Below are 57,671 nucleotides of genomic sequence, written 5' to 3'. Positions count from 1 at the left end.
CCCGATGCAACAATCCGGCGATCCACTGGGCATAATCCCAGTAATGCGGATCATCGCCATGCTGAAACTGGTTTTCCATCCAGGCGTCGCGGCGTTCTTCGGCGGTCATCAGGTTGTCCATCTTTCGTTCCTCTTCGTTCAGCGGTGCAGGCGCCGGATCGCGCTGCGCAGGTTCTTCAGGTTGCGCCGGTCCGATGGCGACGCCGCGGCAGTCACGAACCCGGCCTCGAAACACAGGCGGCAGTGTTTGCGGTGCGTCTCAATTCGCAGCAGCGTCACGCCCTCGGCCGCGCACAGCGCGATGTATTCCCGGTGAGTCTTGGTCATGGCAAATTCGTGTAAGTGGTGATCTCGAGGTCACACTACAGGCGATTCGTCGAAGTGTCAAATATCTTTAAACGTGATTTGCCTAATCACGCGTTTCCCATTTTCGCCAGCAACCCAATCTGCACCTTGCTCCGGGGCGGAAGGGCCTGTTGCGCAGATCACAGATCGTTCGGGGGCAAGGATGGGGCTGGCCTATGCGTTTTGATTGCCCCAGCCAGCGCCCACCGAGCTGCCGATCCTTTCGATCAGAAAATCCATGAACACGCGCGTTTTCGGCGTCAGCACGTTCGAGCGCGGATAGATCAGCCACAACACCGATCCGTCGTTCAGCCGCCAGTCGGGCAGCACCCGCACCAGCCGGCCCGCGCGCAGCTCATGCGCCACGCTCCACAGCGAATTGATCGACAGCCCCGCCCCGGCCAGCGTCGCCGCGCGCTGTGCGGTGCCGTCATCGACGATGGTCCGGCAGGTCATCCACGCCGGGTCCAGCACGGCCGTGTCTCCGTCGGGGCCGATCAGCGCGCGCGGCTCCAGGTTTGCCCAGGAAATGAACCTGTGGCCCGGCAGGTCCTCCGGCGTCGCGGGGGTTCCGTGCCGATGCAGATAGTCCGGCGCGGCGCAGAGCACGCGGATATCATCGGCCAGCTTGCGCCCCTTCAGGCTGCTGTCGGTCAGCGGCGCGCTGCGCAGGGCCAGATCGAAACTGCCCTCGATGGCGTCGAACGGCTTGTCCGACAGGCGCAGATCCAGCGTCAGGTCGGGGTAGCGGTCGTGGAATTCCGGAAGGATCGGCATGATGTGCAACTGCGCGAAACTGCTGGGCGCGGCAAAGCGCAAGGTGCCGGTGGGGCCGGTCTCCGTGCCGCCGAGCGCGGCGCGCGCCGCATCGGCCTGGGCGAGGATCTCGCGCGCATAGGGCAGGAACTCGGCGCCTTCCAGCGACAGCGAGACCTTGCGGGTGGTGCGGTGCAGCAGTTCCACCCCCAGTTCGGTTTCCAGCTTGGCCAGCCGGGCGCTGGACACCGCCGGGGCCAGGCCCAGCTCGCGCCCCGCCGCGCTGATGTTGAGCCGTTCGGCCGCCATGACGAACAGGCGCAGGCTGTCTGTATCCATGGGCGATTATATCCAAATTGAGAAAACTGTACTCGGATCTGCCTCGGTTTATTCCGCATTGGCAAGTGATATTTGCCCTTTCAACGCAAAACCATCACCCACGGAGCACTTCCATGAACGCGATCACCCAGATCAATCCCGGCATCCGCCAGCAGATCCTCGACGCCTTCAACTTCCGCCACGCGACCAAGATCTTCGACCCCGACCGCAAGATCAGCGACGAAGATTTCAACGTGATCCTCGAGGCCGCGCGGCTCTCGCCCACCTCCTTCGGGCACGAGCCCTTTCGCATCCTGATGATCCAGTCGCCCGAGAAGCGCGAGCTGTTCCGCGAATTTTCCTGGGGCGCGAACGGGATGATGAACGGGTCGTCCGGCCAGTTGGGCACCGCCAGCCATTTCGGCATCATCCTGGCGGCGACGGATGAGTTGATGCGCGCCGGTTCGGACTATCTGCAAGACCACTACGCCCGGGTGAAGCAGCTGCCCGACGAGGTGATCGAGATCTTCAACGGCGCCTACGGCAAGTTCCAGGCCGAGGATCACAAGATCACCTCGGGCCGCGAGATCACCGACTGGTCGGGCAAGCAGGCCTATATCGTGCTGGCCAACATGATGACCGCCGGTGCCTTGATGGGTATCGACAGCTGCCCGATCGAGGGCTTCGACATGGCGCGGACGACGCAGGTTCTGGCCGAGGATTTCGGCATCGATACCGCGAAATGGAAACCGGCGGTGATGTTCGCCTTTGGTCATCGCGCGAAGGATCCCGAGTTCCTCAAGACCCGCCGCACGATGCAAGACACCGTCTCTTGGTTCTGACCCCGAAGGAGATACATGATGGCCTGGTATTCCGTTCTGGACGTCACCCCCACCGCCGAGGGCTGGATCCCCGGCTATCTGCCCACCGCCAACGAACGCGTGGCGGCCCATGGCGGCAGGTATCTGGCCCGCACCGCGACCCACGCGCAGCTGGAGGGCGAAGATCAGCCCGACCGGCTGCGGATCATCATCGAGTGGCCCTCGGAGGACGCGGCCCGCGCCTTCATGGCGGACCCGGCCTATGCACCGCACCTGGCCGCCCGCACCAAGGGGTCGGTCAGCCATCACTATCTGATCGCGGGGCAGGACGACCTCGCCTGAACGCCGCGCCGGATCTGGCCGCGTTCCACGCCTGGTCACACCCCCACGGAGATCCCCATGCCCAAGACCATCCTCATCACCGGCGCCACCGACGGCATCGGCCTGCTGACCGCGAAGACCCTGGCCGCCGAGGGCCACCGCGTGCTGCTGCACGGACGCAGCGCCGACAAGCTCGCCGCCGCCGCGCAGATGGTGGGCGGCGCGCCGGAGACCTTCCGCGCCGATCTGTCCCGCCTCGACGAGGCCGCCGCGCTGGCCGAGGCCGTCCGCGCCCGGCACGACCGGCTGGACGTGCTGATCAACCCGGTGGACGTGGAAGCGATGCGCGGCAACGGGCGGCTTTCGGACATGGCGGCCTATGCCCAAAGCAAGCTGGCCCTCACCATCTGGTCGCAGCAGATGGCGCGGGCGCATTCGCAAGGTCCGATCTTCGTCGCGGTCAATCCCGGCTCTCTGCTGGCGTCAAAAATGGTGCGCGAGGGCTTTGGCGTGGCCGGCAACGACCTGACCATCGGCGCCGACATCCTGCGCCGCGCGGCGCTGTCGGAGGACTTCGCCGAGGCCTCGGGGCGCTATTTCGACAATGACGCCGGGCGTTTCGCCCCGCCGCACCCTGCGGCGGCCGACCCCGAGCACGCGGCACAGGTCATGGACGCCATCGCGGCGTTGACGGGCGACGGGGCATAGAACGGCAATCCAACCCGCTGCCCCGACGGCATCGGGCGGCTGGGGTCACTGACACAGAAAAAAGTGAGGTTTCAAACCGGGCATTCACGGTGTATTTGTGCCGGCACTGGGGAAAACAACCCAGATTTCCAGAGCAGAGGCATTCCAAAAATTGGACTCAGTCGTCAAGAATTTCCCGCCGATTCAAGTGGGTGAGCAAATAATTGAGTTTCCGCACCTGGTGCCGCATGTCGTGGACCTACCGAACCATGGGCCGGACGGCCGGACATTGCGCGTCCGCATCTCGTATCAAAGCCATGTTTTCTCGCAATCCTGTGAACATGATGCCGAGGATTTCGATTTCTTGGATGAAGGCAAGAACAAGAGAACCTTCTGCATCGACAGGTTCAATCTGTCGCAAGGCTTGCCTGCAATCTGTACAAACCTACTCGAATCCAACGCATATACATGGGAATCAAAGGATAAAAACCGCGTCAGCAATCTAGCCGTGATCGATGGGGCCTTGGTCAGCGGCAGGCATCACGTGGTAGTTTATTATTTGTTTCCCAGCAAAGTAGACGGCCTGGACGTCGAAATGGTGGTCAAGAGCGCCTATGAAAAAGACATCAATTTTGATCACATCAAACGGCGGTTCAGAATGATCCAGAAGGTAAAGACCTGTTTCTACACCAAAAAGCGAATACCCTGAAAACATGAGAGGCCCCCGAAGGAGCCTCATGTAGTCATGCGAGTGTGCCTTACCGTGGTGTTCCGGCCCCCTGAGAGGCGCACATGCAACAGCGACCTTTCGGAAGCCTCGCTGTCTGTTGCTGAGATGAACATAGCTATTCAGGATCCGAGTCGCAAGTGATTTCGTGCAATCAAGCAACGCCCCAAACTAGAAGGTTTTGTTAAAGAAAACAGCCAATAGGGTGCGAAGAACCGTCAGAAAACGGTTCAATCTGGCCCCCTTGTGTTGTGACTGGCCGGTGAATGCGGTTTCTTCAAAATACCCCAGAGCAAACTCGAACGGCTGGCTCGGATCCACGAAGATGCCGCTCTGTATAAGGCTGGAAAGCCCCTTGGCCTTCGAACGAAGGGCCGCTTAACTGAGCACCGGGGCCGAAAGAAATCCGGCACAGGTCCAGCCCATCCCCGCGGGTGCGGGGAACACGAGCACCCAAGCCATACGGACAGGCATATCAGCGGGTCATCCCCGCGGGTGCGGGGAACACATTGCGATAGACACCCGAGCCGCGCTCATCTCCGGGTCATCCCCGCGGGTGCGGGGAACACGTGCTGGCAGGTCATCATCAGCAGATCACCGGCGGGTCATCCCCGCGGGTGCGGGGAACACGATGACCCTTGCGACGACTGGTCAACCCGAGACGGGTCATCCCCGCGGGTGCGGGGAACACGCGCGTGGCGAGTGGCCCGCTACATTCGCAGGCGGGTCATCCCCGCGGGTGCGGGGAACACGCGGTTGCAAGGCACACCCCCCCGCGCCAGTTCGGGTCATCCCCGCGGGTGCGGGGAACACCATGACTTCCAGAACCTCGGACCGTTTGACCACGGGTCATCCCCGCGGGTGCGGGGAACACTCCGCCGCCGCCGCGTCAATGTCGCGCGGCCCCGGGTCATCCCCGCGGGTGCGGGGAACACTGCAACGGTCCCTTGTCGCCTCATGGTCCCGTCGGGTCATCCCCGCGGGTGCGGGGAACACTCTGCAGATGTGCGCCAGTGATCCCGGTTCAGCGGGTCATCCCCGCGGGTGCGGGGAACACAAAGAAAATCACCGCCAAGCGTGGACAAGATGCGGGTCATCCCCGCGGGTGCGGGGAACACGATACCACCGCACCGTTCGCGGATGCGTGGGGCGGTTCATCCCCGCGGGTGCGGGGAACACACCGGTGTTGAACAGACGCCCGCCAAACACCGCGGTTCATCCCCGCGGGTGCGGGGAACACGCAGCAGTAGGGGGCGCGAAAAAAAGCTACCACGGTTCATCCCCGCGGGTGCGGGGAACACGCCTTACTCAGCCGCTTTTTGTTCGGTTTCGTCGGTTCATCCCCGCGGGTGCGGGGAACACACGTTGTTGCCATTCCCAGAGGTCGAATTCGTCGGTTCATCCCCGCGGGTGCGGGGAACACAGCCTTTCCAGGCTGCGGCCATTGAGCGGGCGCGGTTCATCCCCGCGGGTGCGGGGAACACAAGCCCCCGGCTCCAGAGAAGCCCCCGGCCTGCGGTTCATCCCCGCGGGTGCGGGGAACACGAGCGCGCGACCGATGGCAAGCGTTAAAACACCGGTTCATCCCCGCGGGTGCGGGGAACACCCGATATTCACGCAATGGCGGCTGCAAAATGACGGTTCATCCCCGCGGGTGCGGGGAACACCTGAAGGCGGTTTGACGCCGTGGATCTTGCATCGGTTCATCCCCGCGGGTGCGGGGAACACACCGGTGTTGAACAGACGCCCGCCAAACACCGCGGTTCATCCCCGCGGGTGCGGGGAACACCGGCCAATGCTCTACGCGCCCCATTTGATCGGCGGTTCATCCCCGCGGGTGCGGGGAACACGGTGGGAATCTTTTATACTGTCTTAACAGGTGCGGTTCATCCCCGCGGGTGCGGGGAACACTGCGTCGTCCTGAAAGACGGACGGGAAGAAAACGGTTCATCCCCGCGGGTGCGGGGAACACCACCTGCGCCGCGCTCGTGCCTGCGTCGATTGCGGTTCATCCCCGCGGGTGCGGGGAACACCCGGGCCGCAAGGGAAGCTGGATCACGACGCGCGGTTCATCCCCGCGGGTGCGGGGAACACCCCGCATCGGCCACCAGCAACAATTCCCTGCGCGGTTCATCCCCGCGGGTGCGGGGAACACTTCAAACTCGTATTCTTCATCAGTTGATTTCGCGGTTCATCCCCGCGGGTGCGGGGAACACATGTGCGCGGGGTTGCTGCCCGCCCGAGCGATCGGTTCATCCCCGCGGGTGCGGGGAACACCGCCTTCGGCTCGAATTTCGGCGCTTGTGTCGCGGTTCATCCCCGCGGGTGCGGGGAACACGGTGATATTCGCCATGCCATAACCGGGGCGCACGGTTCATCCCCGCGGGTGCGGGGAACACGCCGGAGTCCTGTCTCAAGGATCGGCACGGGCCGGTTCATCCCCGCGGGTGCGGGGAACACTCCGCCGCCGCCGCGTCAATGTCGCGCGGTCCCGGTTCATCCCCGCGGGTGCGGGGAACACGTCCGAACCGCTGGCGAATATCGCCGAGCAGTAGGTTCATCCCCGCGGGTGCGGGGAACACATAGATCGCGTCCGACGCATCGCGGGCAATTTCGGTTCATCCCCGCGGGTGCGGGGAACACGTCCATTTCCGGCTCCGGGTCAGGCGCGACGGCGGTTCATCCCCGCGGGTGCGGGGAACACTCCAACAATGCCTGACCGATAAGGGCATTGACCGGTTCATCCCCGCGGGTGCGGGGAACACTCGTAACTGGCGGGGTGGTCACTAGCACCGGGCGGTTCATCCCCGCGGGTGCGGGGAACACACTGGATAGGGCCACGGAGGCTGGCCTTCTCCTGGTTCATCCCCGCGGGTGCGGGGAACACCCAGATGGCACCCTGCCCGAACGGGCCAAAGCCGGTTCATCCCCGCGGGTGCGGGGAACACTCTGACTGGACCATACTGAAAAACAACGGTTTTGCCACCCGTCAAATCTCCACCGAAGATTTTCGCTGTTTTTTGCCCTCGAAAGAACCTCAGCCGGCGCCGTCGCGCGGGGCGAATTGCACCAGGGTCAGGCCGTCGAAATCCACCGGCATCCGGCGGTTGCGGCCCACCGTGCGGAAGGCAAAGCCCTGATCCGTCGGCGCCGCCCAGCACATCACCGCGTCGCCCTCGGCGATACCCGCCTCGACCTGCGCCCAGATGCGTTCGCGCACCCGGGCCGAGTAGCGGCCCACATAGACCCCGGCGCGGATTTCCAGCAGCCACACCGCCAGCCGCCCCCGCAGGCGCGGCGGGGCGTTCTCAACCGCGATGACCATCATCGCCGCCTCCCTCGCCGTCGCTGAAGGCCGGGCCGACGCCCTCGGGCGCGGGCGCGGGTTTGGGCAGGTCGCCCGCCGACAGGACCTCTTCGATGCCGGGAATGATTTTGCTCAACAGACCACTCTTGCGGAAGGCGTCGCGGCAGGCCAGACGCACCGCGCGTTCGGGCGGCATGTCCAGCTTGCCCTTCTGCGCCTGGGCGGCGATGCGAAACGCCTCGGGCACCACGGTGTCCAGCTTCCACAGATCGGCGATGTCATAGACGAAACTGCGCGGCTTGCCCCTGTGCAGAAATCCGATCGCGGGCGCGTATCCGGCGGCCAGCACCGCCGCCTCGGACAAGCCGTGCAAGCAGGCGGTGGCCGCCGACAGGCAGCGGTTGGGGATGTCGGCACTATCCCATTGACCAGGGTCATAACGGCGGCTTTTCCACTTGACCCCGAATTTGCGCGCCAACAGTTCATAGCCATGGCGCACCCGTTGCCCCTCGATCCCGCGCAGTTGGTCGACCGAGCGGCGGGCCGGAGGCTCTTCGCCGAAGCGGCGGGCGAACATGGCCCGCACCACCCGCAGGCGGGCGCCCTCGTCCAGCGCCAGCGCCGCCTGCCACAGCAGCTTGTCGGCGCGCGCCCCGCCCGGTTGCCCGGCGGAATAGAGCCGCACGCCGCCCTCGCCCACCCAAGTCACCAGCGTGCCCGCCTGTGCGGCCAGCGACACCGCCGCGTGGCTGATCCGCGCGCCGGGTTCCAGCATCAGGCAGGCGATGCCGCCCACGGGGATATGGGTGCGCATGCCCTCGGCGTCGATGGCGACAAAGGCGCCGTCCTTCACGTCGATCTGGGCGCGTTCGACGAATACCATCGCCGCCCGTTCCCTCAGCGGGATGGGTTTGGGCGGCGGCAGGCCCGGCAGGCTCATCGCGCCCGGCGGATCAGCATCAGCCCGCAGCCCCACGCCTTGGCCCGGCCAAAGCCGCTGGCCAGCGCGGGCAGAAAGGCGGCGGGGTCGGTGACTTCGATCTCGCCGGTCAGGTCCAGAACGCCGTGGGACAGCCCGCGGCGCGCGCCGCGGCCCAGGTTCAGCACGCGGTAATCCTGCACCGCGACGCTGTGCGGAGTGAACCCCTTGGCCGCGCCCTGCCGCGCCATCCAGCCCTCGGCCGCCTGTTGCGCCAGCCGCATCCGCTCGGCCGCGCGGTCGGGGCCGGGCACGTCGCGCAGCAGGTCCATCACCACGTCGACGCGGCGGCTCTGGCCCCGGCGGGCGGATTTCTCCATCCGGCTGACCGCCGCCCGGTCGCGGGTGGCGTTGGCGCGCAGGGAAAACAACAACCGGTCGCCGGGGGCGAGCTGCGGTGCGAATTCCTTGGTTTCCGGCGGGCAGAACAGATCATTGGCCAGCGGCGGACGGGCCGAGAGGGTAAAGAACCGCCCCCGCCCATCCGCCCGCCACAGGAAATCGCGGGGCCGGTCGCGCGCGTCGCCAAACAGGGTCCAGATCAGGCGGTGATGGGCGTCGGCGCGGGCGTTGTCATCCGCCGGGTCCAGCAGGCCCGACAGGGCGCGGGTGGGCGCATAGCGGTTCAGAGTCAGGCGCGAGAAATACAGGCTCATGCCTTGGCCTCCGGTCGGTGGACATGCACGGTGCGCGGCCCGAAATGCCAGCCCGCGCGATCCAGCGGTTCATCCCAAACGGTTTCCTGCATCGCGCCCTCGATGGCCGTGTCCGAGGCGATGGCCAGCGGGCGCCGTCCCGCCAGCCAGGGCGGCAGCACGACCTGATCCAGCGCCGCCACCACATCCGCCGCCCGCACGATACGCGGGGCCATGGGCGCGGCCAGCGGGCAGGATTTGCGGCCCAGATAGGGGGTGAACACGGGCCGTTCCAGCGCGGCGCGGGCGGCGTCAAGATCCGCCCCGCCCCACAGGGCCACGCCAAAGGCGCAGTCACAGCGGTAGTCGCGCCTTGTGATCACGGGATTGTCCTTTGGTTTCAGCGCTTTCAGGGCCTGCCGGCGGGTGTCGGGGCGCTTGATGTTGGCGCTGGGAACGGTCTGCACGGTGTGGAAATCCTGCACCGGCACGCCCTCGGACAGCACCGAGACCGCCACCTGCCACCGCCGCAAGGCCCCCTGCCCCGCCGCATCGTCGCGCCGCACGCCCTGCGCCGCGCCCAGCAGGCCCAGGATCGCCGACCGCCCCGGCCAGCCGCCCGACCCGCGCCGTTCATGCCCGGCCAGCCCGCCGAAACTGCCCATGGGCGCGGTCAGCGCAAAGACCAGATATTCAGTCATCCAGCACCGCACCCCGCACGAAAGCCTTGATCTCGGCCAGGCTGCCGATGCCCTGTTCCACATCCATCAGCGCGTTGGCCTCGGCACAGGGGCCATAGGCCTGATCCATCCGCTCGGCCATCTGTTGCAGCGCCGCGACCGATCCGGCCATCAGCGCGCCCTCGACCGGCTGAAAGAACGCCCCGGCCAGGCTGCGCGGCTGCTGCGCCCCGCGTTCGGCGCGGATGAACCCGGCGCGAGTCTGATGGGCGAAACTGTTGCGCTTGCCCGAGGGCGTGGACACCGCCAGCGCCTCGGCCAGCGCCTCGGCGGCGCGGGCGGCCAGATCGCGGTCGCCTTCAAGGTTCTCGAGCAGCAGATCGCGGTCGATGCAGGCATAGAGGTAATAGACCCCCGATCCGAACCCCGCATCGCCCACGAACCCCGCCCCGGCATCCTCGGCCGCGGTCTTGAGGTCATCGACGGCGGTATAGAAATCATCCTCGACCAGCGCGCGGTGGGTGGTGATGGCGTGGCTGACCTGCACGGCGGCCTCGCGGTTGAAATCCGGGTCATCGGCCAGCATCCGCCCGAACATGGCGATGTCGGCGGCGCCGTCGGCGGTGCGCAGAACCATCTTCTTCAGCTCGGCATTGGCGGGCAGAGGCTCGCCGGCGATGGCCTTCTGCGCCAGTTCGGTGGCCAGCGCCTGTTCCTGCGGCGACACGAAGGCCAGCTGGCGGGTGCGCACATGGCCCTTCTTTTCGGCCTCGGCATCCAGCTTGCCGAACACGTCGGCGATCTGCTTGGCGGCATCGCGGGCGGCGTCGCCCTCGGCCCCGGCCTCCTTCAGCGCCTGTTCGATCACCTCGCCGATGCGCTGGGTGCGCGCGCCCATGTGGCCCTGCAGCGCCTGCTGCATCACGTCCGAGATCCGCGCCGCGCGCTTGATCGACTGGCTCGAGATCCGCAGCCGCGGCTGGCCCCCGAACACGGCCGATTTCGGGCGGCCCTGATCGTCGCGGTTGGGGTTCGACGGCGGATAGACGGTCAGGTAATGCAATTGGACGAAACGGCTCATGCCTCACTCTCCTCGGACATCTGTTCTGTTTCGGGCGCCGCCTGCGACGCCCCGTAATAGTCGAAACACCAGCTGGCGCGGGTGGCGTCGGTCCACCAGCGCAGATCCTGCGCCAGACGGGCCACGTTGGCCCCCTGCCCCACCACCGCCAGCGCCCGGCGCAGCTGGGTGGCCAGTTCGGCCGGGTCGCGGGTGCGGATCAGCCGGTCGAACCGGATCTCGCTGAAGGGTTTCGGATCGCCCTGCCCCATCCGCTGCGCCAGCCGCGGCCCCGTGTGTTCCTTGACCTGCGCCAGTACCATCGCGATCAGCGCCAGCCGGTCGGGCGCGGACCGCATGTCATGGCCCGCCGCGGCCAGTTTCCGGTTCAGGTCATGCACCGCCCGGATGGCCAGCGCGTCCACCGCGCCCCCCGCCCGTTTCAGCCGCGCCAGATCGGCCCGCGACCGGCCGATCGACGGGTCGGTCAGCCCGCGCCACCAGCCCAGGCAGATGGTGCCGAAATCGCCGCTTTTGTCCGTGCTCATGTGCGTGCCTCCGCTTTGGCCTTGCCTTTGGTTTTGGGCAGGGGAAGCTCCAGCGCGGTAAAGACCTTCTTGCCCACGCCCCCGTAGCCACCGAAAGTTGACAGCAGGCTCTTGCGCGCCGCCACCGCTGCCTGCCGCCGGGTTTCGGACAGATCGGCCAGCCCGGGCATCACCTCGGCGTCGAAGATCCGCAACGCCGCGCTGCGCAGATCCTTCAGCCAGTCGCTCGGCACCCGGTCGCTCTGCCCGTTCACCACGTCGCGCAGCCGCGCCTCGAACGAGGCTTGGGTGGCGGCAAAGAACATCTCGCGCGACCGCGCCCCGGCGCCGGTGGTCAGGTCGTCCTCGCCCCTGCCCTGCCGCACCGCGCTGGCCAGCGCATAGCCCGCCTGCTCGGCCGCCTCGACCAGCCGCCCGGCCAGATCCTCGCCCTGCGGGTCCAGCGGAAAGACCGGCGCTTCGGACCAGATGAAATCCAGCGGGCTCATGTTCGACATGGCCCAGCCGCCCACCAGCAGCCGGCAGGGCGCGCTGTCGGTGCGCTTCAGAAAAGTCTCGAGGCATTGCGCCCGATCCGCCCCGTCATTCAGCAGCACGATGCCGCGCCAATTGCGATAGCCGAACGCGCCGGGCTTGGGGTGTTTGGGCAGCACCTCGTTCTTGACGTGGTAGTAGGGGCTGAGCGGATGCACCCAGCCTTCGTAATTGGTGCCCCAGGGCGTCTGGACCACGCCGGTGATCTGCCCGCCCTCGGCCACCAGCCGCAGGCGGCGCGGCTGGCCAAAGAACATTTCGGGCGGCAACAGGTCGCCGTCGGGCGGAACCGTCACCTGCCCCTTCTTTTCAGACGTCTCGGTGGGCCGCATCCAGGGCAGTTCGTCCAGTTCATCCGCGCCCAGGGCGACCCCATCGGGCACATTGGCCCAGACCAGGGGCCACAGCCTCGGCGCCTCGGGACGGACCAGCGTCACCATCGGCCCGCCGCCCCGCATGGAGGTCCGGTTGCCTGCCCCGCCCGAGGGCGCGAAGGCCTGCAACGTATACAGCGCCATCGCCGCCAGCGCCGGGTCCAGCCGGGGATAGCGGGCGCGTTTGACCATCAGGTCGGCGTTCTTTTTCGCGGTGCTTTCGCCCGCGCTGTCGATGAACAGCATGTCGGGCGGGTTCAGGCTGCCGTCGATCGGGTCGAAATCCTGCAGGAAACGCGGGCCTTCGCCCAGCAGGTTGAAGGCCGGGGCCAGCGGCGCCAGCGCCTCGCGCAAGGCCTGGCTGTCGGGCTGACGGGCGGCCCAGTCATCGGCGTCCTGCGGCGGACAGGCCAGATAGACCAGCCCGATCAGCAGCTCGAGACAGGCCAGATTCAAATCAGCGCGCGGCCAGTCGGGGAACAAAACATCCGGCTGGGCGATCTGGTCGGGACGGATCACGTCAGGGCCGCCGGTCCGGCGCACCGGGATCCAAGCATCGGTAATAAGATTCAACAATTACAAACCTTTAAATGAACACTCCTCTTCAATCAACCTGAGGATGCGCTATCATTATGGTATTTTCAATCCCAAATCGCGCCTAATTCGGGATCATAGCGCAACCCCTCACAAATCCGCCCCTCCGGGCCCAAAGGCGCAATGATCGTACAGGCCGCGCGGGCCTCGGACCAGCCCTGCTTGATGCGCGTGATGGCCGGGTCGGTCTGGTCGGGTGGGGTCAGCTTGTCGAACCGCGGTTTCGAGACCTGCAGTTCCGACATGGCCCAGCCGTCCGGCCCGTCACCGGCATAGGGCACTACCCCCCCTGCCCCACACCGCGCCAGCGCCAGCGTCACCTGCGGCACGCCCAGCCGGGTCGGGAACTGTTCGTCGTCCCAGATCTTGCGCATGGCGTCTTGGGCAAAATCCTCGGCAGCCGAGATCAGGCAGTTCTCGGCCAATTGCCGCTCGACCATCTGCTGCCCGATATGTTGAAAGTTCTCGCCCTCCAGCGCCTCGGGCAGCGGCAGCGGGTCGGCGCCCTCGACCGCCTCGATCAGGGCGCGCAGCCCGTCGGGGGCGCGCAGTTCGCCGGCGTCGAACAGGGCCCGCGCGCTGCGCCACGTCACCGTGGGCGGATAGACATAGGCCCCCGCCCCCAGCACCTGATGCAGCCAGCGGTCGTTTTCCACTCGGTCGGGATCGGGCGACAGCACATGCAAGACCGGTTCGGGCACCGGTCGGGTCGGGGCGGGCCGCGCATCCATGTGCCGCCACAGCCGCCCTGCCCTCTGGATCAGCGCGCCGATCGGCGCCAGGTCGCTGACCATCACGTCGAAGTCCAGATCGAGGCTCTGTTCCGCCACCTGTGTCGCCACCAGAACCCGCCCTACCCGGCCCTGGCCCGATTTGCCGAACACCGCCTGCAAGGCGCGTTCTTTTTCCAGCCGGTCGCAGATGGCAAAACGGGCGTGCAGCAGGTCGGCCTCGACCCCTGCGGCGCGCAGGGCCTCGACCGCCTCGATCGCGTCATCCACCGCATTGCGGACCCAGATGCAGGCGGCCCCCTGCGCGCTGGTTTCGGCGATCAACTGCACCGCCTGCGCGTGATCCGGCAGGCGGTTCACACCAACCCGGCGCACGGTGGGTTCGGCCGGGTTGACAGCTGTCAACTCGGCGGTGGTGGTGGCGATGGTCAGGGCCGGATAGGGCGCGGTGGGCGGGTCGGCTGCCGGAACGGCCGGACGGCGGCGGCCCCGGCTGGGGCGCGGCGGGGTCAGACCGGCCTGGAATGCGGTGACGAAACCCTGTTTCATCCGTCCCGGCAGGGTGGCCGTCATCACCACCGCAGATCCGCCCAAGCGGGCCTGAAAGGTCAGCAGGCGCTTCAACTGGGCCTCCATATAGGGGTCATAGCTGTGCGCTTCGTCCACGATCAGCACCTTGCGCGCCAGGGCCCGCAGCCGCAGCGCGTTGAACCGCGTGGGCAGCACGGCAAACAGCGCCTGGTCGATGGTGCCGATGCCGATATCACTCAGCAGGATGCGGCGGCGGTCATCGGCCAGCCAGCGGGTGCAATGCGGGCCGGTTTCCGGGTTGGCGCCTTCGCCGCCGATCAGACTTCGGAACCCTTCGGACAGCGCGGCGCGGCCATGGGCCAGACCCAGCGTCGGCGCGCCGTCGAACAGGGCGGGCGCGGCGGCCTGAACCCGCGACAGCATCGCGTTGGCGGTGGCCATGGTGGGCAGGGCAAAAAACAGGCCATCCGCCTTGCCGGCCTGCATCATCCGCGCGGCCAGGATCAGCGCGGCCTCGGTCTTGCCGGCGCCGGTGGCATCCTCGATCACCGCCAGAACCGGGCCGTCAGGCAGGGCGCAGTCGCGGGCGGCCTGCTGCATCGGGCGCGGGGCAACGTCGGGCGGTAGGATGCGTTCGTCTCCCACATCGGTCACCGAGGCCGCGTATAACCCGGTTGCCGCCACTGCATGCTCGGCCTGCGCGCAGGCCCGCGCCCAATATGCGGGCAAGGGCATGTCGGGCGCGGCGGGCGGGAACCAATCGGGGTTCGAGCCGATCCAGTCGCTTTGCACCACCAGCCCATTCAGCAGCCAGGACAGGGGTTTGGCGCCGGTCGCGTCGATGCCATCCAGCGACGCGCCGGGAAACAGCGCGGCAACGGCCCGGATCGCCTGTTCGGCATCCGCTAGGGCCTCGGGGCCGATCTGGTCCAGTTGCTGCTGACGTTCGCTGGCCGTGGGTGTCTGGCGCGGGCCGCCGTGATGGCCTGCGATCGCCTCATAGAGGATCCGGCGCACGCTGTCCGAACCGCCGAACAGATCCGCCAGCACCGCATCGTGGTGCCGCAGCAGCAGGGCGCTGTGTTCCCAATGGCGCCAGATCTGGCCACGGCCCTCGCGCAGCATCGCCCGGAAGGAATTGCTGATCTTGCCCAGATCATGCAGCGCCACCAGCAGCGCCAGCGCGGCATCGGTGGCGCCGCCGCGGATCGGGCGGGCGGTCAGCAGGTGCTGCGCCACAGCGCCGACATCCAGCATGTGCCACAGGGCAGGGTGCTCGGACGGGTGCGATTTTCCGGGCCAGTCACGGGCCAGGCGGGAAAGGGTCAGGTCAGTCAATGCGGGCCTCGAAAATTCTGCGCCCAGATTGGCCAATTCCCGCGCCGCGGGCAACCCGGTTGACAGCTGTCAACTCAGGCCGCCGCGCGGGTCGTGCCGTTCAGCAAGGCCATCACCATCGGGCCGGGCGAAAACGCCCCAACCGCCGATTTCGCCGCCAGCGCCCGCAGATATCCGCCGGGGCTGTTGATCTCGGTGAAGCGTTGCAGGATGCAAACCACGGTGACCGCCGCCGTTTCGGGGCCCATCAACTCCTTGGCCTCTTCCCAAGCCGAGGGGCTGATCCCCATCATGCCGCGCACGAAGGCGGCGGCCGTGATCAGATCCCGCCAGTCCCGCAGTTCGCCCTCGCAATAGGGCAGGATGTCGGGGCAGGCTTTGACCACCAGCGCCAGAGGAATACGGGGCAACTCGCGATCCTGTTCAGGGGGGGCGCTGACCCCGCCGCCCTCGCCATTTTCATGGCAGAGTTCAGATTCAAGGTTATCTGGATTTGAATTCTGATACTGCCGCCCGGAATCGGCGTCAGTGCCGCTCATTTCTTCTGACTCAAACGCCAATGCACGGTTAATCTCCCGCAGGATATCCTCAAGCTGCGGCTCCAGCGCCTCGACCTCGTCCAGGCTAAGCTTGCGGCGCATTTGCTTGTGAACCGCCATCAGATCGGCCAGCAGCGCCTCCCAGTCGCCGGGCAGGGCGTTTTCCTGCCCGTACAGAGCCAGTTTCAGCGCGTCGCGCTTCATCAGCGAGATCTTCTCGCGCGCCATGGCCAGACGGGCCTGGTCGGCGCGGGCCTGCTGCGCGGCCTGCCGGATGTCGGCCGCCCGCAGCAGCAGCGGGCGCAGGTCAAAGCCGAAGGCGCGGGCGATCTCGCCATCCACGCCCCGGCGCGCATAGCGTTTGCCGTTGGGGCTGTCGTGGCGCAGGATCAGCCCGGCCCGTACCAGCACGGCCAGATGCCGGCGCAGGGTGCTTTCGGCCATGCCATGCGCCCGTTCAGAAAGCGCCGCGTTCGACGGAAAGACGATCAGATTGTCATTGTCCGACAGCGCCGCGTTCGGGTGGAACGAGACCAGCGCGTTCAGCACCGCCAGATCCCGGTCCGTCACCCCAAAGGCCTGCCGCGCCGTGCACAAATCACGCAGCAGCTCCCACTTGTCGATATGTGCGATTTCGGGGGCCGCGTTCATGGCCGTCACCTGTTCGATCAGGCCAGCCGTTACCGGCCGCTGCCCGAAGGGCGTCGTTGCAATGTGTTCCATATCCTGTCACGAGACAAAACTTTTTACCCCGCCGCACGCGACGCCGGTTGACAGCCGTCAACCCCGGACCTTAGATTGGAGGTGCTAAATCACCAATTGAGGCCTCTCGGAACTTCGGTTTTGGGGGGTCTTTTTCTTCCGTCCTGTCTGTTCGTGCCTCCTTGTTGCTGCTCCACGATTTTTCCGCCGGGGCGGATCACTCATCCCGTTCGTTCGTCCAACGGTGATGAAGCTCTGAAATATTCTCGATCAGCCACTGGTCGAAGCCTTGGGCCTTTTTGGCATCGAGCGTCAGCACCGCCTTGCTGCCGCTGCGCCGGACCTGCCCCAGCGCCCTGCCGTCGGACCCCAGCAGCGGCTGGTCCTGACGCGGGGCAGGGGGCTTGCGCGGGGTCAGCGCCACCAGAACCGCTTCGAACCGGTCATCCGAGGTGTCACCCTGCGCGGCGGCGATGGCGGCCTGCTCCTGCCCGGAAGTCAACAGATCGGCCAGCTTCAGCCACCGGTCCCGCCCCACCGAGGGCGCGGCCCCGATCGCCTGGATCAGCGCGGCCGGAATTCGGTCGGCCACCGAAAGCATGCGTGAAATCAATGTCTTGTCCACATGCAGCGCGTCGCAGATCACCTTGCGGTCATAGCCCATCTCCTGCATCTGGCGGGCGAAATTGACCTTTTCGATAAAGCTCAGATCGCGGCGGGCGGTGTTTTCCTGCCCCTGCGCCAGAACCACCGCGCGGTCGTCCAGCACCCGGATCAACGCCTTGACCGGCTGGCCCAGCTGGCGCAGCGCGGCCACCCGGCGGCGGCCATAGACCACCTGATAGCGTTCCGCGTCATTTGGGTTGGGCCGCAGCAGCACCGGCACCTGCTGGCCGTATTCGCGAATCGACTCGATCAGCTCGTCCAGCCCGGCGTTTTCTTCCAGCCGGTCGCGCAGCCCGCCGGCGTCGATCATGCGCGGATCGATTTCCTGCACCGCGCGCGATTTCAGATCGGAAATCGACTGGCTGACCGCCCCGATCGCGCCCGAGCCATAGCGCGGCTTGGCCACGTCGACACGCGCCGGATCGGATTGCGGGGCAGGGGGGCTGTCCATCAGCCCCTGCAACAGGTTCTTACGTGCCATGGCTTCGTCCCCATGCGGCCTGGACCAGCGCCTCGATTTCGCCGTTCACGGCGTTCAGGCTTTCGATCGCGCGCTCATAGGTGGCGCGGGTGAACTGGCCCTTTTCCACTTCGTAGAGTGTCTGCTTGGTGATCCCGGCATCGGAAATCGCGGTGGATTTCAGCACCGGGTGGTTCAGCACATGCTCGCCGAACATCGAGCGCATGAAGCTGACCATCTGGTTCTGCGGCCCGTCACCGGGTTCATAGCGGGTGACCAGATAGCGCATCCAGTCGTAGGACATGTTGCCGCCCGCCTCGCCGACCACGCCCAGCAGGTTCGAGGTCATCAGCAGGAACTGGCACATGGACATCACGTCCAGCATCTGCGGATGCACGGTGACCAGCACCGCGGTGGCCGCCGACAGGGCGGACATGGTCAGAAATCCCAGCTGCGGCGGGCAATCGACGACAACCACGTCATACTCCTGTTCGACCGAGGACAGCGCATCGCCGATCCTTGTGAAAAACAGGTTGCCATCCCGTTGCGCCAGCGCGCGGGGCGTTTCATGTTCGAACTCCATCAGGTCGAGGTTGCCCGGGATGATGTCGAGATTGGTGAAATAGGTCTGCTGGATCACCTCGCGCAGCGGCACCGGATCGTCATAGCGGATCGCGTCATAGAGCGTACCGCCATCCAGCAGGTCGAACTCGGGTTGGAACCCGTGCAGGGCCGACAGGCTGGCCTGCGGGTCCAGGTCGATGGCCAGCACCTTGTAGCCGTCCAGCGCCATCTTCTGCGCCAGATGCGCGGCGGTGGTGGTCTTGCCCGAGCCGCCCTTGAAATTGATCACCGTGATCACCTGCAGATGGTCGCCGTCGCGGCGGCCGGGCAGATAGGTGCCGGGGGTTTTCGCCCCGGCCTCAAGCAGTTCGCGCAGGGCCTGGATATCCTCGGGCGAGTAGTAGCGGCGCCCGCCGGCGCGGATCTCGGGCGAGGGGCCGCGGCCATCCAGATGCAGCTTGCGCAGATAGGCGTCCTTGACGCCCAGCAGATCGGCGGCCTCGCCGGAGGTGAACTTGCGCAGCGACCGCTTGGCGTCAGGCGGAAACAGCTGCGCGCGATGCGCCTGCAACCGTTCCGACAGCCGCCGGGCATGGTCGCCCACCAGCAGGTCGATCCGTTCCTGGGTGTGGCCAGTCTGCGGCGCATCCGTTACGGTTGCGTCTGTGGTCGCTTGCTCCATTCTGCCCTCATCCGGCGCCGTTGTTACGGTTGGCGCCGTTTTATTCACTTGTTTCCGTAAGTAATGGGGCACAAGCGCCGATTCTTGCAAGTGTTTTCTTCAACATCCTGTGGGGCAGGGGGGCGGGGCACAAGGCGGCGGGCCCAGCGGGCTTGACTCGGGGGTGCGGTATGACCAAGTATTCCCTGCAAGGAGACACCTCATGACCGTCAAAACCACGCTCAGTTTCACCGACCGCCACCACGAATTTCTGAAATCGAAAGTGGGCGAGGGGGTCTATGCCTCGACCTCGGCCGCGGTGGCCGCCGCGATCGAGCGGATGATCGAGGATGAGCAGGCCCGCGAAACCGCGCTGAACGCCATGGCCGAGGAAATCCGACGCCGCGCCGCCACGCCGCGCGACTCCTTCGTCGATCACGACACCACCTTCGGCGCGGCCCTGCAGGCGCTGGAGCGCCCCGAGTGAGCTATCGCCTGCGGTACCACCCCGCCGTGGCCCAGGATCTGATCACCATCGCCGAGCTGATCGCCGACTATGCCGGGCCCAGCGTGGCGCGCGACAAGCTGGCCCGGATCGCCGATGCCGCCCAAAGCCTGACCGAGCAGCCGCATCGCGGATCGCTGCGCGACCACATCCTGCCGGGCCTGCGCGCCATCCCGGCCGCGCGTCGGGCGGTGATCGCCTTCACCATCGACGAGGACCGGCGCGAGGTGCTTGTGCTGTCGATCACCTATGGCGGCGCCGACTGGATGGGGCGCATCGGCCGACGCGGGTGAGCGGGGCAGGGGGACCTTGTATCAAAGTCGACGCGTGGAGTGTTCCAAGAGGCTGGCTGGCAAAGGCGTGCCGAGCGTTACAGATAGTATATTGTTTTTACTTGATATTTTAAGAAACCGCTTAAGCCGATTTTTCGCCGTTACAAAATTATTGTTTGTTTTCAAAGGTGTTACAGATGTAACGCGTAACGCAAAAATGTATGTCTTCATGGGTGCGCGTGCGTGCGCGCGCGTAGGCGCGTGTGCGTTTATATATTCTATTCTATTTCTTGTTACGTGTTACATATATACTTAAGTCATTGAAACTATTTTATTATTCGTGTAACGGAATATGTAAGGGGCTGTTACAAAACGGACAATCCGTTACAAAATCCTGAGAACTCCATCGAAAAGGCGCCCGAATCTCAAATGTCTTGATGTCCGCGGCGCCTTCGGCTTCGACCGTTGGACTTTCTGGGGAAATCCGAACTTGCCCAAGCACATCGGGACCGAAGTCTGTTTTTGCAGATCCCGTCGAAATGCAGCCGTCACTCCTGCACCACCGGATAGAAGGGCGCGCCCCAGTCCTGGTCGGGGGCGTCCATCATCAGGTCGATGAACACCGGCACCAGGAACGCCAGGATGGCGGTGCCGTCGCGCATCTGGTCGCGGTTCACGCCGCTGTTCCAGGTGGCACCTCCGTGGATCAGCTGGTTGCGCAGCACATACAGCCGGTCGAACAGCATCGACAGGATGGTCAGCGTGTCCCTGGCCTTGAGCGCCTCGGCAAAGCGGCGTTTCGAGGTGGCGAAACGGTCCTGCCAGTCGTCAAAGCCCTCGACCCCGTTGAAATGGTGCCAGAAGGGGCCAAAGACGAACCGGTTTTGCAGGAACATGCGGATCGGACCGGGAAAGCCGGTCCAGACGGCATCATAGATGCGGTGGCTGTGGTCCAGCGCCACGACCTTCTGCAGGTAGCTGCGGAAAAGATCCTTTTCGCCTGCCAGATCCTGTTCGGCCGCATAGGCGGCGTTGAAGGAAATCCAGTAGAACAGGAAGGCCGCATCCTTGTCCTCGGTTTCACGCTCGGCCCGGCCAAGCCAGCTGATGGCGCGGTGAATGCGCAGGCCGAAGTCAGACGGGAAGCCGTCGCGGATCGCGCGTTGACGGGTTTTCAATCGGTCGAAATCAGACATGCGGGAATATCCTCGATGCGTTTCAACTCAGACTGGCAATTCCCGAGGCCGGGTGCAATATTCGCCATACACCGGACAGGCAGAAACCGGGGCGGGGCATGTCGTTCGAAAAGGCAAAGGATCTGTTGCGGTTGGCGGACATGGCCGCCGCACGTCATCGCGGGGTCAGCCTGCGCGAGATCGAAGAGGCGTTCGGCGTCACCCGGCGCACCGCGCAGCGCATGACCCAGGCCCTGCACGAGGCGTTTCCCCATTCGGTCCGCGTGATCGAAGACCCCGACCGCACCCGCCGCTGGGCGCTCAAGCCCAACCGCCTGTCGGCGCTGGCGCTGAACGGCGCGGATGAGCTCGAGGCGCTGGAGGTGGCGCTGGCGCGGCTGGATGATCCGGCAGACCTGCGGCAGCGGCAGGCGCTGGCCGGGCTGCGCGAACGGCTGCTGGCGGCGATCCCTTCGGCCAGCGCGCGCCGCGCCGAAGCCGATGCCGAGGCGCTGCTGGAAGCCTATGGCATGGCGGCCCGCCCCGGCCCCGTGGCCCGGATCGAAGCCGGGATCGTGGATGCGATTTCAAAAGCGCTGCGAGGGCCGTACCGCCTGCGGGTCCGATACACCGGCACGCAGCGCCTGCTGGAACCCTATGGCATCCTGCTGGGCGCGCGGCGGTACCTGGTGGCACGCCAGCCCGACAAGGACGACCGGCTGCGGCATTTCCGGCTGGACCGGATCGAGGAGGCCACCGCGACGGATAACTGGTTCGCCCGCGACGAAGGGTTCAGCCTGGCCGATCACGCCGCCCGCGCCTTCGGCTCGTACCATGACGACAGCCAGTATGGCGAGGTGATCTGGCGCTTTGCCCCCGACGCGGCCGAGCGTGCGTCCTCGTGGCAGTTCCACCCCGGCCAGACCACGCGGATGCTTGAGGACGGGCGGCTCGAGGTGCGCTTTCACGCGGGCGGCTGGCTCGAGATGGCCTGGCACCTGTATCAATGGGGCGATTCGGTCGAGGTGGTGGCCCCCGAGACGCTGGCACGGCTGGTCCACCCGGCCCGGCGCGGCGATTTCGACGCACTTCCCTGATTATGTTTCATCTTTGTTCCGGATTTCCAGCATTTTTTCGGGGCAGGGGCCGCCCCCTGCGACAGGTTTTGACACCCCCGGATGTCACATCGGTATGCGGCGGCGATGCATTTTGTCGCTGCGACGTGTTTTGACGAGGAAGACTTGATGGCCGATTTTCGTTTCATCCACAGCTCGGACCTGCATCTTGGCAAAGGGTTCGGCTCCATGCCCGAGGATTTGCGCGGCCGCCTGATCGAGGCGCGGTTCGAGGTGATCGGCCGCTTGGCCCAAGCTGCGCGGGATCACGGCGCCAACCATGTGCTGATCGCCGGCGACCTGTTCGACACCACCGGCCCGTCGGCGCAGGTCCGCCGCCAGGCCGCCACCGCGATGAGCGCCGCCGAGGACATCATCTGGTGGATCATCCCGGGCAACCATGACTCGTTGCAGGGCGAGGAACTGTGGACCGCCTTCGAGGAGGAATGCGGCCCCAACGTGCGCCTGCTGCGCCATCACGAGCCCGTCGAGATGTCCCAAGGCGTGGTCCTGCTGCCCGCGCCGCTGCCGCGTCAATTTCCGGGCACGGACCTGACCGCGTGGATGGCCGGGGCCGAAACGCCCGAGGGGGCGCTGCGGATCGGGCTGGCGCATGGCGGCGTGGTGTCCTTCGGCGAGGATTTCGATGGCTCGGCCCTGATCCCGCCGGACCGCGCCCGCACCGCGCGGCTGGACTATCTGGCCTTGGGCGACTGGCACGGACAACTGACCATCGGTGAACGCACCTGCTACAGCGGCACGCCTGAACGGGACCGGTTCAAACATGGCGGACGAGGACTGTGCTTGGCGGTGACAATCGAAGGTCCGGGCGCGATGCCCGAGATCACGCCGGTCGAGATCGGCCGCTTTGACTGGCGCGCACCCGAGCTGATGCTGAGCCCGGGCATGGATCTGGGCGCCGAGCTGGATCGGCTGTTGCCGACAGACCGGGCGGCGCGGCGCGACGTGCTGGTGCAGCTGCGCGCCGAAGGTTACCTGCGCATGACCGAACGCGCCGCGCTCCAGGACGCCGTGCGCCGCGCCGCGCCGGATTTCGCCCTGTTCGACCTGCGCGATGACGAACTGGCCACCGAATACGAGGCCGACGATCTGGACCTGATCGCCGCGGGCGGCGCCTTGCGGACGGCCGCCGAGGAGTTGCGGGCCGAGGCGCAAGGGTCCGAGGTTTCGGCCGAAGACCGGCGCGTGGCGCAGGCGGCGCTGAACCGCCTGTGGTCGCTGGTGCGGGAGGGCTGAGCGATGCAGATCGCCTCGGTCACTCTGAAAAACGTGCGCCGTTTCGTGGACCCGGTCCGCATCGACGGGTTCGGCCCCGGCCTGAACGTGCTGGTGGCGCCGAACGAACATGGCAAATCCACCTTCTTCGAGGCGCTGCACGCGGCGTTTTTCGTCGGCCACAGGTCGTTCGACAAGACGGTCAAGGCGCTGGTGCCCCGCGTCGGCGGCGACCCCGAGGTCGTCGTGGAATTCGAGGCCGACGGCGCGCAGTGGAAACTGATGAAATGTTGGAGCGGCAGCGGTGCGCGCAAGGATGCGAAACTGTGGCGTGAAAGTATGTTGGTCGCCCAGAAATCCGAGGCCGACGCGATGCTGTCGGGGCTGCTGAAACCGCCCTCGGATGGCGGCCCGGCGGGGCTGCTGTGGGTGCGGCAGGGGGTTGTCGGGCTGGACAGCGGCGGCGAGGAACAGCAGGCGCGGCGCGACATCATGACCTCGGTCGCGGGCGAGGTCGAGGCGATGACCGGCGGGCGGCGGATGGAGACCGCGCTGGCCCGCTGCGCCGCGTTCCTGGGTCAGCACCTGACGGGCACCGGCCGCCCCAAGGCCAATGGCGGGTTGCAGCAGGCGCTGGCCGAGGTCGAGGCCCTGACCGAGCGCCGCGACCAGTTGCGCAACGACATGCGGGCCCTGCAACAGGATCTGGAGCGCCGCCGCCAGCTGCGCCGCGAACTGGCCGAGCTGGACGCGCCCGAGGCCCATCAGGAACGCGCCCAAGCGCTTGAGAAGGCCCGGGAAACCCTCGATGCCGCGCGCGAGCATGACCGTGCGGTGAAGGCCAAGGAAAACGAGATCGCCCGGTTGTCGGCGCAGTTGGACTCCTGCGATGCCCAAATCGAGGCGCTGGACGGCGTCCTCACCGAGGCGAAATCCGCCCAGGACGCCGTGGAAAAGGCAAAGGCGGTCGTTGATGAGCGCACTGGCCAGAATGACGAGGCGCAAAAGCGACTCGAAGGGGCGAAGAAGGCTCATGAAACGGCCCGCAAAGCGGTTGAAAACGCGGCAGCCGACCTGCGTCGGGCCATGCGGGCGAAAGAGGCAGCAGCCTCGGCCACCCGACGCGCCGAACTCAAGGACCGCATCGCAAAGGCCGACGCTCTGGGCGCGCGCATCGCAGAGCTGCGCAAGCAGGTGGGCGGCGAAATTGCTCCGGAAACGCTGGACAAGCTGGAAGAGCTGGCCCGCGACCTGAGCATCGCGAGGAAGAGCCACGAGAACGCGGCGGCGGCCTTCAGCATCACCTATTGCGCCGGCGGCGAAGGCCGGATCACCTGCGAAGGCCAGCCTGTCGAGGGCGACAAGAGGCATCCGGTTCTGACCGGGACGATGCTTGATCTCGATGGGATCGGGCAGATCGAGATCAGCGCGGCGCAGGCGGACGACAGCGCGGTGGCCGAGGCCGAAGCCGCGTTGCAGGCCGCGCTGACCGAGGCCGGAATGGAGAGCGTGAGTGCGGCAAGAGAGTCTCTGACCCGCCGCCGCGGGATCGAAACGCAACTGCGGCAGGCCGAGGCCGACCTCAGGGCGCTGGCCCCGCACGGACTGGATGCCCTGCGCAGCGAGCATGATGCGCTGCCCGAGCCGGTGGAGACCGAAGGAGACGTGCCGGACGTGGCACAGTCGGAAGCCGCCGAAATGGCGGCGCAGGACGCGTTGGCAGATGCCTCCGAAGCGCTTGAGGCCGCGCGATCGGCGGCGGATGCGACGAAGGACAGCCTGACGCGCGCCGAGGTCGACATGGCCAATGCCGAAAACCGAGCCATGAGGGCGCAGGAGGCCTTGGGAACCCATCAGGATCCCGCCAAAGCACTGGCCGATCTGCGGGCATCGCGACAGGTGGCAGCCAGCGCGCTTGAACAGGCCCGACAGGTGCAGGAGGCACGTCTGGAGAATGCCCCCGATCTGGCGGCGGCCGAGGCCGCCATGACGCGGGCCGAGTCGGTGATCAAATCGGCCACTGACACGATCGCCCGCCTGCGCGAGGAGCATGCCGGGCTGAATTCACGCATCTCGGTGGTCTCTTCCAACGCGGTCGAAGAGGAGCTGGCCCTGACTGAGGACCAGCTGCAACAGGCCGAGCAGCGTCTGACCCGCATCAACTTCGACATCGCCGTGCATCAACGGCTGGAACGCGCGTTGCAGTCCGCCCGCGACACCGCGCGCGAAAACTATGTCACTGCCGTCCACCGCGAGCTGGTGCCGCTTTTGCGGATGATCTGGCCCGACGCCGAACCGGTGATCGACGCCGATACCGGGCTGATCACCCGCATCTCGCGCCGGGGCGAAGAGGAGGAGTTCGGCGTGCTGTCGGGCGGCACGCAAGAGCAGATCTCGTTGCTGGTGCGGCTGGCCTTTGCCCGCATCCTGGCCCGGGACGGCCGCCCGGCACCGGTCATTCTGGACGATGCCATCGTCTATACCGACGACGAGCGGATCGAGCAGATGTTCAACGCCCTGACCCGGCAGTCGCAGGATCTGCAGGTCATCGTGTTCTCATGCCGGCAACGGGCCTTCCGCGCCTTGGGCGGCACGGCCCTGACGATCGCGGGTGCGGAGGACGCGGCATGAAGCTGGATGATGGCCAAATCCGCCTGTCCGCCTCGGACCTGATGCGCTTCATGGCCTGCGCCCATGTCGCGACGCTGGATTTGCAGAGGCTGCAGGGCAGCGGCCCCGAACCGGTCGAGGACAGCGCCGACGCCGAACTGCTGCAACGCCACGGCGACGCGCATGAGGCCGACCATTTGCAGCACCTGACCGAACAGGGGCGCAGCATCGCGCGGATCGAGACCGAGGGCGCGTCCTTCGACCGGGCGGTGGCCGACACGCTGACCGCCTTGCGCACCGGCCCCGAGGTGATCTTTCAGGGCGCGCTCGAAGGCGGCATGTGGGGCGGATACTCTGATTTTCTGGAGCGGGTGGAACGGCCCTCGGACATGGGCGGGTTTTCCTACGAGGTGGTGGACACCAAGCTGAAACGCAAACCCGCGCCGGGCCATGTATTACAGCTGGTGTTGTATTCCGACCTCTTGGCGCAGGTTCAGGGCATTGTGCCAGACCGCGCCCATGTGCAGCTGGGCAACGGGCAGCGGTTCAGCTTTCGCCTGTCGGAATACGCCGCCTATGCCCGCGCCGCGCGGCAGCGGCTGGAACGGTTCGTGGCCGACCCGTATCCGACGCGCCCGGTGCCCTGCAAAACCTGCGGCCTGTGCCGCTGGCGCGAACATTGCCAGCAGGTCTGGGAAAACGAGGACAGCCTGTTCCAGGTCGCCAACATCACCCGCCCGCAGGTTCAGCGGCTCGAAGCCGCCGGGATCACCACCATGGCCGCGTTGGCCGAACGGACCGAACGCGTGCCGCGCATCGCGGGGCCGACGCTGGACCGCTGGCTGCGCGAAGGGCGGTTCGTGGACCTTTACGCGGTGGTGCGCGGCGGGATCATCGCGTCGGAAAAGAGCTATTCGATCAAGGACATGGAAGCCTTCTACGACATCGCCCGCACCGGCGAGGTCAAGACCGCCGGCGGCTCGGTCGTAGCCTACGAGGCCTGGCGCGAGACCGGCGACCAGGGAATTCTGGACGAGATCGAGGATTACAACCGGATCGACTGTATCTCGACCGAGAAGCTGCGCGACTGGCTGCTGGGGCTGCGACCCGACTGGGCGACATGGAACGAGCTGGGTGAGCCGACCAGCGAAAAGACCGACGAGGCCGACGCCGAGGCCGACCTGCTGCGCGAACGGCTGGCCGGGGCCGATCTGCCCGAGGACCGGCGCAAGCTGCTCTATGATCTGGGGCAGTTCCACAAACGCGAGGCCAAGCCCGCCGCCTGGGCGGTGTTCGATGCCGCGGGCAAGGATTTCGACGATCTGGCCGATGATCTGGACTGTCTGGCAGGGCTGCGCGCGACCGGGCCGGCGCAATCGGTGAAATCCTCGGTCGAGCGCAGCTATCGCTACCCGTTTCAGGAGACAAAGTTGCGCCGCGATGCCACCGCCTGCGTGGACCGGGGCGACGGGTCGATGGCCTCGGTGACGATTACGGCAATGGACCGCGCGGCGCGCACGGTCACCCTGAAGGTGGGCAACAAGAATGCTGATGTGTTGCGCGACCGGCTGGACCTGCTGCCGAATTTCGCCATCAACCCGCATCCGATCCCCTCGGCCATCGCGGCGGTGATCGCCGATCAGTGCGGTCCGCGCCGCAACCGCGCCGCCGAAGATCTGCTGACCCGCGCTGCGCCGCGCTTTGTCGGGCCCTCGCCGCTGCGGGCCACGGGCGACCCGGTCGAGCGTCTGATCGCAGCCGTGGGCGCGATGGACGACACCGTGCTGCCGGTGCAGGGGCCGCCCGGAACCGGCAAGACCCATGTCACCGCCCGCGCCATCCTGTCACTTGTGCGCAGGGGCAAGCGGGTGGGCGTGGCCTCGAACAGCCACGAGGCGATCCGCAACGTGCTGATGGGCTGCATCAAGGCGCTGGCGGATGACGACATCGACCTGACGGTCGAGGATCTGACCATCGCCCACAAGGACAAGGCCGGGGCCGTGCCTCTGCCCAAAGGGTTCGAGGCAATCCGCCAGACCCGGTCGTCGGACGACCCGCTGCACACCAGCGCCCATGTGGTCGGCGGCACCGCCTGGCTGTTCGCGCGCGACGATCTGGCCGATGCCTTCGACTATCTGTTCGTGGACGAGGCCGGGCAGGTGTCGCTGGCCAATGCGTTGGCGATGACGCGGGCGGCGCGCAACCTGGTGCTGGTGGGTGATCCGCGCCTGCTGCCGCAGGTAATCCAGGGCGCGCATCCGCATCCGGCCGACCTATCCTGTCTGGACTGGATCATCGGCGACGCCCCGGTGCTGCCGCCCGACCGCGGCCTGTATCTGGACACCACAAGGCGGATGCACCCGGACGTGACCGCCTATGTCTCGGACCAGTTCTATGCCGGCACGCTGACCGCCCATTCCGACACGGCGCGGCAGGCGGTGATGGTGGACGGGCTGCCCCGTGCGGGCGCCTTCCTGGTGCCCGTCCCGCATGAGGGCCGCGCGCAGGACTGCCCCGAAGAGGTCGTCGCCATCCGCGCCATGATCGACCGCCTGCTGGGCGGCAGCTGGACCGACAAGACCGGCACGACCCGCCCGATCACCCGGTCCGACATCATCGTCGTCGCCCCCTACAATGCGCAGGTCAACGCTCTGACCGAGGCGCTGGAGGGCGTGCGCGTGGTCACGGTGGATCGGTTCCAGGGTCAAGAAGCCCCGATCGCCCTGATCTCGATGACGGCCAGTTCGGCGGCGGAAACGTCGCGCGGGCTGGATTTCCTGCTCTCGCGCGAGCGGTTGAACGTCGCCATCAGCCGCGCCAAGGCGCTGAGCCTTGTCTTTGCGTCGCCGCAACTGCCCGCCACCCCCTGCGACACGGTCGAGCAGATGCGCCTGGTCAACGCGCTGGCGGCACTGAAACCGCTTGGAGGGGACGGCGAGTGGCACAGACGTTGTTGTGATCCGACAAGGAGCCTGGCGGATGCTGGAAAAACTGTTTGACGACACCCTGACCCGGCGCATTCCGGCCGGCACATTCGCAGCCTGCGCGCCGCTGGCCGCGCGGCTGGATCAGCTGTTCCCCGACGAGTGGAGCGCCGCGTTCTGGGGCCTGACCGCGCCCAAGCGTCACGCCGTCGCGGCGGTTCTGTCGGGTCTGAAGATCACGCAGGACGATGGGCCGGTCCTGCGGCGCAACCTGCTGATGTCCGATGAACGCTTCCTGATGACCTGCCGGTTCGGGCAGGCCGTCGACACGGTGCTCTGGTTCCTGGACAAACTGCCGCCCCGCGCGCTGCCGGCCGCGGCTTATGACACGCTTCCGGGCTTGTTGACGGCCGAGATCCGCAGCGGCCGCCTGACCCCCGATGACACACGCTGGACCGAGGGGTCATGGGCGGATGGGCACCGCTATCTGGCGGCCCTGCTGACCCGCCTGACCGACCCGGAATCGCGCAGGGTCGAGCTGCGACGAGATGTCGGCACTCAGGGGCCGAACACCGATTGACGAATGGCGCGCGACGCGCTGAATTGGCAGAAAATTGATTGAGTAGGACGACGATGTTTCATGCAGTGATTGCAAAGAAGGCGCGCATCAAAAATATCATCGACGGCGCGACAAGACACCCGCGCGAGGATCTGGTGACTTCGGCCCTGTTCGGGACGGTCACGTTTCTGACCCCGCCCGCCCGGCAAGCGGCGTTGAGCACGCTGATCGGTCACAAACTGCCAGCGGATGCCAAGGTGATCCTGTGGCCCCGTCTGGCCCCCTGCGCAGGAACCGGCGGAAAAAGCACCGAGCCGGATGTCGTGTTGGAATATCCCGGCGAGACCGGCCCGGAATACTGGATCGTCGAGGTCAAGTGGGGGGCAGCCCTCGGCGACGATCAGATCCGCCGCGAGATCGATGCGGTCAGGGATGGCGACTGCCCGAAGGGGGCGCTGCCGACACCGCCGCGCGCGGTTGCCGGCTATACCCTGCTGGGCCGGGAGGCCAAACACACCACGATGTTTGAAGGGGCCAGAGAATCCTGCCGAAAGAGCGACACCGCGCTTGAGTTCCAAAGCATCTCCTGGCCGGATCTGACCGAACGGCTGCGCGCGCTGACCCAGGCCAAGGACACCGACCCGGGCCTGAAAGCCTGGGCCGATGCGACAGCAACCTTCCTGAGCTGCACCCCTCAGGGTGCCGTGCTGGGCAAATGGCCGGACTTGATCGTGCCGCCGGCCGTCACGTTTTTCTTCAACGATGGCAACGGCTGCGATGCGCAATGACGCGGCACAGGTTGGCCACGACACAACCATGTTTCAACAAGGAATGAATTGATGAGTGCAAGCGAAGCCCTCTGGCAATCGGCCCGAAACCTTCAAGATGCGCAGGTGAACCTGGACAAGCTGTATGAGGCGTTCGACAGGGTTGAAGTTGATGAACCCGGTAAAGGTGGTCTGATCATCGAAAACGACGACTACACCTATGAAGGTGGGGATTGGGTCAAGCCCTTCTGGAGTGCCTATTACAAGGTGTCCGAGCGCCGAAAAAACGGGAAGAAGCAAGGAAAGAAAGAGAAGGGCTACATCACTCTGGCCATTCAACTGACCAGCGATCCGGGTCATGGCGGCGATTGGAAATTCGGACGGCAGGCCAAGGTTCTGGCCGGGTATTGTCCGGATCCCGATTGGGACTTCAGATGGATTTTCGACACCGCCAACCCCGACGGCGCAGGCGTATGTGAAGACGGCAACCCGAGAGGCAGTCTCTGGGTCTACGGCGACGACGACGGCGGTTGGTTCTACGCGGTACAGCTCGATGCGCTCGACAGTGTTGAAGCGGTCGATGAATGCCTCGTGAATCCATTGCACGCCTTGATCAAAAAAAAGGGCACCCCGGAAGAAGTTCTCGGCCCCATCAAGGACAAGCTGTGCATCCCGCCCCAAAAGGCCTGAGCCGCGGGCCGGAGGACCTGGCCTGACGCCGATTTGCGCGGAAGTTGCCGCCCTGTCGGCAGATGCCGCGCAGTCGGTTTTCGCGCCCCGGCGCCGACGCATGGTCAGGACAACCAGGCCTTGCATGTCAGACTGAAACTTGGCATCTGTCCATCCGCGCCTCAATCTGTCGGGTGCAACAACGCTTTTGAAACAAACGGTTAACATCCAGAAAGTGCGGGGAAGGATCGCGTGAAAACCCGCTTAACGTGCATGGAGCGTCGCCTTTGAGCACCCTGCTGCGCACAGTCGAAGCCTTCCCCCGCGGTCGCACGACCGACGAATTGTATGCACTGTTGGATGTGGAGTTCAGCGCCACCCGGCGCGAGCAGATACTGGCCGAACTGATCGCCTTGCAGAAGCAGGGCATCGTGACCCTTGGTCATGACAACAAGTGGCGGGCGGTCAGCCGGACGGTGGTGGCGACCGGGCGTCACGAAACCGGCGCGGGGCCGGGTGCCGGCGCGGATCCGGGCGCGGTGCTTCAGGCCGTTCCGGCGGGTTTCTCGCGGCAGGCGGACCGGGAAACCGCCGGATCCGAAGACGGCGGGGACTCGGCACAGATCAATCCGATTGCCCTGCTGCGATACTATCGTGCGGCGCTGCAAAGCGATCCGCGCGGCGCGCTGACACAGGCCGATGACCGGCACGGAACCGCGTACCAACTGATCTGCGGCGCGGGCGACCCGTTCCCCGAAGACGGCGAAACGGGCATCATCCGGGTCACGCTGGACCATCTGCCCGACAGTTTCCGCGAGGCTCTGTCCCGCCGCGAGGCGAATGACCGGGCGCTGGCCATCGGCTGGCCCATTTCGATCGGCCGCAAAAGCGGCGCGCCCGCCATACGGCCCGTCGGCCTGATCGCGGCCACGTGGGAGCGCAGCGGCGAACAATTGGTGATCCGGATCGCGGCCGATGACGTCATGGTCAACCCCGACTGGATCCGCGCCGCCGCAACCGGAACCGCCTGGACGGCCGCCGCGCTGCGCGACATCTTTGCCGGTCAGGGCGGGGCCGGGCTGTCGCGCGACGACTTCCTGCTGCGGCTGCGCGAGGCCGCGGCAAAATCGATCCGCGGCAAGATCACGGGCCGCCGTTTCGCCACCAGCCTCGACCCGGCGGATGGCGGCATCTTTGACGCGATGGGGCTGTTTCTGCCCACCGAAAATTCATTCACGGCGGGCGCGGTGCGTGACCTCGACCAGATCGCCACCTGGGCGCCCGAGAAAATCGCCAGCACCGCCCTGGGCCCCTTGCTGGGGCTGAAACATGACGGGGAAATCCCCGCGGATCCGCCGATCAATGTCGGGCCGCTGAACCACGAACAGATCCGCGCCGTGGCAAATGCCGCCGCGCATCCGCTTTCGGTGGTGACCGGGCCGCCGGGCACCGGCAAAAGCCAGGCCATCGTCGCCATGGCCGCAACGACCCTGCTGCGGGGCGGATCGGTGATTGTGGCCTCGAAGAACCATCAGGCGCTGGACGCGGTCGAACAACGCCTGTCCGAAATCGCGCCCGACGCGCCGTTCATGGTGCGCACGCTGGACCCCGCACGCGAGATCGATCAGGGCCTGACGGACGTGGTCGCGCAGCTGGTCAACGACCCCGGCGGGGCGCCCGTGCTTCACGATCCGGCGCTGGCGGATCAGCTGGCTGACCTGGCGGGCCGTCGCCTGCGCGCACTCGATACGGTCGAGGCCCGGCGCGCGCTGAATCTGCAGCTGGCCGATCTGATCGAAACCCTTGACCTGCGCGCGGACGACCCCGACCCCGAACCGGCAACACAACCCGAGGCGCGGGGCCTTTTCGCCCGTCTGCTGCGCTGGCTGTTGCCGGGCCGCTTTGGCTCGGCCGGCGCGGCGGGCGATCCCCCGCCCTCGGGCCGCGCCGCGATCGAGGCCAAAATCCGGGCGCTGCGGGCCGAACTGGCCCAGCTGGCCCCACCGCCGGACCCGGTGGAGCTGACCCAACAGATCGAACCCCTGGCCAAGACCGTCATGCGCCAGACCCTGGGCGCGCGGGCGGCCCTGACAGAGGATCAACGCATCGACCTGTCGAACCGGCATGATGACCTGGCCCTGCACGGCGGCGGCGCCATGTCCCGCGATCTGGCCCAGACGGTGCTGGATCACCGCCCGCTGTGGCTGGCCTCGGTGCTGGGTACGCCACGGCGCGTTCCCTTGTACGAGGGCCTGTTCGATCTGGTGATCTTTGACGAGGCCAGCCAGTGCGACATCGCCTCGGCCCTGCCCCTGCTGGCGCGGGCAAAGCGGGCGGTGATCGTGGGCGACGATCGGCAGCTGGCCTTCATTTCGCAGATCGGGCTTTCCCAGGATCGCAACCTGATGGCCGCCAACGGCCTGCCGGATTCGGGAACCGGCCGATTCTCGCAGGGCCGCAAGAGCCTGTTCGACCTGGCCCGCAGCACGCCGGGGGTTCCGGCGGTCATGCTGCGCGACCAGTATCGCTCAGCCGAAGGGATCGTGGACTACATCAACACGCAGTTCTACGGCGGCAAGCTGCGGGTCGCGGCGGATCTGGGGACGCTGAAACTGCCCAAGGGCCGCAAGCCTGGCCTGGCGTGGACGCATGTGCCCGGCCCGGGCCGCGCCACATCCACGGCGCAGAACGTGAACCTTGCCGAAGTCGCCGCGATCACGCGCGAGGTTCAGGACCTTCTGCAAAACAAGGGTTACGAAGGAACCGTCGGGGTGATCGCCCCGTTCCGACCGCAGGTGCACGCATTGACCCAGGCGTTGCGACAGGCGCTGCCGGATGCCTGCTGGGCCAGGGCCGATCTGCGCGTCGGCACGGTTGACGGGTTTCAGGGGCAGGAACGCGACCTGATCCTGTTTTCGCCCACCGTGCATGACGGGGCCGCGCCCTCGGCGGTGACGTTCCTGGTGCGCGAATGGCGGCGCATGAACGTGGCGATCAGCCGGGCGCGGGCCGTGGCCCATGTGTTCGGCGATCTGGATTTCGCACGTTCGGGGAAGATCGGGCAGTTGCGCAGTCTTGCCGCGCGCGCGACCGAACCGCGCGGCCGATCGGGCGAAGGCGTGTTCGACAGCGGTTGGGAACGCATCGTGTTCCATGCGCTGAAGGCGCGCGGCCTCGATCCGCAGCCGCAATATGAAATCGCGGGCCGCCGGCTGGACTTTGCCCTGTTCGGGGCGAACGGGGTCAAGCTGGACCTCGAAATCGACGGCCGCCGCTGGCACCAGGATGCCGACGGCAACCGCAAGATCGACGATCACTGGCGTGATCACCAGATGCGCGCACTGGGCTGGAAGGTGCGGCGGTTCTGGGTGGATGAGTTGAAACAGGACATGGAGGGGTGCCTTGACCTCGTCGAACGAGACCTCGAAGACTGACACGGTGCGCAAGTCGCATCTGTTTGGCTGGCTGGCCATCGGCAGCGCCGTCATCACGGCGGCGGTTCTGGCCGCCTTTCTGTACCTCGTGATCGGTCTGGAGCAGGAGTTCGGCGAGATCCGCAACGACCGTGCCCGGATCGAGCGCGAGATTGCCGAGGGGCAGGAGAAACGTGCCGCACTTGATGCGGACATCGCCGGCGCGAAGGCCGAACTGGCGAAGCTGCAGGCCGAGCGGGCGCAGGCGGAAACCCTGATCGGCCAGTTGCAGAGCCTGAACGCCCAGGTTCAGGAGGCCCAGGCCGCCCTGAATGCGTTGGCGGCCGACCGGGCCGATGCCGAGCAGAAGATTGCCGCACGCGACGCGGCCAAGGCCGAGATCGACAAGGCTCAGGACCGTCTGGACAGGATGCGCGACCAGCAAGCGGCACTGCAGCGTCAGATCGAGCAGCTTGAGACCCGCAAAACCAAAGCTCAGGACGAAGCCCGTGATCTGGAATCCCGGCGTGACCAGCTTCGGGATGAGGTGGACGATCTGAATCGTCGCAAGCAAGAGCGCGACCGGGTCGCGGCCGATCTTCAGAAGAAGACTGACGAACTGGCCGCCGCCGAACGGGAATTGAAGACCGTTCAAAAGGAAAGTGCCGATCAGAGCGCCCAGGCGGATGCCGCCGAGCGCCGCACGAAGCAGGCGCAGGAGGATCTCGATGGGCTTAAGCCTCGGATCAAACAGGCGCGGAAGGAACTCGAGGCCACGCAGAATGATGTGCGCGAACAATCGGCCCTGCTGGACGGGCTGCGCCACGATATCGAGCTTGCCGAAGAACGGGTCGGCGCACTCAGGGACGAAGAAGCCCGCCTGAATGGGATCGAAACCAAGGTTCAGGACGCCGAAGCGCGGCTGGACGAGGTCAATCAGCAGATCAACGCGCGCCTGGACGAAAAGCGCCGACTGGAAACCGAAACCGCCGCCGCGCGTCAGAACCTGGCGCAAGCGCAGGCCGAGTTGGCCTCGGCTCAGGCGGACGCCTCGGACCAGCAGCAGCAGGCGCAAAAGCTGGAAACTGACCTGCAGCAGGCCCAAAACCGGCTTGCGGATCTGGACCGGCAGATTACCGAAAAACAGACCGCGCTGGCGACGGTGACCACGGACAAGGACGCAGCCGAACAGGCGCTGAACCAGGCTCTGGCCAGAACGAAAGCCGAGCAGGACCGCCGCACCAGGATTGCCGAGGCCATTGCGCAGTTGGAACAGGATCGGGACGGTCTGGAAAAACAGAAGGCGGATCTGATGGCCAGCCTTTCGGCGCTGACGGCCGAAACCGCGACGTTGAAGGCCGAAAAAGAACGGCTGTCTGCCGAGAAAATCGAACTTGAGGCCGTGGTGAACAATCTGCAGGCACAGAAAGAAACCGCCCAGACCGCGGCGGCCGACGCGCGCCGGGAATTGGCGGCGATCACCGGGCAGCTTGCGGTGATGCGGACGATGGTCGAGGCGCCGGCCGCGCCCGACCCGCAGAATGACGCCGGACAATCCGACGAAGCACAGACGCAGGAGGCCAACTGATGGGAACGCTGCTGATTTCGGCGCTGCTTGCGGCATTCGTTCTGTTCGTCCTGGCGGCGATCATGGGGATGGTGGCCTGGCGGGCCGACCATGCCATCACGATCAAGGGACCGATGGCCTCCTTGGGCGAGTTGGAAGCGCAGATCGCGGGCAAAAAACACCTGCGCGACGATCTTGAGGCCGAAGTGCAAAAGCTTCGCGAAACCGCCGCTGACTACGCGTTCAAACAGGCCGAAGTGGATGCGCTGGTTCGGCAAAAGGCCGAGTTGCAGGCCGAATGGAACCAGCTTGAAGACCGCCGGCAGGAAATCCTGGCCCTGCGCCAGGAAACCGACGAGGCACAGACCGCGCTGGCGCAGGTCACGCGCGATCTGACCGACAAGGCCGCCGAGCTGGAACAGGTCGAGGCGCGCCTTCAGAAGGCGGAACGGCTGGTCGCCCAGACGGAGCAGCTGGAACAGAGCCGCGCCCAGCTGGAACAGGCGGTGGCCGATCTGCGCGGCGAGCTGTCCGATCTGCAGACCCTGCAGGCCCGCGAGGCCGAGCTGCGCGAGCGCCTCGACCGGTTCGAGCGTGATGCCGCCCGCCTGCAGGGCGAGGTCGAGACCTTCCGCGCCCGCCGCGACGAGGCCGAAGACGGGGCCCGCGCCGCAGAGGAGCGGCTGGAACAGATCCGCGCGGCACATACCGACGAGGCGGCCCGGCTGGCCTCGGCCCAGACCGAACTGACCCGGATGGACGCACAGCGCGCAGAATTGCTGGCTCAGATCGAGGCGATGAAGGACAAGGCCGGGCTTGCGGCGGGCGGGGGCAGCAAGCAGGCCGACCCGCTGGTCGAGCTCAGGTCGCTGCCGCCGGTGCTGCGCGACATGCAGGGCTGGGACGAACACGCGCGCGAGACCGAAGCCGAGGCGCTGCACCGCGTTTCCGTGCACATGAAGGCGCTGGGGCTGGACTATCACCGCCGGGTGATCCGCGCCTATCACACCGCGATGAAGGTGAACGAGACCACCCAGATGGCGGTTCTGGCGGGGATCTCGGGCACGGGCAAAAGCCAGCTGCCTCGCCGCTATGCGCAAGCGATGGGAATCGGGTTCCTGCAGGTCCCGGTGCAGCCGCGATGGGACAGCCCGCAGGACCTGATGGGGTTCTACAATTACATCGAAGGCAAATACCGGCCCACCGATCTGGCGCAGGCCCTGTATCACATGGATGAATGGAACGGCCCGGCGGATGGCGGCTTTGACGACCGGATGCTGCTGGTGCTGCTGGACGAGATGAACCTGGCGCGGGTCGAATATTACTTCTCGGACTTCCTCAGCCGCCTGGAAAGCCGCCCCGGCATCGACGAGACCGACCGCGCCGAGGCCCGGAAGGATGCCGAGCTGAACCTGGACATTCCCATGCCCGATGGCCAGACGCCGCGGATCTTCCCCGGCTACAACGTGCTGTTCGCCGGCACCATGAACGAAGATGAAAGCACCCAGTCCCTGTCGGACAAGGTGGTCGACCGGGCCAACGTGCTGCGCTTTGCGGCGCCGCGCACGATCAAGGCCGGGCAGACCCAGGGCACGCCGGTCGAAACCCGGGCCCTGACCCGCCGCCAGTGGCGCGCCTGGGTGCGCGGCATCGCCACGCTGGGCTCCGACCGGCCCATGGTCGAAGACCACGTCGAAAAGATGGTGGGCCACATGACCGCATTGGGCCGCCCCTTCGGCCACAGGCTGGGGCGCGCGATCATGGCCTATGCCGCCAACTACCCCGAGGACAACGGACAGCGCGACCTGAAGGCCGCGTTGGCGGATCAGGTTGAAATGCGCCTGCTGCCCAAGCTGCGCGGCGTCGAGGTGGAAAACCTGACCGGCCCGCTGGACAACCTCGCCGGTTACGTTGAGTCGGATCTGGGCGACCCCGACCTGGCCCTGGCAATCCGCGAGTCCGTCCGCCACGCCGAGGACGAGACCGGCCAGTTCGTCTGGCGCGGGGTGACGCGCGGATGAAGCTGATCCGCAGGCCTTGGTCGCACCGCACCGAGGACCCCGCGGTAGCGGTGCTCGGCCCGTCGGACTGTCTGCTGGGCGAGGCCACGGGCAGCGATGGCGCCCGGCAGTCCCGGCATGCGGTTCTTCTGGCACGCGACGGGGCCGAGCTGCGCCTCTACCCCTATCCCAAGACGGGCCGGTCAGACGCCCCGTGCCAGATCGCCGGCCTGCCCGCGCGCCCCAAGATCGGGCTGGAACCGCGCACCGAGGAAGAAAGGGTGGCCCTTGCCGCTTCGGCGCGGATGCACCGGGTTCTGGCGCGCATCCACGAGGTCGAAGGCGCGTTGGACGACCCCGAAAACCTGTGGCCGCGCCTGCAGGCGGCCTGGGACCGGGCCGAAAACGAAGCCGATCCGCGCATGGCCGAGATCGTGCGCCAGTCGCAGCAGACCCGGCCCCATGTTCTGCAACTGGAATCCCGCATTCGCCGGGTTCTGCGCCGCAACCGCGAGATGGTGCCACTGGACCGGGTGCAGGAAATGGACCGGGCCTCGATGCTGTGGATGGTGCGCCAGCCGGGCCGCAGCATCGCCGAACGGGCCGGCGCCGACCAGCGGGTTCTGGCGATTGCCCGGCACGAGGATTTCAACACGCTCGAGAACCGCGTGTTCCACGCCTATCTGCGGCTGGCCGAGCGCTTTGCAAGGCAATGGCTGCGCGAACACAAAACGGCTCAGAGCAGTCTGCGCTACCGCAGTGTCGAATCCTATCAGCGCCTGTGCCGCCGCCTTTCACGCGAGCTACGCGAGTTGAATGTCGGCGTTGCGGACCCAGACGTGACCGACAATTATGTGCTGATGGAGGACCGCGCCTATCGCGCGATCCGCCAAGCCTGGGACAAGCTGCTGCGGCAGAACAAGGCCGAGGACGAGCTGTGGGCGTGGCAGGCCCAGAGCTGGACCGATTTCTGCGTTCTGGCGGTCACGCTGGCCCTGCACGGTCTGGACGAGGCGCAGCTGCTGGCGCAGGCCCCGCTGATCTGGCTGGACGAGGCCATCCAGGGGCGGCGGTTCCTGCATGACCGGCCTCTGGCGGTGTTCTGGCTGCGCGACAGCGGCCTGATCGTCGAGGTTCAGGCCCGCCCGGAACGGGTTTCGCGCATCCAGTTCGCCGCGCGGGCGCATATCTGGCTGCGGGTGACCGATCTGAATTCGGACGCGATCGAACGGCGGGTGCCGGTCTGGACCCCGCACAGCTTTGCCCCGATGGATCTGCGCACCGAAACCCAGCAGGCCGCAACCCTGATCGAGATGCTGCGCCGGCACGCCACCCATGAGGTGATGCGCGAGGGGGTGATCCTTGCCCCGGCCGATGCGACCTTCGACAGCCACGAGGCCACCAGCGGCGGCAGCCGGGTCCGCGGCATCGCCTTCGACGCCCGCGGCGCGGCGCTGCGGCAGGGCAAACAGGCGCTGGCGGGCTTCGTCCGGTCTCTGTTCACGACGGAGGCCGCATGAAACGTCTGGTCGGCTATGATCTGAACGGCTGGAGCGATTTCGCCGCCCGGAACTGGCTGGAAATCCCCGGGCAGGAACCCGTCGAAGACAGGGACCAGGTCGTGAAGGGCGGTGCGGGCGGCGTGGTCGTGCGGCTGAAGGACTCCGGAGCCGAAACCGGTCTGATCGGCGGAATGCAAGCGGCGCGCGCACCGCATGGCCGCGGAGGTGGCTGGGGCGACATCGGCGCGCAGCCGCGCCACCGGGTGAGCGATCTTCTGACCGACCCCGCGTCGCAGAACGGTGCGATCGCCGCCGCGCTGAAGGCGATGGCGGATGCCCGCAAGGCCACGGTCGCGCTGGCCATCCCCGATCTGCCGAATCTGGACGAACACCGTCAAGAGGCCCTGCTGAAGGCCCTGCGCCAGTTGCGGCCGGGGCGCGCGGTTCTGGTCTGGCGCCCGGTTCTGGCGGTGTTGGCGGCCCTGCAACGGCTGGACCGGATCGGCTGGTCCGACGTGCGCAACATCGGCATCATCGGCCATGACGCCGGCGGCTTTGCCACGCAGACCCTGCGCCTGCGGCACGGCGCGCTGATCGCGCCCGAACGCCGCGACACGGGCGGGCTGCACCTTTGCGGCCTTGGCCTGAAACCGTTGCTGGATCAGGCCGTCAGTGCCCTGCGGGCCTGCTGCGCCAACCCCGATCGCGCGGATCACGTGATCGCCTCGGATCTGCCGCACAGGCTGGCCCTGGGCTTTGACTGTCGGCCCGAACCGTTGCGGAAGTGGAATGCCGGCTGGGAGTTGATCGTGCCGCCCCCGGAATTCCGCCCCGCGCCCTGCGCCATTCCCGACAGCGTGGTACAAAGCGTGCAGGGCTGCGATCTGATCCTGTTCGAAACGCCGACGCGGGGCGCGATCCGCCGGCAGATCCACGAAGCGCTCGTCGCGGCGGTGGGGCGCGACATCCACGCGCTTGCGCCCGATGCGGTCGCGCTGGGGGCGCTCGAGGCCGCCCGCCGCCTGTCCGCCAACCAGCCGGTCTATTTCGACTTTCTGCCGCAGATCTCGACCATCGTCCAGGATGGCGACACGGCGAAGAATTACGACCTGATCCCCAAGGACGCGCTGCTGCCGGCCGGCCAGCCCTATCGCAGCACCCGACCGGCGGTTCTGGGGCTGCAACCGGGCACGTCCGAAATCAAGGTGTATCTGAAGAAGGAAACCGTCCCCGCACCGCGCCGCGCCGAGGTGAGGCTGCCGGTGCCTCAGACCTCGGCCGAGCGGGTCGAGCTGCACGTCCAGCAGACCCCCGCCGCCGGGGCCGCGCGGCTGACCCTGGTGTCGCCGGCCTTTTCCGGGCCGGTGGTGGTGGACTGGGACAGCGCCGAAGAGCTGAGCCAGAGCTGGCCCGAGCTGATCGACAGCCTGACCCCCGAAATGCCAACCATCCCGCACCGGCTGGTCCTGTCCTGCGGCACCGACAACTGGTATCCGCGCCGGAACCGTCCCGGTCTGCTGGAGTTGCTTCAGCAGGAGGTGCCCGCGCTGTGGCCCGACTGGAACCTGCTGGCCAGCAAGCTGTCGAACCGACCCGAAGGCCGCTATGCGGTCTCGAGCGACGGCAAGCTGCCCGACGATCTGCCGGACGAGGGGCGGCAGTTGCTGGACCGGGCGACCGAGCTGGCCGAGGCGGATGTGCGGGCCCGGCTGGACGGAGGCGGAGGCCGCGACAACCATTCGCTGAAATTCCTGACCTGGCTGTTCGCCCGATGCCCCGATTGGGTGGTTCCGGCCATGCTGGATGCGCTCGAGGCGGGGCATGGCCGCCATGTGTTCTTTGCAAATCACCAGTCCCGCACGCTTCTGTTGCAGGGGGTCGGGCGCACGGCCCGCGACGAACGGGACCAACGGCGCGCCTTCGACCACCTGTTCGGCCTGCCCGAAGACGGTTGGAACAAGAACCAGATGGCCTGCGCCGCCTTCCTGCTGTCACGCACCGACACCGCGCCCATGTTGCTGACGCGGGACGAGGTGGAATATCTCGCCGCCATCGCCGAAGCCAAGGTGCACGAGGCCGTGGGCCGCGACTTCACCGCGCGCTATTCCTATGGCCCCTACCTTCTGGTGGGTCTGCTGCGCTGGCGCTTGAAAGAGCCCTGGGCGCTGGTCGCCGGTCGCGACGAAACCGCCGACCGGCTGCTGGCGGCGACCCTGCGTCTGGCGGACGATCTGGCCGGAAGGGTGGACGGCAAACCGCATCTAGAACGCTATCTGACCGTTCTGGAAGACGTCTGCAAAGAGTTGGAGGGGAAGGGCACCAACCCCAATCTGCTGGTCGATCTGGAAAGCTTCGCCCACAGCAGCGCCAAGGACGACGCCTGAAGGTCCGGGGATCGCGCGGCGGCCGCCAGATTGCCGACCGGGGCATGTCCGTGTCCCGGACTTTGCTAGGCCTCACCCCACCAGCGAGCACTATGTGAGATCGTTCAATAATAGAATCCGACGCGGGAAACTTGTTAAACGATCACCGCGGCTGAGGCCGCGCCTGTGTCCGGATTTCAAGCGGACCGCGACAGATCAGATCCTTCCAACAGCTCTCTGCACCGTTCCTTCGACATCTCCCTCTCGGCCAGCAACAGCTCTGCTACAGCGGTCAGCTTGTCCCGGTTCTGCCGGAGGATGCCCTGCGCCTGTTCGAGGCAAGCGCTGAGAGCTTCCTGCACGGCGCGATCGACGGCATCGCCGGGCCGGATGATCGCCCCGCTGGCCGGGAGGTGGGTCAGCGTATCACCCATGCCCCATTCGAAGAGCATCCGGCGGGCGAGGTCGGTGGCGTGGGCGAGGTCCGAGGCGGGGCCGTTGCCCGCCCCGCTGGAGGCCTCTCCGAACACGAGCCGTTCGGCGGCGTAGCCGCCCAGCAGGGTGGTCAGACGGGCCTGCGCGGTGGCATGCGTCTCGATGCGGGGGCGCGGGTATTCGACCGAGCCGCCATCGACGGTGAGCACGGCGCGCTCGGGCAGGCCCAACCCGCAGACGGTGCCCACGACCATGTGGCCAGCCTCGTGGATCGCGGCGCGCCACAGGAAGTCCGTATCCGGCGGCGGCGCGATGCGGCGGGCGGCGGCCTCCAGGTGACGCTGCTGCAGGGGGTGACCCGCGGCCCGTGCCAGTCCGCGCGCGTCCCGGACAAGTGCTGTGACCTGCGCGCCGGAGAGACCCAGCAACTGATCTGCGAGCGGGGAGAGGTCGAGGTCATCCGTTCCGCCGCCGAGGGCCAAGCGCAAAATCCGGACAAGCGCGGCGCGGTCGGGATTGCCCATCTCGAGCTTCAGGTCGAAGCGGCCGGGGCGGATGACGGCGGGGTCCACCATGTCCGGAAAATTGGTCGCGCCCAGGACCACCACGCCGGCCGTGTCGTTGAGCCGGGTGAGATGCTCGAGGAGGCCATTGACAACGCCGACGATATAGTCCGACCGGCGATGAGGTGCGTTGCGGTGGGTGAAGGAGTCGAGCTCGTCGAGAAAGAACACTGCCGGCACTGCCCGGATCGCCGCCTCGACCTTCTCGGACAGGGCGCGCAGCATGTCACCCTGGTGGCCGTGCTTCTGGCAGTCCGAATAGCTCGTGGCCACCAGCGGCCCGCCGATCGACCCGGCGATGGCCGCGGCCAGGAGCGTCTTGCCATTGCCCGGCGGCCCGAACAGCAGGACCGAGGAACTGACCTCCCCCCAGCCCAGTTGTCCGGACATCCAAGCCCGGACATCGGCCAGCAGCCGGTCGATGGGTTCCTGCACCTCGGCGTTCAGTACCACGTCGGCCAGGGTGATCCCCGCAGGCTGGCGCATCCGCGCGGCGGCGTCGGCCAGGGCATCAGCGACGGCCAGCGTGGTGGCCTCGCAGAAGGCCCCCTCGATGACCGGCAGCGGTAGCGCGGCCAGCGCGCCATCGGCGGGCAGCCGGTCGCGCAGGGCGTCCTCGGCGACCCGGCCGGTGGCGGAATGGGTCGCGCGCAGGATCTCGATGCAGATCTCGCGCGAGAGGGGCGGCAGTGTGAAGACGCGCCGGCAGAGCGCCCGCTCGATCTCGGACATGGAGCCGATGTCCGGGAGGAAACAGATCGCCTTGCGGCCCTGCCGGACGACCGAAGCAACCGCATTGCGGCTATCCATACCCCGCCTAGACGCGCGGTCCCGGTCGGTCGTGCTCGGGATCGGCGTGTCGATGCCGCGCCAGCGGATTCCGCCGGGAACGTCGAGTTCCGCCAGCCAGCCGAGGATCGAATCCATCTGCGCCCACAGCAGACGGCGATCCTCCGAACTGGGGGCGACGACTACTGTCAGCGCCCGGTCGCGGGTGACGGCGGCTACGTCCTCGGGGCTGTCGAACAGCGCGGCAAAGCGCGCGGCAGCCACCATCGGCTCGATCGGAGGATCGGACAGGCGGTTGGTATCGCCGGTTCCATCCGCCGCGGCCCAGGGGTCTCGGCCGTCGGCGATCGCACGGGTGATGTCGCGGTCGCGCATCCCATGCGCTGCGGGCGTGGCGCTATAAGGCTCATCCATGCGTAGGAACGGCGGCAAGGATCGCACGTCAGGGCGTGCCGGGCCGGTGTCGGACTCGTCGTCGTCAGGGCCGGCGTCCGATTGGAGATCGGCGCTCAGATCACGGTGCCACAGGGCGATGCGGCGCAGCAGCGGACGCAGGAGCGACAGGGCATGCGGAGACAGCGCGTCGGCGGGCGCGGGGCGTGGGGTCTGGGGCATCAGGAGAACTCCGGACAGGGTGGAGAGTGGGGCCGCAGAGTGGCGGCCCCGGATCGGATCAGGCGGCGGCGTTGTCCGGAGACCCAGAGGCGCTGGGGTCCCAGCCCGCAGCGACGGCCTCCAGCAGCGCCTGGATGTAGGAGCGCGCGTGATGGTGATAGATCTCGCTGGTCGTCCGGATACGACCGCGGAAAAGGTCGGGCGGCACGATCAGGTCGGGGCGATGCGCCTTGATATGGGCGTGCAAGGCTTTCTCGATGCAGATGGCGCGATGTCCGGACGCGATGGGAATGGCGCGCAGCAGCTTGCCCTTCGTCTGTCCGGGATCCCGCTGCACCTGGCGCAGCCGGAAGGCGGGGTTCGAACTGAACCCCAGCTTGATCACAGCCAGACCGGGCAAGGAGAAGTCGAAGAGATAGATCTGGCTCGGCTTCGACGCCCAGCTTTCCCCGCAGCCCGCGCAATCGACGTCACCGTTGCGCATGTTGGCCACCGCCACGTCCTGCCGGTGCCCGCAGGCATGCGCATAGCGGCGATAGCTGGGGTGACGCCGCCGCGCCTTGCCGATCAGCTGCCAGTCCTGGGCCTGGGCTTCGGCGGCGTGGCGCTCCTCGGTGCAGGTCTCGCAACTCAGCCCGTGCCCGCCGGCGGCGGCCCGTTCGACGCGGTGGTGCTGGCGGCGGCAGGTATGGCCACAGGCGAACGCGTAGACACCATAGTGCCGGTCGCCCCGCGGGTCCGGCCCGATCAGCCGGGCCCCCACCTTCCGCGCGGCCTCGGCGCGGCGGGCGGCGATGCAGTGCGGGCATTCGGGCGCATGGTCTCGGACGACGTTGATCCGCTTCAGAGTAGGCTGGCCGCAGGTCTGGCAGCCGAGGACCACATGCAGGCGGTCCACCGCGCGGCCGATCAGCGAGAATCCTTTGCGCTCGGCGGCGGTGGTCCACTGGGCTTTGACAGGGCCGAGGAAAACGGGATGAAACGCCCCGTCGATGGGGAACGGAAACAGCGTTTTGCTGGTGGGCATTGAAAAAAAACTCCGGACAGAGTCCACCCGGGGGCCCGCAGGGCTGCGGGCGGGTGGAGAGGAAAAGAAAGGGATGAAGACAGGCCGGCAGGCCTGCCCGGGAAACCCGGACAGGGAAAAGGGTGCAGGCCGGTCGGGAAAGCTCAGGCGGCGCGGGGCAGACCCATGACGGCCAGATTGCCACGCCAGGCCTCGATCAGGGCCTGTGCTTCCATCAGCAGCGCATGGAGATCGGGGGCGGCTGCCTTCTGCGCCCGGGCCAGCGCAAAAAGCGCGCCGGACAACTGGAGCAGGTCGGACTGGTTCGGCAGGCCATCATCCACCGCGGGCAGCATCCTCCCGGCAGCGTCCCGCAGGTCGGGATGCGCCGTGCGCATATCCCGGACAGCCCGCAGCCCGGCACTGGCCAATGACCAGGCGCTGGCGGCGGTGTCGCCCAGTTCCATGCCCTTGTCCGAGTTCAAATCGGCGCGGGTCTCGTACACCAGCCAATCCGCGCGCAGGGCGACGAAAAGTTGGTCGAGCGCGGCGCGGAAAGCCAGCTTGTCCGCAGAAATGAGCGCAGTCAGCGGTTCAGCCGCAGGGCGCGGCGTGCTAGAGGGAGTGTCAGCCATGATGATCTCCGTAGGATCGTTGTGGTCAGGGCGGAGGCGAGAGGGTAGGAGCTCTTGCTTCCGTCCGCTCAATATGGGACTATGCGATTACGATGTCAACATCACAATGTAGAAAAGTCATGGCCCCACCGAAAAAAGACACCGAAGCCCTCACCCTCCGCCTCCATCGCGACCTCATCGCGCTTCTCGACGACGCTCGCAGGCGCGAGGAGGACATACCCACCCGGCCGGAGATGATAAGACGCATCCTCGACGCATGGACCAGGGGAGAGGTGTATGGGGAAGGGCAGGAGGGGTGAGGGTGTGGAGTCCGGGTGATTTGCGAAAATGGTTTGACGCCGGGCACTTCGCCGTTGGCGGCTTGCGGGAAGGCCGTGTGTGACGGTGGGCGATTGCCGTGGTCTTTACCAGACTCCGCGGAAGAATGGCGCCGTTAACCATTCGTTAAGAAATCGAAACCCATAACGCCTCGGAATGCATGATTTTGAGGCACAGATTTGTCCAAACCCTTCTTCTTTCGCAGCATCCTGGCCCTGACCCTGATCGCGGGTGTTTCCGCCTGCCAGTCCACCGGGATGCCCGCCTATGAGGCTCCGCCCTCCTTGACCGCCAGCCAGAACCTGCAGGTGCCGACGCTGATGCCGCGGCAAAAGGCCATGGTGCCGGTGGATGCGCTCGAATTCCGGGACAGCTATTTTGCCGCGAACCCGGACAAGGAGTTCATTCTGCTGAAGGGTTTCGGCGAGCGCGGCCTCCAGTTCTCGCCAGGTAGCAACGTGGTCTGGGATATCGGCATTCAACGGCCGGTGATTATCCGGACGCAGGTCAATTATGTGGATGGCAACAAAGTATGCGTTGATCCAGTCGGCAACTGGACCGGCGCCTGCATCGAGCTCTTCAAGGATGATAAAGGCCGCTTGAAGGTCTACTACAAGTTCGGAAATGGCGCGAAAGGCAATTTCATCGCCGATGGTATCCGGCTCTGATTTTCCGGCCATACCGCGTGCGGCCGCCAATGGCGGCCGCTCCACTTTCCGGACAGGATCATGTTCACGCAGTTGCGAAAAGCAGAGTGACATGGGAAAGACACCTGAGACCAAGGCCGAGAAATTCGTCAGATTAAACACCGCCCGTCTGGAAAAGGTTCTGGACGGCCTTCGCATTCTCGAGAATACCGCGAACCCACGGGGCCACGACCGTGACGGCCGGTTTGCCTGCGATCTGCCTGGATCTGCCGTTCGGGCCCGGTTCGACTGGCAGCGCAAGGGTTTGGGAATGCAAGGATCCTGCGGAAGACGAGAGACCCGGGCCCACTGAAACCAAATTGCAACACTCTCGACGGATGAAAAGCAAAAACACTTTATTGGTGTAGTGCGACTTGTTCGATCCGCGCGACGCCACTAGACGGATAGTGCGGCCTTGCGGCCGCCGAAAAATTCGAACGACCGACGTATGCCAGAGATTATCGTTACTTGTTATAATGTTAAAAGAACACCAAGCATAATGATATTTGGTCTGTGCAACTTCACTTGACGTAGAGTCCGGCAATGTGAACGCATTCTCCAGCCGAACCAAAAGAATTCCACAAAAAAAATGCACACTCAAAAGTTGTGGTTAGGCACATGATCTGGTCTGCAATATCAAAAAAACGGCAGGTTTCCGCGACAAGTCGCAAGGTGTGAAATTGGGCGTTCAACGGTTCGAATTCTTTGCTTTGACCCCGCTCACGCTTCGGCACGGGAATTCGGTTGTATGCCGATGGCCGACAATTGGATGCGACACACAAATGCCCGCTTTGAAACTGCGGGCCAAATGACAGGAAGGTGGAATTCTTGAAACAAGACGGAGGTACCTCGGTGAGGGGAACGGGAAGAGGTAAAACAAGTCGGGTTGGCCGGATGGGGCTGGTGATGCTGCTATCGGTCGGGCTTGTCGGTTGTGCGAACATGTCGGCGGAACAGAAAGCACTTGCATGCGGCGGCGCGATCCTGGGCGGAACCCTGCTGGGAGCACATCTCGGCGACAGCAATGGCGCGATCGTAGGTGCGGCCGTCGGTGTGGCGACCTGCGCTGTCATCCGTGATATCGCGCACAAAAAGGATCAGGCTCGGCTGGCAGCCGCACAGAAACAGGCCGCGCTGACCAACCGGTCCAGCAAGAAGACATTCACCACCCAGACCGGGAAGAAAGCCACCGTGGTCACCAAGGTCGAACCCCGACCCAAACCCACGAAGCTGAGCGACAGCCTGTTCAAATCGGTCTCCGACACCGAAACGGCAAGTGCAAAGCCGAAGCAGGAATACTGCCGCTACGTCAGCCAGTCGGTGAGCATCGAAGGACAGAGTGCCGACTTGGGCGGGCAGATGTGGTGCGCGACCAATGGCGACTTCAAACCTTACAAAGGGGGGCTGTGACGATGGACGGACAACTGCGAAATTCCCAAACCGACTATCTTGAACTGGACTTGTCGCGAAATTCCGAGGAAGCGTCCGAGCTTTTTGCGTCCTTGGAAGGTGAGGCCCAGCAGTCCAAGATCGTGCTGCGCGACGTCGTGGGAGAACTGCCTGCGTATCTTACGCCAGGCATGGCGAACTGGTTTCAGACGCACATCATGGCGAAACGCAAGGCCGCACTGGACGAGATCGACGCCAAATTCGGTGAAACCGAGCAATCGCTCCATGGCGAGCCGCTGTTTCTGGAGCGGCGCCGCAACGAAGCCGAAGACAAACGCATTGCCGACAAGCGGGAGGCGGTTTCAAATCACCGCGAACAGAACAAGGTTCTGTATGAAAAGATAGATGCCTCGAAATCCGAACTGGATCGCAAGAACGGTCGCTTCGAGACGCTGCGCAGCAAACACAAGCGCGAACCCAAATCGCCGAACCCGGTGCTGTACCTGATCGGGATTCTGCTGATTGCGGTCGCCGAGCTGGCCATCAACTATGAATCGTTCCTGGCCATCGAGTATTTTTCACCCGCCATCGCGCTGGGAACTTCGCTGGTTGTCGCCGCCGCCATTGCCGGTTCCGCTCACGGGTTCGGAACCATGATGTGCCAGTACAGGTACCGGTTCGATCCCGCACGCCGCGATGACGAAATCAGCTCGGGCTGGATGATGCTGAGCTTGAGCCTGACGGCGCTGAGCGTTGCCTTGGCCGCGGTGTGGTGGGGGCGCACCATCTATTTCGAAGAACTGATGCGGGAAGTGCTCGTGACGGGCGGAACCCCGGCAAGCGCGATGCGCGTGATCGGCGGATCGATGCTGGGCAATGTTCTGGTTTGGATTCTTGGGGTCTTGCTGGCGTATTTCACCCACGATCCTGACCCCAACTTCCCCGTGCGGGCCGCGGATCTCCAGAAAGAGGAAAAGAAGTACAACGCACTGAAACAACGTGCGGAAAAAGACATCCAGCGGGCGTTTCAAAAAGCGGATGCCAAGTTGGAAAACACGCTTGAAGAACTGATCAGCCGGAACGAGTCCATGTCTTCCGTTCCCGCACACAAGGAAGCCCGCGAGATGTTGCGGCGCATTCAGGCCCAGGATCAGAAGACTCTCGGTCTACTGATGAGCTATCGCGACGCTCTTGTGCGCCAGCTTCCCGAACAATGTGTGCTGCTGAAGCCTTTGGAGCGCAAGGACGAATACGCAACCATTTCCCCCGAGGACTATTCTTCGCTCGCTCTGCAGATGAAATACCTGTGAACAGGACGATCATGAAACGAATACTAAAGTTTGGCCTGGCTCTATCGTTCTTTGCAGTGGGGGCGGTGAATGCCGCCCCCTATGAAAACGAAGACTTCTGCCTGTATCAGGACCTTCCCGGCGCACTGCGCCAGACGGTTCTGATCGTAGACGGCGCTGTCATTGCCCCGGAAGCCGTGGGAAGCGGTGCTTCGGAAGCGAACAAGGATTGGCGCAAGTTTGCGGTCTCGTTCCTGGACGGCGCCAGCAGCTCGGCGCAAAAAAACCTCGCCCCGCGCGAGCGGGTAACCGTCATGGCAACAAGCGTGGCCGGGACCGGTTCCAAGACACTGGTGTCGGGCTGCGTACCGGTCTTTTCCTCGGAAGAACGCGCAACCCTGCAAGGACAATCCTCCGGCTTTTCCAAGTTCATCGGTAAAGACTGGCTGAGCGGTTGGAAATCTGATGCAAAGGATTTCCGTCGGCAATCCGTGTTCAAGCTGGTGGAAGAGGTTCGCGATCTCGGGACAGACGTTCTGCAAAAGCCCGCCTTTCGCGATGGCGGGCTGGTCACTTCGCTGAAACGCGGGGCCCTGGTCGACCCGCAAAATGGAGTGCCGCGCATCGTTCTGTTCACGGACTTGTCGAAATATGAGTTTCCCGAAGGCGACATTGAATCGTTGCGCCGGCTCGGGTTTGCCGACGGTCAGGCGACCGGTATCGACTTCGAGCGTGCTGAATTGCACATCGTGTCTCGAGGCGGTGGGGTGTCCGACGGTGTCGCGGCCTATCTGGATGCGTTCTTCCTCAGCACCTCGGCCCAGGTGGCCGGCTACAGCGACGCATCCGGCCAGATCGCGGCAAGCCTGCCGCCTGCCAAAGTCGAATTCTATCAAGGCGCTTGGGAAATCAACGGTTTCGGGAAATTTCCTGTACGCCTGAGGTTGGCCACCGATCGCAACGGAACGCTGGTTCATTCCTGGATCGAGGAAACCCGAGATGCGCGGCAGCCGGTTCCGATTGCGGGCTCGTTGACCTGCATCTCGGACGACCAGTGCGACTATATCGGCGACTCGGTCTTTGCGCAGGCCTATGCCGCCACCACCGGACCAGAGCCCGAGTGCGGGCAGCATATGCCATTTCTTGGTTACCGCAGCCTGTCAATGAAGGTGATGCAAGGGCGGGTCACCGGCCAGATCAGCGATCAGATCTGCGTGACCAACAAGCAGAACAGTCAGGATGAGGCTTTCCGGTTTGAACTGCAGAAGATCAATGATGGCCTGTGGTAAGTCTCGTATTCTTCTGGCTGCCGTTCTCGCGGCAGCCAGCATCGTCCGTGCTGGCCAGTTGGCCGCTCAGGAGACGCCTTGCACCGCAGGCAGTTCGCCCGGCATCCCCTGTACGCTGGAAGCGTGGCAGACGGTCGAAATGGAACACCAATTCCGCCTGCAACGGTTGAAGCGGCTGTCCGAAGGAAAGGCCGCGTTCGAATATTCCGCCGCCGAAATTCCACAAGACCTGCATGGCATCAAGGATTTCCCGGCAGATATTCCGGTACTTCGCGTCGTCGCCAAGTCGGATGTATTCTTCGACACCGACAGTACGGAAATCCGGGACGAAGCCTTGCCTTTCCTCGACATCATCGCCGAAAATCTGCGGTTGGAGCCACCGGACGTCGCGCTGTTCATTGCCGGACACACGGATTGGCGCGGGTCCGCGGAGTACAACATGGAGCTTGGCCAAAAACGCGCCCGGAGCGTGGCCGAGGCGCTGGTGCGGCGCGGGATATATCAGGCCCGTATTTTCGCAGTGTCCTTTGGCGAGCACATGCCGATTGCCGACAATGACACGAAAGAGGGCGAAGCCCGGAATCGCAGGGTCGAATTTCTGTTCGGCGCCCAACAAAAGGCCGTTGTGACAGTGTTGGAAAAGCAGGCCGTGATGCTGTGTCCCAAATCGGAATGCGGCAAACAGATCCGGTTCGTCGCCCAGGAAGTCGTGGTTCCGTTGGAGCATCGCAAAAAGGTTCTGGAGCTGGCCGAACGATACAAGTCCGTATCTCTGGACACGGACCTTACTCCCGTGGAAATGGCTGAAAAGAAGAAGGTCATCGAGCTTGAAAGAAAGACCATTCCGGTCGTGCTGGAGCGCAAACGGATCTACATCGAGTTGAAATAATCAAGTTGAGCGCAGACGTGACACCAAGATTGCTGGCAGCCCTTTTCGCGGCTGCGCTCCTTGCAGCATGCGCGACGCCTGCCGCTGCGTCGTCCGCGCGGCAAAACGAAGCCGCCTCTGCGCTTGAACGCTGCAGGACGGCGTTTGGAAAGGGCGGCGAAAACTCGGCTCAGGGCATACTGTTCGATGGTGAATTGCTGTGCATCTACGGCCCCTTGTCCCGCTCCATCGCCCAAGTGATCGCGACCAGAAACCGTACTTCGCCGATCGAGACAGTCGTCGTGCGTTCCTATGGAGGGGAAGTAGCACTGTGGCTTGAAACAGCCGAGAGTTTTCCCGATGGCCTGAAGCTTCTGGTGATCGACGGATATTGCTTTTCGAGCTGTGCGATATTTTTTCCTCCGATGGCAAAAAAGATCCTAGCGGACCCGGGCTCTTTGCTCGTTTGGCACGGAGGTCCGAACCGTTGGGACGAGGCGGACCGGTACGGGGCGGCTTCCAAGCAAGAGCGGGAACAGTACCAGCGTCTGAGCCAGCGCACCGAAGCTTTTCTGGAGAGATACGGGATCAACCCAGAGATATTGTGGTTTTCCGGACAACCCCTGAGCCAACAGCTGGCCCAGCAAATGGACAGGTTGGGCGTGAATGATCGTGTTTTGACCGGCTACGCGTTTTCCCCGGAACGACTGACCAAGTGTTTTGGTTACTCATCGGTTGATGAGTTTTGGCATCCGGGTGGAAACGCGCAGGTCATGCGTTTGAGCAAGAGACTTTCACAACGGTTTGTGGTTGCCGAGGCGCCCGAGCGATCGACCCGTTGCAAACACCCGCCCAACTAGCGGGTCAAGAACGGCCAGATCGTCGATCATGTCCGGAACTTAGATCATGGGCCTCCGTGCCAAGAGCAGAGCGCGATTTGCTGCATAATCGAACACCGTCTTCCCCAAAAAAAGCGCCGCGTGGATCAGCGTTGCCTCGTCAATTCAGCAGAACCCGTTGAGTGAACTCCAGGATGTCCGAGGGCAGGGGGGCCGGATTTTGATCCTGCGGGTCGATCGCCAACAACCGCCGAGCCTCGTACCTGATTTCCATGATCGCGTCATGTTCGGCTTGCCCGTGGTCGTCGCACCCCGCGAACGTGCAGTCCGCATCAAACGGGGCCGTACATTCCAGTTCCCAGCGGTCGCGGATCCGGGCGGCTTCCCTGCGGGTTTGGCCAAGCGGAGTATCCGTCTCATCATTCTCAAACGGGATTTCCTCCAAGGCATCCAGCTCGAGCGAAAGCCGCCTCGCCGTCTCTTCGATTTCTTCCTCCCAGTCTATGAGTTCGACATCATCGTCCATTGATTTCTCCTTTCTGCAGATAGATCGGCCTTTCATGGCCTTCGTGGAGCGGGTTCGGGTCGGCCATGGCCGCCAGTCTCGGATCGCTGCGATAGTCGATCCGACGGCATAGTTTTGGTCGGCTGCCGGACAACGCCAAGGCCTGCAGGTCGGGCGACATGGCCAGCAGGTCATCGAACGGCAAACCTGTCAGGTCCGAGGCAGACGATGCCGCCGCCGCGTTGCCGGCGCCGAAAACACTCAGCACGCTTGCGTTGTCCAGAAACTCGCGATGCCGGGGGCCCCAGATTCCCTCCATCTGCCCGACCGACTGCCAGAAGGTCCAGGTTCGCACGCCGTACCCGCGCAGAAGCGAGGCAGCGACCAAAAGCTCTTCCAGCCGACCCAACTGGGCGGCTTCGTCGATCAGCAACAGATCAGGCAGAACCGGGCGCACCTTTCTGCTGGCCAGTATCGCGATGAGCGTTCCAATCCAGACACGCAACAACGCCGCCTGCCCGGAAATCAGATGCGGAGGAACGCGTAAATAGATCGTCACGGGCGTGCCAGACTCGACCAATGCCGGCGGGATTTCGTTGCCCGACAGGCTTTTGCGTCCACGTGGCGAGGCCAGAAAAGCCAACGGTTCGCGGATGCTGGTCAGCATCGAGGTCCGTGTCTTGTCGGGCGCGTCCTCGTAGATCGCGGCCGCGTCCCGGACAGCTCCGTCGTAGTGGGTGCAACGTTTCATCACGGCCAGGAATTCGGACAGGCGGCTTTCCCCGCTGGTCCAGATCCGGCCCAGCGTTCCCAGATGCCGGAACTCGGGCGAGAGGTAGGTCGCAATGAACAGGCAAGTCCCCGCAATCAGATGCCGGGCGGTGTTTTCCCAGAACGGGTCGGGGGCCTCGCTTTTGGGCAGCAGACGCGCGGCCAGCGCGGCACATTGGTCGGGCGCTTCGGCCGAGAACGGACGGATCACCGAAAACGGATTCAAAGCATGTGTGTCCTCGCGGCCAAAGGGGTCCAGATGAAACACCTGCTGCCCCATGTCCCGGCGACGGCGCTCGGTGACGGCCGAAACTTCGCCCTTCGGGTCGTTGACGATGATGCTGCCGGGATAGGTCAGAAGGGTCGGAATGACCTGCGACACCCCCTTGCCCGCGCCGGTGCCCGCGATGGTGACAAGGCCGCCGTCGCTGGTGTCGCGGATTGGTGCGACCGCCGTGCTGTCTGCCGACCTCATGAAACCGACGGGCTGCGGGGTTAAGGCGTGTTCCGTTCCCAGAAGCAGGCCCGGAAAGGGGGCCGGGGCCCTTAGGCAAAGTTTGGGTCTGGCAGTCACTTGGCACTCCTTTGGGTTGGGGCTGTATGTTCAAGGTCAAGCGGGGTCAGCGGTCATCCCCGTGAACCGCGTCGAGGAACCGCACATCGCCGCGCGTCAGCTCGCCGTTCCCGTCAAGCAGCCGCTTGGCCCGGTCACGTACCTCGGTACAGCGGGACGGGTCATCAACCAGGAGCTTGAGCGTTTCGCGATCATGGAAGGTGATGATGCGCGCGAACCCGCCGCCCGATTTTTGGTTCGCCGCATATGCATCCATCCGCGCCAGCGCGGCTTGGATATTCGCCGCAGCCCGTTCCCGGCCCGGTGTGGAAGGTTTCGACTGAATGTTCCTGAGGGTGGCCAGCATCTGAGCGCGTGTCGACATTGTGTATTCCTTTCACTGACAAGAAGGGAAAGCCCCGAGCCCGAAGGCTCGGGGCGGCGGATCATCGGGTCTTTGGCGTCTTGTTTTTCGACGCGGCCGCGGCGCAGATCGCCCAGATGATGCTGGCGACCCAGAGGAACACCACGGCCAACCCGCCGGTCAGTGGCAGCGCAACGATCCCGATCGCCAGCAGAGTCAACGCGCCGATGACCGAGGCATAGAGCAGCCCCAGCGGCCCGAACAGGAAGGCCAGCAGAAACGCCAGAATCATGCTCTTTGACGCGGTCACGACGACGGTGTTGGTGGTGGGTGTGTTGTTCTCGGTCATTGTCCGATCCTTTCGTTTTGGAGAGGTTTGGCCGGTCTCCGCTGCGGAGACCGGGCGAGGTTCAGTGCTTGGGGCGCCGGTCGCGTGCCAGTAGAACCAAGTTCTGAAGTCGGTCGATCTCGCTTTTGGTCAGTGGTCTGGCCTCCGCCTTTTCGACCAATGCGACCAGCTGCAGCAATTTGCCGGATTCCAGGCTGCCGTTCTTGATGATGGGCATGGCCTTTTCCACACACGCATCCTGCAGGCGGGAAAACTTGGGTGCAGCGGCAAGACGGCATTCGATCTCAGCCAACTTGCTGGCATCCCAATCGCTGGGAATGAAATCGGCGCCCAAAATGCGGCGGTCTTCGACCATCCGCTCGATATGCATCCGGTCTGTTTTGCGGCGGATCCGGTCTTTGATCCGTTCGAGCCGCTCCAGACGGCGCATGACGACCGCGGTCTTTTCCGCCTGCAGCGAGGGGCCAAGGATGCTGTTCATGTTCGGTGTCCTCCGTGCTTTTCAAACTAAAAACGGAGCGGCGGACGCATCTGTGACACCTCGGAGTGATTTTTTTGGAAAAAAGACGCGCGCGGCGCTGGCTTCGCCGTGAGACACGCCCAACTCTGCCGCGTGTTCGACACCAAACAAAGGCGGCTTGAACACCAGCCTTGGTTGGCTGCGCCCAGAAAGCAACGCGGCGCAGCCCCAAGATCGGCTCAGGTCTTCGTGACCTGAGCCGTTTTCAGCTTCAAAAGGCGGGCAATTTCATCCGCCGGATCCTCGCCGGATTTGGGTGGCTCAAGAACGTAGAGCCCCGCGCGGGTTTCACCCACGGTCTTTGAACCACCTTCGCCCGCTTGCGGCGGTTCATACCGTCGGATCAGGCCGAACTCTTCTTCAAGGCGTTTGAGGTGACTGTAGGTGCTGGACTCGCTCCATTTGTATTGCGCGCGCGCCTTGCGGGCGAAGGCCTGCTTGCGGAAATGCGGATCGTTTGCCTTGGCCGCCTCCTTGCGCAACAGCGTCAGAACCTGGATCGTCTTCTGGTCGGCACGGCTCAACCGCGGGTCTCTGCGCCGCCGAGCGGGTTTCAACCCCTCTTTTTCCGGATCCAATGGGCGCAAGACCGGAGGCATGCCCTGCTCCTTGTTTGCAGAGTCGAGCGTGAAATACATGTCGGGTGCTTCGTACAGCATGCGCTGTTTCTCGACCTGAAGCCGCAGGATGTCTTTCGACGCCTTCCGGGTGCGGGTCACATGAAGAATCGTGTCGGGATCCCCCATCATCTTGGAATGCCCACGCGGGCCAAAGCCCCGCCCCTTGCCGCTGTGGTGAACCAGGATGACAAGCCCGTCGAGATCTTCGGCCAGGCGGCGGCAGTTCTCCATGACGCGGCCCGCATCGCGGGTATCGTTTTCATCCATATCCGGATGGGTCGCCGACAAAGTGTCCACCACCAGCACCGGGGTCGGCCGGCCCGGTCTTGTGTCGTGGATATCGGGAAAGGCGTTGACCAACATCTTCAAATTCGGATGCATGTCACCAAACGCATTGTGGTCGCCGGATTGGGGCTCGGCCGCTTTGCCCCCGCGTCGACCTGAAAGCAGCAGGTTGGTGACATAGCCTTCCACGAAGGCGAACTCCATCCCGTCTGTTGCTCCGCTCTTGCACGCATGTTCCTTGATCCACGCGCGCACCCGCTGTTCGGCATTCTCGCGGCCTTCTCCGATCCAGTACAACACGTTCGCCTTGGGCGAGATCCGTTTCACACCGTCTGCGCGCAATCGCGCTGCATCCAGCTGCTCATTTGGCCCAAGAGGCCAAGGGACACCCGCAGCCATGCTCAGGACCATGTCCAGAACCAGAAAGGTCTTTCCGACCCCGGTCGGGCCATACAAAACCACCACACCTTTCGGCGGAATGAGCGATTTGATGAGCCAAGGGCGCCAAGGGCGCGCCGCGTCCTCCATGGTGATCTGATCCAGCGTCTTTCGTCTTATCAATTCCATTGTTTTTCGTTCGAAACTCCAGGTTCAGAAGATTTGGAAACCAGCCTCGAAGCTAACTTACGCCAACTTTCCAAGTTCCAAATTCCAACTGTAAATATTTACTACGTAAATATTTAATATCGAAGATAAAACCTTCTTTCTGAACCTGTTCTTTAAGGAGAACAGGTTCAGAAAGAAGGTTTCTGACGTTCTCGTCCATTTCACGAAACGACGAGGCGCAAGATGGCAACTGCTATCCCCGCAGCGAAAGCTGCACAAATCTCCTATTTCGAAAGCAAGGCGAAACTCTGCACAGAGATCGGCCGCCTGTGCGCTCACTCCGCGCAGGGCTACATTCGCAATGTCGCTGGGCTCGACGCTGAAGATGTGGCGCAGGAACTGGTTCTGCGGCTCCTGAACAAAAAACGGCTGAAGCGCGCTCGCAAAGGGTGGTGTTTGGTAGACCACCGCAACCAACCCGTCGGCCCACTCAAGGCCCACATCTGGGTCGCCACCAAGAACCTATGTCGCGATCTTGTCCAGTCCGAGAACTGCCGGACCGCGCGGGGCGCGGCCTTCCACGACGCCTACGGAACGATCGAACCCTGCTCGGCCGAGGATCGCCTGCAAGGCCGACAGGTTCTGGCCGCAATGCGCCCCCAGGATCGGGCCGTGCTGATCGAAAGCGTTGTGAACGGCACAGAAGGTCGCTCGGCTGCTGAACGCAAGCGCCTGAGCCGGGCACGCAAGGCTTTGCACGACGTCGAGCGGGGGGTCGACTCCGGCTAAGTGCAGAATAGGGCGGTAAGAGATTTCTTCATGCAGGTAGATTGGATAACTGCCTTTCAGCCGCATTTTTCGGAAGGCTTCGTGCTGATGGGG

General features: G+C 65.1%; 50 protein-coding genes and 1 CRISPR repeat array (1 of these 51 running past the window's edge). Of the genes, 26 read left to right on the top strand and 24 right to left on the bottom strand.

Annotation, left to right across the window (positions count from 1 at the left end; genetic code table 11):
* The 3 genes from AC2FME_RS15110 to AC2FME_RS15100 form a co-directional block, all read right to left on the bottom strand.
* On the bottom strand, positions 1-121 hold the beginning of the coding sequence (locus tag AC2FME_RS15110; RefSeq protein WP_496800874.1) for a hypothetical protein. It extends 827 nt beyond the left edge of the window; 121 of the gene's 948 nt are visible here — the first part of the coding sequence; the start codon lies at positions 119-121; its stop codon lies beyond the left edge, outside the window.
* A gap of 17 nt (positions 122-138) precedes the next feature.
* A complete protein-coding gene (locus AC2FME_RS15105; protein WP_496800873.1) occupies positions 139-327 on the bottom strand; it encodes a hypothetical protein in 189 nt (62 codons plus the stop codon).
* A gap of 192 nt (positions 328-519) precedes the next feature.
* Positions 520-1,440, bottom strand: a complete 921-nt coding sequence (locus AC2FME_RS15100; RefSeq protein ID WP_149777310.1) for a LysR family transcriptional regulator — start codon at positions 1,438-1,440, stop codon at positions 520-522.
* Positions 1,441-1,553: 113 nt separating this feature from the next.
* On the opposite strand from AC2FME_RS15100, the gene AC2FME_RS15095 reads away from it, so the two are divergent.
* From AC2FME_RS15095 to AC2FME_RS15080, 4 genes are all read left to right on the top strand, one after another.
* Positions 1,554-2,261 carry an NAD(P)H-dependent oxidoreductase gene (locus AC2FME_RS15095; RefSeq protein WP_149777309.1) on the top strand — a complete coding sequence of 236 codons (708 nt, stop codon included), beginning with the start codon at positions 1,554-1,556 and terminating at the stop codon, positions 2,259-2,261.
* 18 nt (positions 2,262-2,279) lie between these two features.
* A complete protein-coding gene (locus tag AC2FME_RS15090) occupies positions 2,280-2,582 on the top strand; it encodes a DUF1330 domain-containing protein (RefSeq protein WP_496800872.1) in 303 nt (100 codons plus the stop codon).
* Positions 2,583-2,639: 57 nt separating this feature from the next.
* Positions 2,640-3,269: an SDR family oxidoreductase gene (locus AC2FME_RS15085; RefSeq protein ID WP_496800871.1), complete on the top strand. Its 630-nt coding sequence runs from the start codon at positions 2,640-2,642 to the stop codon at positions 3,267-3,269.
* A 97-nt stretch (positions 3,270-3,366) separates the two neighbouring features.
* Positions 3,367-3,957, top strand: a complete 591-nt coding sequence (locus AC2FME_RS15080) for a YjaZ family protein (protein WP_496800870.1) — start codon at positions 3,367-3,369, stop codon at positions 3,955-3,957.
* Between the two features lie 436 nt (positions 3,958-4,393).
* A CRISPR array of direct repeats spans positions 4,394-6,923; the repeat unit is 29 nt; unit sequence CGGTTCATCCCCGCGGGTGCGGGGAACAC.
* An 89-nt stretch (positions 6,924-7,012) separates the two neighbouring features.
* Here the strand turns inward: AC2FME_RS15080 and cas2e are convergent.
* From cas2e to repA, 11 genes are all read right to left on the bottom strand, one after another.
* Entirely contained in the window at positions 7,013-7,303 is a 291-nt protein-coding gene (gene cas2e / locus AC2FME_RS15075) for a type I-E CRISPR-associated endoribonuclease Cas2e (RefSeq protein ID WP_224856454.1), read from the bottom strand.
* Positions 7,284-8,258 (bottom strand): type I-E CRISPR-associated endonuclease Cas1e, encoded by a 975-nt coding sequence (gene cas1e / locus AC2FME_RS15070; protein ID WP_496800869.1) that lies wholly within the window; start codon positions 8,256-8,258, stop codon positions 7,284-7,286. The genes cas2e and cas1e overlap by 20 nt, the downstream gene beginning before the upstream one ends.
* Positions 8,219-8,917 (bottom strand): type I-E CRISPR-associated protein Cas6/Cse3/CasE, encoded by a 699-nt coding sequence (cas6e, locus tag AC2FME_RS15065; RefSeq protein WP_496800868.1) that lies wholly within the window; start codon positions 8,915-8,917, stop codon positions 8,219-8,221. The genes cas1e and cas6e overlap by 40 nt, the downstream gene beginning before the upstream one ends.
* Positions 8,914-9,597, bottom strand: a complete 684-nt coding sequence (cas5e, locus tag AC2FME_RS15060; RefSeq protein ID WP_496800867.1) for a type I-E CRISPR-associated protein Cas5/CasD — start codon at positions 9,595-9,597, stop codon at positions 8,914-8,916. The genes cas6e and cas5e overlap by 4 nt, the downstream gene beginning before the upstream one ends.
* The gene (gene cas7e, locus AC2FME_RS15055; RefSeq protein ID WP_496800866.1) at positions 9,590-10,657 is read right to left on the bottom strand and encodes a type I-E CRISPR-associated protein Cas7/Cse4/CasC; all 1,068 of its coding nucleotides are present in this window, start codon (positions 10,655-10,657) and stop codon (positions 9,590-9,592) included. Before cas7e ends, cas5e begins: the two co-directional genes overlap by 8 nt.
* Entirely contained in the window at positions 10,654-11,184 is a 531-nt protein-coding gene (gene casB / locus AC2FME_RS15050) for a type I-E CRISPR-associated protein Cse2/CasB (protein ID WP_496800865.1), read from the bottom strand. Before casB ends, cas7e begins: the two co-directional genes overlap by 4 nt.
* Complete coding sequence (gene casA, locus AC2FME_RS15045; protein WP_496800864.1) at positions 11,181-12,665, bottom strand: type I-E CRISPR-associated protein Cse1/CasA; 1,485 nt, start codon at positions 12,663-12,665, stop codon at positions 11,181-11,183. Before casA ends, casB begins: the two co-directional genes overlap by 4 nt.
* A gap of 68 nt (positions 12,666-12,733) precedes the next feature.
* Positions 12,734-15,286 (bottom strand): CRISPR-associated helicase Cas3', encoded by a 2,553-nt coding sequence (gene cas3 / locus AC2FME_RS15040; protein WP_496800863.1) that lies wholly within the window; start codon positions 15,284-15,286, stop codon positions 12,734-12,736.
* A gap of 74 nt (positions 15,287-15,360) precedes the next feature.
* Entirely contained in the window at positions 15,361-16,548 is a 1,188-nt protein-coding gene (repC, locus tag AC2FME_RS15035) for a plasmid replication protein RepC (protein WP_496800862.1), read from the bottom strand.
* A gap of 196 nt (positions 16,549-16,744) precedes the next feature.
* Positions 16,745-17,674 carry a plasmid partitioning protein RepB gene (gene repB, locus AC2FME_RS15030; RefSeq protein WP_496800861.1) on the bottom strand — a complete coding sequence of 310 codons (930 nt, stop codon included), beginning with the start codon at positions 17,672-17,674 and terminating at the stop codon, positions 16,745-16,747.
* Positions 17,664-18,899 carry a plasmid partitioning protein RepA gene (gene repA, locus AC2FME_RS15025; protein WP_496800860.1) on the bottom strand — a complete coding sequence of 412 codons (1,236 nt, stop codon included), beginning with the start codon at positions 18,897-18,899 and terminating at the stop codon, positions 17,664-17,666. The genes repB and repA overlap by 11 nt, the downstream gene beginning before the upstream one ends.
* A gap of 202 nt (positions 18,900-19,101) precedes the next feature.
* Here repA and AC2FME_RS15020 point away from each other — a divergent pair, with 202 nt between their 5' ends.
* The gene (locus AC2FME_RS15020; protein WP_496800859.1) at positions 19,102-19,365 is read left to right on the top strand and encodes a type II toxin-antitoxin system ParD family antitoxin; all 264 of its coding nucleotides are present in this window, start codon (positions 19,102-19,104) and stop codon (positions 19,363-19,365) included.
* Positions 19,362-19,676 carry a type II toxin-antitoxin system RelE/ParE family toxin gene (locus AC2FME_RS15015; RefSeq protein ID WP_496800858.1) on the top strand — a complete coding sequence of 105 codons (315 nt, stop codon included), beginning with the start codon at positions 19,362-19,364 and terminating at the stop codon, positions 19,674-19,676. Before AC2FME_RS15020 ends, AC2FME_RS15015 begins: the two co-directional genes overlap by 4 nt.
* 527 nt (positions 19,677-20,203) lie before the next feature.
* Here the strand turns inward: AC2FME_RS15015 and AC2FME_RS15010 are convergent.
* Entirely contained in the window at positions 20,204-20,851 is a 648-nt protein-coding gene (locus AC2FME_RS15010; RefSeq protein WP_496800857.1) for a hypothetical protein, read from the bottom strand.
* 98 nt (positions 20,852-20,949) lie between these two features.
* On the opposite strand from AC2FME_RS15010, the gene AC2FME_RS15005 reads away from it, so the two are divergent.
* From AC2FME_RS15005 to AC2FME_RS14950, 12 genes are all read left to right on the top strand, one after another.
* Positions 20,950-21,927 (top strand): helix-turn-helix transcriptional regulator, encoded by a 978-nt coding sequence (locus AC2FME_RS15005; protein ID WP_496800856.1) that lies wholly within the window; start codon positions 20,950-20,952, stop codon positions 21,925-21,927.
* Positions 21,928-22,074: 147 nt separating this feature from the next.
* A complete protein-coding gene (locus AC2FME_RS15000; protein ID WP_496800855.1) occupies positions 22,075-23,202 on the top strand; it encodes a metallophosphoesterase family protein in 1,128 nt (375 codons plus the stop codon).
* A gap of 3 nt (positions 23,203-23,205) precedes the next feature.
* Entirely contained in the window at positions 23,206-25,812 is a 2,607-nt protein-coding gene (locus tag AC2FME_RS14995; RefSeq protein WP_496800854.1) for an AAA family ATPase, read from the top strand.
* The gene (locus tag AC2FME_RS14990; protein WP_496800853.1) at positions 25,809-28,790 is read left to right on the top strand and encodes a TM0106 family RecB-like putative nuclease; all 2,982 of its coding nucleotides are present in this window, start codon (positions 25,809-25,811) and stop codon (positions 28,788-28,790) included. Before AC2FME_RS14995 ends, AC2FME_RS14990 begins: the two co-directional genes overlap by 4 nt.
* On the top strand, positions 28,771-29,295 hold the full coding sequence (locus tag AC2FME_RS14985; RefSeq protein ID WP_496800852.1) for a hypothetical protein: 525 nt from the start codon (positions 28,771-28,773) through the stop codon (positions 29,293-29,295). Before AC2FME_RS14990 ends, AC2FME_RS14985 begins: the two co-directional genes overlap by 20 nt.
* A 53-nt stretch (positions 29,296-29,348) precedes the next feature.
* Positions 29,349-30,062 (top strand): hypothetical protein, encoded by a 714-nt coding sequence (locus AC2FME_RS14980; protein WP_496800851.1) that lies wholly within the window; start codon positions 29,349-29,351, stop codon positions 30,060-30,062.
* Positions 30,063-30,113: 51 nt separating this feature from the next.
* On the top strand, positions 30,114-30,731 hold the full coding sequence (locus AC2FME_RS14975; protein ID WP_496800850.1) for a hypothetical protein: 618 nt from the start codon (positions 30,114-30,116) through the stop codon (positions 30,729-30,731).
* A 266-nt stretch (positions 30,732-30,997) separates the two neighbouring features.
* Positions 30,998-34,144, top strand: coding sequence for an AAA domain-containing protein (locus AC2FME_RS14970; RefSeq protein WP_496800849.1), 3,147 nt, complete (start codon positions 30,998-31,000; stop codon positions 34,142-34,144).
* Positions 34,113-35,711 (top strand): coiled-coil domain-containing protein, encoded by a 1,599-nt coding sequence (locus tag AC2FME_RS14965; RefSeq protein WP_496800848.1) that lies wholly within the window; start codon positions 34,113-34,115, stop codon positions 35,709-35,711. The genes AC2FME_RS14970 and AC2FME_RS14965 overlap by 32 nt, the downstream gene beginning before the upstream one ends.
* The gene (locus AC2FME_RS14960) at positions 35,711-37,711 is read left to right on the top strand and encodes an McrB family protein (protein WP_496800847.1); all 2,001 of its coding nucleotides are present in this window, start codon (positions 35,711-35,713) and stop codon (positions 37,709-37,711) included. The genes AC2FME_RS14965 and AC2FME_RS14960 overlap by 1 nt, the downstream gene beginning before the upstream one ends.
* Positions 37,708-39,210 carry a hypothetical protein gene (locus AC2FME_RS14955; RefSeq protein WP_496800846.1) on the top strand — a complete coding sequence of 501 codons (1,503 nt, stop codon included), beginning with the start codon at positions 37,708-37,710 and terminating at the stop codon, positions 39,208-39,210. Before AC2FME_RS14960 ends, AC2FME_RS14955 begins: the two co-directional genes overlap by 4 nt.
* The gene (locus AC2FME_RS14950; RefSeq protein WP_496800845.1) at positions 39,207-41,576 is read left to right on the top strand and encodes a hypothetical protein; all 2,370 of its coding nucleotides are present in this window, start codon (positions 39,207-39,209) and stop codon (positions 41,574-41,576) included. Before AC2FME_RS14955 ends, AC2FME_RS14950 begins: the two co-directional genes overlap by 4 nt.
* A gap of 176 nt (positions 41,577-41,752) precedes the next feature.
* Here the strand turns inward: AC2FME_RS14950 and AC2FME_RS14945 are convergent, their stop codons facing one another.
* The 3 genes from AC2FME_RS14945 to AC2FME_RS14935 form a co-directional block, all read right to left on the bottom strand.
* The gene (locus tag AC2FME_RS14945) at positions 41,753-43,957 is read right to left on the bottom strand and encodes an AAA family ATPase (protein WP_496800844.1); all 2,205 of its coding nucleotides are present in this window, start codon (positions 43,955-43,957) and stop codon (positions 41,753-41,755) included.
* A gap of 58 nt (positions 43,958-44,015) precedes the next feature.
* Positions 44,016-44,984: a GIY-YIG nuclease family protein gene (locus tag AC2FME_RS14940; RefSeq protein ID WP_496800843.1), complete on the bottom strand. Its 969-nt coding sequence runs from the start codon at positions 44,982-44,984 to the stop codon at positions 44,016-44,018.
* Positions 44,985-45,127: 143 nt separating this feature from the next.
* Positions 45,128-45,598 (bottom strand): hypothetical protein, encoded by a 471-nt coding sequence (locus AC2FME_RS14935; RefSeq protein ID WP_496800842.1) that lies wholly within the window; start codon positions 45,596-45,598, stop codon positions 45,128-45,130.
* Positions 45,599-46,095: 497 nt separating this feature from the next.
* Here AC2FME_RS14935 and AC2FME_RS14930 point away from each other — a divergent pair, with 497 nt between their 5' ends.
* From AC2FME_RS14930 to AC2FME_RS14900, 7 genes are all read left to right on the top strand, one after another.
* Complete coding sequence (locus tag AC2FME_RS14930) at positions 46,096-46,584, top strand: hypothetical protein (protein ID WP_496800841.1); 489 nt, start codon at positions 46,096-46,098, stop codon at positions 46,582-46,584.
* Positions 46,585-46,675: 91 nt separating this feature from the next.
* Entirely contained in the window at positions 46,676-46,915 is a 240-nt protein-coding gene (locus tag AC2FME_RS14925) for a hypothetical protein (RefSeq protein WP_496800840.1), read from the top strand.
* Between the two features lie 593 nt (positions 46,916-47,508).
* On the top strand, positions 47,509-48,012 hold the full coding sequence (locus AC2FME_RS14920) for a hypothetical protein (RefSeq protein ID WP_496800839.1): 504 nt from the start codon (positions 47,509-47,511) through the stop codon (positions 48,010-48,012).
* 2 nt (positions 48,013-48,014) lie between these two features.
* The gene (locus AC2FME_RS14915) at positions 48,015-49,301 is read left to right on the top strand and encodes a hypothetical protein (RefSeq protein ID WP_496800838.1); all 1,287 of its coding nucleotides are present in this window, start codon (positions 48,015-48,017) and stop codon (positions 49,299-49,301) included.
* A gap of 11 nt (positions 49,302-49,312) precedes the next feature.
* Complete coding sequence (locus AC2FME_RS14910) at positions 49,313-50,569, top strand: hypothetical protein (RefSeq protein WP_496800837.1); 1,257 nt, start codon at positions 49,313-49,315, stop codon at positions 50,567-50,569.
* Positions 50,556-51,458, top strand: coding sequence for an OmpA family protein (locus AC2FME_RS14905; RefSeq protein ID WP_496800836.1), 903 nt, complete (start codon positions 50,556-50,558; stop codon positions 51,456-51,458). The genes AC2FME_RS14910 and AC2FME_RS14905 overlap by 14 nt, the downstream gene beginning before the upstream one ends.
* A 5-nt stretch (positions 51,459-51,463) precedes the next feature.
* Positions 51,464-52,297 carry a hypothetical protein gene (locus AC2FME_RS14900; RefSeq protein ID WP_496800835.1) on the top strand — a complete coding sequence of 278 codons (834 nt, stop codon included), beginning with the start codon at positions 51,464-51,466 and terminating at the stop codon, positions 52,295-52,297.
* Positions 52,298-52,436: 139 nt separating this feature from the next.
* Here the strand turns inward: AC2FME_RS14900 and AC2FME_RS14895 are convergent, their stop codons facing one another.
* The 6 genes from AC2FME_RS14895 to AC2FME_RS14870 all read right to left on the bottom strand — a co-directional run bounded on the left by AC2FME_RS14895 (position 52,437) and on the right by AC2FME_RS14870 (position 56,810).
* Complete coding sequence (locus tag AC2FME_RS14895; protein WP_496800834.1) at positions 52,437-52,802, bottom strand: hypothetical protein; 366 nt, start codon at positions 52,800-52,802, stop codon at positions 52,437-52,439.
* Positions 52,792-54,027, bottom strand: coding sequence for a type IV secretory system conjugative DNA transfer family protein (locus AC2FME_RS14890; protein WP_496800833.1), 1,236 nt, complete (start codon positions 54,025-54,027; stop codon positions 52,792-52,794). The genes AC2FME_RS14895 and AC2FME_RS14890 overlap by 11 nt, the downstream gene beginning before the upstream one ends.
* A gap of 145 nt (positions 54,028-54,172) precedes the next feature.
* Positions 54,173-54,490, bottom strand: a complete 318-nt coding sequence (locus AC2FME_RS14885) for a hypothetical protein (RefSeq protein ID WP_496800832.1) — start codon at positions 54,488-54,490, stop codon at positions 54,173-54,175.
* Positions 54,491-54,551: 61 nt separating this feature from the next.
* Entirely contained in the window at positions 54,552-54,818 is a 267-nt protein-coding gene (locus tag AC2FME_RS14880; RefSeq protein WP_496800831.1) for a hypothetical protein, read from the bottom strand.
* 61 nt (positions 54,819-54,879) lie between these two features.
* Complete coding sequence (locus tag AC2FME_RS14875) at positions 54,880-55,299, bottom strand: hypothetical protein (protein WP_496800830.1); 420 nt, start codon at positions 55,297-55,299, stop codon at positions 54,880-54,882.
* Between the two features lie 218 nt (positions 55,300-55,517).
* On the bottom strand, positions 55,518-56,810 hold the full coding sequence (locus tag AC2FME_RS14870; RefSeq protein WP_496800829.1) for an AAA family ATPase: 1,293 nt from the start codon (positions 56,808-56,810) through the stop codon (positions 55,518-55,520).
* A 222-nt stretch (positions 56,811-57,032) separates the two neighbouring features.
* On the opposite strand from AC2FME_RS14870, the gene AC2FME_RS14865 reads away from it, so the two are divergent.
* On the top strand, positions 57,033-57,578 hold the full coding sequence (locus AC2FME_RS14865) for an RNA polymerase sigma factor (protein ID WP_496800828.1): 546 nt from the start codon (positions 57,033-57,035) through the stop codon (positions 57,576-57,578).
* Positions 57,579-57,671 lie beyond the last annotated feature (93 nt).

This window comes from Ruegeria sp. BHSC026 (assembly GCF_059613065.1).
The sequence above is the reverse complement of the archived record's forward strand: the minus strand, read 5'-3'. Positions and strand labels throughout refer to the sequence as shown.

Bases quoted from the DNA above. Each gene is read 5' to 3' on its own strand.
- AC2FME_RS15105 (WP_496800873.1), bottom strand. From the start codon at position 327: ATGACCAAGACTCACCGGGAATACATCGCGCTGTGCGCGGCCGAGGGC.
- AC2FME_RS15100 (WP_149777310.1), bottom strand. From the start codon at position 1,440: ATGGATACAGACAGCCTGCGCCTGTTCGTCATGGCGGCCGAACGGCTC.
- AC2FME_RS15095 (WP_149777309.1), top strand. From the start codon at position 1,554: ATGAACGCGATCACCCAGATCAATCCCGGCATCCGCCAGCAGATCCTC.
- AC2FME_RS15090 (WP_496800872.1), top strand. From the start codon at position 2,280: ATGGCCTGGTATTCCGTTCTGGACGTCACCCCCACCGCCGAGGGCTGG.
- AC2FME_RS15085 (WP_496800871.1), top strand. From the start codon at position 2,640: ATGCCCAAGACCATCCTCATCACCGGCGCCACCGACGGCATCGGCCTG.
- cas2e (WP_224856454.1), bottom strand. From the start codon at position 7,303: ATGATGGTCATCGCGGTTGAGAACGCCCCGCCGCGCCTGCGGGGGCGG.
- cas6e (WP_496800868.1), bottom strand. From the start codon at position 8,917: ATGAGCCTGTATTTCTCGCGCCTGACTCTGAACCGCTATGCGCCCACC.
- cas5e (WP_496800867.1), bottom strand. From the start codon at position 9,597: ATGACTGAATATCTGGTCTTTGCGCTGACCGCGCCCATGGGCAGTTTC.
- cas7e (WP_496800866.1), bottom strand. From the start codon at position 10,657: ATGAGCCGTTTCGTCCAATTGCATTACCTGACCGTCTATCCGCCGTCG.
- casB (WP_496800865.1), bottom strand. From the start codon at position 11,184: ATGAGCACGGACAAAAGCGGCGATTTCGGCACCATCTGCCTGGGCTGG.
- repC (WP_496800862.1), bottom strand. From the start codon at position 16,548: ATGGAACACATTGCAACGACGCCCTTCGGGCAGCGGCCGGTAACGGCT.
- repB (WP_496800861.1), bottom strand. From the start codon at position 17,674: ATGGCACGTAAGAACCTGTTGCAGGGGCTGATGGACAGCCCCCCTGCC.
- repA (WP_496800860.1), bottom strand. From the start codon at position 18,899: ATGGAGCAAGCGACCACAGACGCAACCGTAACGGATGCGCCGCAGACT.
- AC2FME_RS15020 (WP_496800859.1), top strand. From the start codon at position 19,102: ATGACCGTCAAAACCACGCTCAGTTTCACCGACCGCCACCACGAATTT.
- AC2FME_RS15010 (WP_496800857.1), bottom strand. From the start codon at position 20,851: ATGTCTGATTTCGACCGATTGAAAACCCGTCAACGCGCGATCCGCGAC.
- AC2FME_RS15005 (WP_496800856.1), top strand. From the start codon at position 20,950: ATGTCGTTCGAAAAGGCAAAGGATCTGTTGCGGTTGGCGGACATGGCC.
- AC2FME_RS15000 (WP_496800855.1), top strand. From the start codon at position 22,075: ATGGCCGATTTTCGTTTCATCCACAGCTCGGACCTGCATCTTGGCAAA.
- AC2FME_RS14995 (WP_496800854.1), top strand. From the start codon at position 23,206: ATGCAGATCGCCTCGGTCACTCTGAAAAACGTGCGCCGTTTCGTGGAC.
- AC2FME_RS14990 (WP_496800853.1), top strand. From the start codon at position 25,809: ATGAAGCTGGATGATGGCCAAATCCGCCTGTCCGCCTCGGACCTGATG.
- AC2FME_RS14985 (WP_496800852.1), top strand. From the start codon at position 28,771: ATGCTGGAAAAACTGTTTGACGACACCCTGACCCGGCGCATTCCGGCC.
- AC2FME_RS14980 (WP_496800851.1), top strand. From the start codon at position 29,349: ATGTTTCATGCAGTGATTGCAAAGAAGGCGCGCATCAAAAATATCATC.
- AC2FME_RS14975 (WP_496800850.1), top strand. From the start codon at position 30,114: ATGAGTGCAAGCGAAGCCCTCTGGCAATCGGCCCGAAACCTTCAAGAT.
- AC2FME_RS14960 (WP_496800847.1), top strand. From the start codon at position 35,711: ATGGGAACGCTGCTGATTTCGGCGCTGCTTGCGGCATTCGTTCTGTTC.
- AC2FME_RS14955 (WP_496800846.1), top strand. From the start codon at position 37,708: ATGAAGCTGATCCGCAGGCCTTGGTCGCACCGCACCGAGGACCCCGCG.
- AC2FME_RS14950 (WP_496800845.1), top strand. From the start codon at position 39,207: ATGAAACGTCTGGTCGGCTATGATCTGAACGGCTGGAGCGATTTCGCC.
- AC2FME_RS14945 (WP_496800844.1), bottom strand. From the start codon at position 43,957: ATGCCCCAGACCCCACGCCCCGCGCCCGCCGACGCGCTGTCTCCGCAT.
- AC2FME_RS14940 (WP_496800843.1), bottom strand. From the start codon at position 44,984: ATGCCCACCAGCAAAACGCTGTTTCCGTTCCCCATCGACGGGGCGTTT.
- AC2FME_RS14935 (WP_496800842.1), bottom strand. From the start codon at position 45,598: ATGGCTGACACTCCCTCTAGCACGCCGCGCCCTGCGGCTGAACCGCTG.
- AC2FME_RS14925 (WP_496800840.1), top strand. From the start codon at position 46,676: ATGGGAAAGACACCTGAGACCAAGGCCGAGAAATTCGTCAGATTAAAC.
- AC2FME_RS14920 (WP_496800839.1), top strand. From the start codon at position 47,509: ATGCTGCTATCGGTCGGGCTTGTCGGTTGTGCGAACATGTCGGCGGAA.
- AC2FME_RS14915 (WP_496800838.1), top strand. From the start codon at position 48,015: ATGGACGGACAACTGCGAAATTCCCAAACCGACTATCTTGAACTGGAC.
- AC2FME_RS14910 (WP_496800837.1), top strand. From the start codon at position 49,313: ATGAAACGAATACTAAAGTTTGGCCTGGCTCTATCGTTCTTTGCAGTG.
- AC2FME_RS14905 (WP_496800836.1), top strand. From the start codon at position 50,556: ATGGCCTGTGGTAAGTCTCGTATTCTTCTGGCTGCCGTTCTCGCGGCA.
- AC2FME_RS14895 (WP_496800834.1), bottom strand. From the start codon at position 52,802: ATGGACGATGATGTCGAACTCATAGACTGGGAGGAAGAAATCGAAGAG.
- AC2FME_RS14890 (WP_496800833.1), bottom strand. From the start codon at position 54,027: ATGAGGTCGGCAGACAGCACGGCGGTCGCACCAATCCGCGACACCAGC.
- AC2FME_RS14885 (WP_496800832.1), bottom strand. From the start codon at position 54,490: ATGTCGACACGCGCTCAGATGCTGGCCACCCTCAGGAACATTCAGTCG.
- AC2FME_RS14880 (WP_496800831.1), bottom strand. From the start codon at position 54,818: ATGACCGAGAACAACACACCCACCACCAACACCGTCGTCGTGACCGCG.
- AC2FME_RS14875 (WP_496800830.1), bottom strand. From the start codon at position 55,299: ATGAACAGCATCCTTGGCCCCTCGCTGCAGGCGGAAAAGACCGCGGTC.
- AC2FME_RS14870 (WP_496800829.1), bottom strand. From the start codon at position 56,810: ATGGAATTGATAAGACGAAAGACGCTGGATCAGATCACCATGGAGGAC.
- AC2FME_RS14865 (WP_496800828.1), top strand. From the start codon at position 57,033: ATGGCAACTGCTATCCCCGCAGCGAAAGCTGCACAAATCTCCTATTTC.